This window comes from Nitrosospira multiformis (assembly GCF_900110185.1).
GTDB classification, from domain to species: Bacteria; Pseudomonadota; Gammaproteobacteria; order Burkholderiales; family Nitrosomonadaceae; genus Nitrosospira; species Nitrosospira multiformis_A.
Map to the genome: position 1 here is coordinate 114,276 of NZ_FOCT01000009.1, position 44,606 is coordinate 158,881.

General features: G+C 52.4%; 36 protein-coding genes, 1 pseudogene and 1 riboswitch (1 of these 38 only partly in view). Of the genes and pseudogenes, 25 read left to right on the forward strand and 12 right to left on the reverse strand.

Translation table 11 applies throughout. The features are described 5' to 3' along the window. The 4 genes from hslV to dapF all read right to left on the reverse strand — a co-directional run. Positions 1 to 343, reverse strand: the 5' portion of a protein-coding gene (gene hslV, locus BMY01_RS11435; RefSeq protein WP_074747266.1) for an ATP-dependent protease subunit HslV. The gene continues 194 nt to the left of window position 1, outside the view; the window shows 343 of its 537 coding nt (coding positions 1-343); it begins with the start codon at positions 341 to 343; its stop codon lies beyond the left edge, outside the window. 100 nt (positions 344 to 443) lie between these two features. Continuing rightward, positions 444 to 1,346: a tyrosine recombinase XerC gene (xerC, locus tag BMY01_RS11440; RefSeq protein ID WP_074747362.1), complete on the reverse strand. Its 903-nt coding sequence runs from the start codon at positions 1,344 to 1,346 to the stop codon at positions 444 to 446. 56 nt (positions 1,347 to 1,402) lie between these two features. Beyond that, on the reverse strand, positions 1,403 to 2,062 hold the full coding sequence (locus BMY01_RS11445; RefSeq protein WP_074747268.1) for a DUF484 family protein: 660 nt from the start codon (positions 2,060 to 2,062) through the stop codon (positions 1,403 to 1,405). Between the two features lie 14 nt (positions 2,063 to 2,076). Then, positions 2,077 to 2,910, reverse strand: coding sequence for a diaminopimelate epimerase (dapF, locus tag BMY01_RS11450; protein ID WP_074747270.1), 834 nt, complete (start codon positions 2,908 to 2,910; stop codon positions 2,077 to 2,079). Positions 2,911 to 3,052: 142 nt separating this feature from the next. Between dapF and metK the strand changes: the two genes are divergently transcribed. The 3 genes from metK to metF all read left to right on the forward strand — a co-directional run bounded on the left by metK (position 3,053) and on the right by metF (position 6,744). After that, on the forward strand, positions 3,053 to 4,252 hold the full coding sequence (gene metK / locus BMY01_RS11455) for a methionine adenosyltransferase (protein ID WP_074747272.1): 1,200 nt from the start codon (positions 3,053 to 3,055) through the stop codon (positions 4,250 to 4,252). A 20-nt stretch (positions 4,253 to 4,272) separates the two neighbouring features. Then, positions 4,273 to 4,350, forward strand: a riboswitch (S-adenosyl-L-homocysteine riboswitch). Between the two features lie 16 nt (positions 4,351 to 4,366). Then, the gene (ahcY, locus tag BMY01_RS11460; RefSeq protein ID WP_074747275.1) at positions 4,367 to 5,812 is read left to right on the forward strand and encodes an adenosylhomocysteinase; all 1,446 of its coding nucleotides are present in this window, start codon (positions 4,367 to 4,369) and stop codon (positions 5,810 to 5,812) included. Positions 5,813 to 5,898: 86 nt separating this feature from the next. Beyond that, the gene (gene metF / locus BMY01_RS11465; RefSeq protein ID WP_074747277.1) at positions 5,899 to 6,744 is read left to right on the forward strand and encodes a methylenetetrahydrofolate reductase [NAD(P)H]; all 846 of its coding nucleotides are present in this window, start codon (positions 5,899 to 5,901) and stop codon (positions 6,742 to 6,744) included. Positions 6,745 to 6,954: 210 nt separating this feature from the next. Here metF and BMY01_RS11470 read toward each other — a convergent pair whose 3' ends face one another. The 4 genes from BMY01_RS11470 to BMY01_RS11485 all read right to left on the reverse strand — a co-directional run bounded on the left by BMY01_RS11470 (position 6,955) and on the right by BMY01_RS11485 (position 12,272). Then, entirely contained in the window at positions 6,955 to 8,196 is a 1,242-nt protein-coding gene (locus BMY01_RS11470; RefSeq protein ID WP_074747279.1) for a pyridoxal-phosphate-dependent aminotransferase family protein, read from the reverse strand. A gap of 200 nt (positions 8,197 to 8,396) precedes the next feature. Next, a complete protein-coding gene (locus BMY01_RS11475) occupies positions 8,397 to 9,908 on the reverse strand; it encodes a M48 family metalloprotease (protein ID WP_074747281.1) in 1,512 nt (503 codons plus the stop codon). A 275-nt stretch (positions 9,909 to 10,183) separates the two neighbouring features. Then, positions 10,184 to 10,522: a P-II family nitrogen regulator gene (locus BMY01_RS11480; protein ID WP_074706094.1), complete on the reverse strand. Its 339-nt coding sequence runs from the start codon at positions 10,520 to 10,522 to the stop codon at positions 10,184 to 10,186. Between the two features lie 133 nt (positions 10,523 to 10,655). Then, a complete protein-coding gene (locus BMY01_RS11485; protein WP_074747283.1) occupies positions 10,656 to 12,272 on the reverse strand; it encodes an NAD+ synthase in 1,617 nt (538 codons plus the stop codon). A gap of 102 nt (positions 12,273 to 12,374) precedes the next feature. On the opposite strand from BMY01_RS11485, the gene BMY01_RS11490 reads away from it, so the two are divergent. Together BMY01_RS11490 and BMY01_RS11495 are read left to right on the forward strand one after the other, a co-directional pair. Continuing rightward, positions 12,375 to 13,529, forward strand: coding sequence for a GNAT family N-acetyltransferase (locus BMY01_RS11490; RefSeq protein ID WP_139176885.1), 1,155 nt, complete (start codon positions 12,375 to 12,377; stop codon positions 13,527 to 13,529). A 131-nt stretch (positions 13,530 to 13,660) separates the two neighbouring features. Further along, entirely contained in the window at positions 13,661 to 14,200 is a 540-nt protein-coding gene (locus tag BMY01_RS11495; protein WP_074747285.1) for an NUDIX hydrolase, read from the forward strand. A 211-nt stretch (positions 14,201 to 14,411) separates the two neighbouring features. Here BMY01_RS11495 and BMY01_RS11500 read toward each other — a convergent pair whose 3' ends face one another. Next, positions 14,412 to 15,815: an N-acetylmuramoyl-L-alanine amidase gene (locus tag BMY01_RS11500; protein WP_439331405.1), complete on the reverse strand. Its 1,404-nt coding sequence runs from the start codon at positions 15,813 to 15,815 to the stop codon at positions 14,412 to 14,414. Next, positions 15,779 to 16,267, reverse strand: coding sequence for a tRNA (adenosine(37)-N6)-threonylcarbamoyltransferase complex ATPase subunit type 1 TsaE (gene tsaE, locus BMY01_RS11505; protein ID WP_074747287.1), 489 nt, complete (start codon positions 16,265 to 16,267; stop codon positions 15,779 to 15,781). Before tsaE ends, BMY01_RS11500 begins: the two co-directional genes overlap by 37 nt. 36 nt (positions 16,268 to 16,303) lie before the next feature. Here tsaE and queG point away from each other — a divergent pair, with 36 nt between their 5' ends. The 17 genes and pseudogenes from queG to BMY01_RS11590 all read left to right on the forward strand — a co-directional run. Continuing rightward, positions 16,304 to 17,461: a tRNA epoxyqueuosine(34) reductase QueG gene (queG, locus tag BMY01_RS11510; RefSeq protein WP_217638663.1), complete on the forward strand. Its 1,158-nt coding sequence runs from the start codon at positions 16,304 to 16,306 to the stop codon at positions 17,459 to 17,461. Between the two features lie 354 nt (positions 17,462 to 17,815). Beyond that, positions 17,816 to 18,442, forward strand: a complete 627-nt coding sequence (locus BMY01_RS11515) for an XrtA/PEP-CTERM system exopolysaccharide export protein (RefSeq protein ID WP_074747374.1) — start codon at positions 17,816 to 17,818, stop codon at positions 18,440 to 18,442. A gap of 332 nt (positions 18,443 to 18,774) precedes the next feature. Then, complete coding sequence (locus BMY01_RS11520; protein WP_074747289.1) at positions 18,775 to 20,307, forward strand: XrtA system polysaccharide chain length determinant; 1,533 nt, start codon at positions 18,775 to 18,777, stop codon at positions 20,305 to 20,307. Between the two features lie 304 nt (positions 20,308 to 20,611). Continuing rightward, a complete protein-coding gene (locus BMY01_RS11525) occupies positions 20,612 to 21,505 on the forward strand; it encodes an XrtA-associated tyrosine autokinase (protein ID WP_074747291.1) in 894 nt (297 codons plus the stop codon). Beyond that, positions 21,492 to 23,072, forward strand: a complete 1,581-nt coding sequence (locus BMY01_RS11530; RefSeq protein WP_074747293.1) for a TIGR03016 family PEP-CTERM system-associated outer membrane protein — start codon at positions 21,492 to 21,494, stop codon at positions 23,070 to 23,072. The genes BMY01_RS11525 and BMY01_RS11530 overlap by 14 nt, the downstream gene beginning before the upstream one ends. 13 nt (positions 23,073 to 23,085) lie before the next feature. Next, positions 23,086 to 24,090 carry an XrtA/PEP-CTERM system-associated ATPase gene (locus tag BMY01_RS11535; protein WP_074747295.1) on the forward strand — a complete coding sequence of 335 codons (1,005 nt, stop codon included), beginning with the start codon at positions 23,086 to 23,088 and terminating at the stop codon, positions 24,088 to 24,090. A 136-nt stretch (positions 24,091 to 24,226) separates the two neighbouring features. Then, the gene (locus BMY01_RS11540; protein WP_074747297.1) at positions 24,227 to 25,072 is read left to right on the forward strand and encodes an XrtA system polysaccharide deacetylase; all 846 of its coding nucleotides are present in this window, start codon (positions 24,227 to 24,229) and stop codon (positions 25,070 to 25,072) included. Then, positions 25,069 to 26,154, forward strand: coding sequence for a FemAB family XrtA/PEP-CTERM system-associated protein (locus tag BMY01_RS11545; protein ID WP_074747300.1), 1,086 nt, complete (start codon positions 25,069 to 25,071; stop codon positions 26,152 to 26,154). The genes BMY01_RS11540 and BMY01_RS11545 overlap by 4 nt, the downstream gene beginning before the upstream one ends. Before the next feature lie 4 nt (positions 26,155 to 26,158). Further along, a complete protein-coding gene (locus BMY01_RS11550; RefSeq protein ID WP_074747302.1) occupies positions 26,159 to 27,364 on the forward strand; it encodes a TIGR03087 family PEP-CTERM/XrtA system glycosyltransferase in 1,206 nt (401 codons plus the stop codon). Positions 27,365 to 27,418: 54 nt separating this feature from the next. Then, complete coding sequence (gene xrtA / locus BMY01_RS11555) at positions 27,419 to 29,011, forward strand: exosortase A (RefSeq protein ID WP_074747304.1); 1,593 nt, start codon at positions 27,419 to 27,421, stop codon at positions 29,009 to 29,011. Next, positions 28,995 to 30,200, forward strand: a complete 1,206-nt coding sequence (locus BMY01_RS11560; RefSeq protein ID WP_074747306.1) for a TIGR03088 family PEP-CTERM/XrtA system glycosyltransferase — start codon at positions 28,995 to 28,997, stop codon at positions 30,198 to 30,200. Before xrtA ends, BMY01_RS11560 begins: the two co-directional genes overlap by 17 nt. 20 nt (positions 30,201 to 30,220) lie before the next feature. Next, entirely contained in the window at positions 30,221 to 32,164 is a 1,944-nt protein-coding gene (locus BMY01_RS11565) for an XrtA/PEP-CTERM system amidotransferase (protein WP_074747308.1), read from the forward strand. A 148-nt stretch (positions 32,165 to 32,312) separates the two neighbouring features. Then, positions 32,313 to 33,275, forward strand: coding sequence for a polysaccharide deacetylase family protein (locus tag BMY01_RS11570; protein WP_074747310.1), 963 nt, complete (start codon positions 32,313 to 32,315; stop codon positions 33,273 to 33,275). A gap of 23 nt (positions 33,276 to 33,298) precedes the next feature. Further along, positions 33,299 to 34,213, forward strand: a complete 915-nt coding sequence (locus tag BMY01_RS11575; protein WP_254772712.1) for a GNAT family N-acetyltransferase — start codon at positions 33,299 to 33,301, stop codon at positions 34,211 to 34,213. Positions 34,214 to 34,430: 217 nt separating this feature from the next. Further along, positions 34,431 to 35,174 carry a class I SAM-dependent methyltransferase gene (locus BMY01_RS11580; protein WP_074747315.1) on the forward strand — a complete coding sequence of 248 codons (744 nt, stop codon included), beginning with the start codon at positions 34,431 to 34,433 and terminating at the stop codon, positions 35,172 to 35,174. Continuing rightward, positions 35,171 to 35,746, forward strand: a complete 576-nt coding sequence (locus tag BMY01_RS11585) for a GNAT family N-acetyltransferase (RefSeq protein ID WP_074747318.1) — start codon at positions 35,171 to 35,173, stop codon at positions 35,744 to 35,746. The genes BMY01_RS11580 and BMY01_RS11585 overlap by 4 nt, the downstream gene beginning before the upstream one ends. 133 nt (positions 35,747 to 35,879) lie before the next feature. Further along, a pseudogene (locus BMY01_RS11590) lies at positions 35,880 to 36,283 on the forward strand (transposase); the annotation flags it as partial. Between the two features lie 94 nt (positions 36,284 to 36,377). On the opposite strand, the gene BMY01_RS11595 reads toward BMY01_RS11590, so the two are convergent. Continuing rightward, complete coding sequence (locus tag BMY01_RS11595) at positions 36,378 to 39,725, reverse strand: VanZ family protein (RefSeq protein ID WP_074747324.1); 3,348 nt, start codon at positions 39,723 to 39,725, stop codon at positions 36,378 to 36,380. A gap of 75 nt (positions 39,726 to 39,800) precedes the next feature. After that, positions 39,801 to 41,234, reverse strand: coding sequence for a right-handed parallel beta-helix repeat-containing protein (locus tag BMY01_RS11600; protein WP_254772714.1), 1,434 nt, complete (start codon positions 41,232 to 41,234; stop codon positions 39,801 to 39,803). Between the two features lie 10 nt (positions 41,235 to 41,244). Here BMY01_RS11600 and BMY01_RS11605 point away from each other — a divergent pair, with 10 nt between their 5' ends. From BMY01_RS11605 to BMY01_RS11615, 3 genes are all read left to right on the forward strand, one after another. After that, complete coding sequence (locus tag BMY01_RS11605) at positions 41,245 to 41,721, forward strand: Fur family transcriptional regulator (RefSeq protein WP_175463253.1); 477 nt, start codon at positions 41,245 to 41,247, stop codon at positions 41,719 to 41,721. Positions 41,722 to 41,778: 57 nt separating this feature from the next. Next, a complete protein-coding gene (locus BMY01_RS11610; RefSeq protein ID WP_074747327.1) occupies positions 41,779 to 42,165 on the forward strand; it encodes a hypothetical protein in 387 nt (128 codons plus the stop codon). A 218-nt stretch (positions 42,166 to 42,383) separates the two neighbouring features. Next, the gene (locus tag BMY01_RS11615) at positions 42,384 to 44,456 is read left to right on the forward strand and encodes a TonB-dependent receptor (protein ID WP_074747330.1); all 2,073 of its coding nucleotides are present in this window, start codon (positions 42,384 to 42,386) and stop codon (positions 44,454 to 44,456) included. The last annotated feature ends 150 nt before the right edge of the window (positions 44,457 to 44,606 follow it).

Sequence of the window (44,606 nt, forward strand, 5' to 3'; positions counted from 1 at the left end):
CCCCGGTAATAATGAGGGTGGCAGCCGGATCGGCGACGACGAGCATGGCCTCGAGTCTGCGCAGAATCCGGTCCGTGCGCCAGTCTTTTGCCAGTTCCACCGCCGAGCGCATGAGGTGTCCCTGATGTTTTTCCAGCTTGCCTTCAAAACGTTCGAACAAGGTAAAGGCATCCGCCGTTCCTCCGGCAAATCCGGCCAGGATTCTGTCATGATACAGCCGCCGAACCTTGCGCGCGCTGGCTTTGGCTACCACCGCTCCCAGCGTCACCTGGCCATCGCCGCCCAGCGCGACGTGGTTCCCGCGCCGGGCGGAAAGTATGGTTGTGCCGTGGTATTCTGCCATGTCTAGCCCGGTAATTGGAGAGCGAAGATTATAACGCCGATTCGCGGGAAGAATGCAAACAGTGTTTGCGCCAATCCGTAGTCCGGTTCATCTTTGCGGCTCAAGACTCATTCTTCTTTCGGGCGCGCGGGTGTGTTGCATCATAGACCTTCGATAGATGCTGGAAGTCGAGATGGGTATATACCTGCGTAGTGCTGATACTGGCATGCCCCAGCATCTCCTGCACCGCCCTCAGGTCGCCGCTGGATTGCAGCACATGTGATGCAAATGAATGCCGTAGCACGTGCGGGTGGATGCGTCCGCTGATTCCTTGCTTTACTGCCTGAATTTTCAGGCGCTGATCGATCGACCGGCGGCTGATGCTCCTCCCGTGGCGGGACAGGAATAGTGCCGTTTCCTCTGGCCTGGCGAGCCCATCGCGTTGTTTTATCCATTCCCCCACTACTTGCATGGCTTTGCTTCCTACCGGCACATCCCGCGTTTTATTCCCTTTGCCGGTAACGCGCACGATTCCGTCCGTCAGACTTAAATCCTCGGGCTTCAGGTTCGCGAGTTCCGCCAGCCGCAATCCGGAAGAATAGCAGAGTTCGAACATGGCTTTATCGCGTAAGGCAATCAGATCGGGCGTGTCAAACTCCAGCAGCTTCAAGGCCTCATCAGGCGACAGGGTGCGAGGCAGGATCCTGGGGGACTTAGGTGCCCGCACCCCGGCGCAGGGGTTACACGCGTAACCATGATGTCGCGCCAGGTAATTGTAGAGTCCCCGCCATGCAGACAGCATTCTCGCCAGACTCCTGCCGGAAAATCCGTTTGCATGCAACTGAGCAAGAAAACGCCGGATATGGTGGATTTGCAAATGCTCCAGCGCGATTCCCCGGGAGAGATTCATCAGTACATCGAGATCGCGGGCATAACTTTCGCAGGTAAGCGGCGACAGTCGTCGCGTGACGGAAAGATAAGCGAGATAGGCGGAGGCAAGTTCGGCCTGCCTCTTTTCGGACATCTTGCCGGAATCGTTCAGACCGGTTAAGGATCCCGGATGTTGCTTTTTTCCCATTCTCAGGTGGTGCGAAAACGTCTCAATGACGCACTGGCAAGTTCACCGAGTCGCGCAAGGTAAACTGTTCCCATCTCCGGATAGAACCGCTGCGATTCTTCACTGCCCATTACCAGTAATCCGATGGTTTGATCCCCATGCAATGCTGTCATCGCAAATGAACGCAGATGCCCGGACTGTTCACCGAACCAGCTTCTGATCTCATCCGGAACATGGGGTCCGCAATAAGGGTGCAGCAAATTTTCCGCCATCCCATGAACCTCGCTGCTGACGGGTAGAAATTCCGGTGGCAGGGGCTCGTCAATACCAATATTCCAGATGCGAAGCGCGCTGTGAGGCACCGAGAAGCTTTCACGCAGTGCAAAAGCGAGCCCATCCAGAAGATCAGGCAAACGTCTGAAGGTGAGGAGCGAGATTGCCAATTTGTGCATTTTTTCCGCGATAGCGTCATTCTCCTTGCCGAACAGGATCAATTCCTCCAGTTTATTCTGCAAAATCTGGTTTTTTTCCCGCAACGCCAGGATTTGACGCTCACTTAAGGAAATCGCCCTCCCGTCATGGGGATTGGGCACCTGAATATCTGCCAGCATGCTTGCATATGCTTCAAAGAACTCCGGATTCGCACGCAGATACTCTGCTATCTCTTCGAAACTTGATTTCATATCTTTTCTGTTTTTTAAAACTGCAACTCGATTTCTCCATCAAAAACGGCGACGGCAGGACCGGTCATCCAGACCGGCTGATTTTCCCCTTCCCATCGTATGAACAGATCTCCAGTAGAAAAGCTCACTTTGACTGGTGATTCGAGCAGTCCTCGCTGAATTCCCGCAACCGCCGCTGCACAGGCACCCGTGCCGCAAGCCAGGGTTTCACCCGCTCCCCGCTCGTAGACTCTCAGCCGGATATGATGAGGATCGATGATTTGCATATATCCGGCATTTACTCGCTGAGGAAAACGTGAATGCTTTTCGATAATTGGACCCTCCGTCAAGACCGGCGCGTTATCCAGGTCCGATACTACCTGGACCGCGTGAGGATTGCCCATTGATACACTGCTGATTTCCACCTGCTTGTCATCCAGGGGGAGGGGGTAAGTAGGCGCTCGCTGTTCGGCGATAAAAGGAATTTCAACGGGATCGAATTTCGGCACACCCATGTTGACCGTTACTTTCCCGTCCGCTTCAAGCTTCGGAATAACCACCCCACTTAGCGTTTCAATCCTTACCTCCTTCTTGTCTGTCATACCATGATCATGCACGTAGCGAACGAAGCAGCGCGCCCCATTGCCGCATTGTTCCACTTCTCCTCCGTCGGCATTAAAAATGCGATAGCGGAAATCAGCGTCACCTTCCGCCTTTTCGATCAGCAGAATCTGGTCGCAGCCTACTCCCAGGTGGCGGTCGGCAAGGCGCCGCAATTGTTCCGGTGAGAGCGAAATCTGCTGATTCACGGCGTCAATGACAACGAAATCGTTGCCGAGGCCATGCATTTTGGTGAACTTGAGTTTCATTCATCAAGTGTTGCAAGAATAAGAATCACAGCACGAGGTATGGAAACATCGGCATGCCAAGCCGTATTGTATTATCCGTCTTCTTAATAAGCGTAGAATTTGGTATTCTACAGACCTTTTACGATTAAGCGGGCTGGACAAAATGAGCGAATATCTTTTTACCTCCGAATCCGTGTCTGAAGGTCATCCCGATAAGGTGGCCGATCAAATTTCCGATTCCATTCTCGATGCCATCCTGGCTCAGGATCCCAATGCGCGGGTAGCCTGCGAAACGTTATGCAGTACCGGTCTGATCGTCATGTCGGGCGAAATCACCACTCAGGCCAATGTAGACTACATGCAGGTCGCGCGCGCCGCGGTCAAGCGCATCGGTTACAACAGTTCCGATATCGGCTTTGACTATAATACCTGCGCAGTGCTGACTGCTTTCAATAAGCAGTCCCCCGATATCGCGCAAGGGGTCAATCGCACCAAGGAAGAGGAAATGGATCAGGGGGCGGGTGACCAGGGTCTCATGTTCGGCTACGCCTGCGATGAGACGCCGCAATTGATGCCCATGCCGATCTACTATGCCCATCGGCTGATGGAGCGGCAAGCGGAACTGCGAAAAGACGGGCGCCTCCCGTGGCTGCGTCCAGATGCAAAGTCACAGGTTTCAGTACGTTACCTGAATGGCAAGCCGCAGCGAATCGAGACCGTTGTCATTTCCACACAGCATCACCCGGATATCAGCCACACCGATTTGAGCGAAGCCATTATTGAGGAAGTCATCAAACCCGTGCTTCCGAAAAAAATGCTGAATGGCGAAACCCGGTATTTGATCAACCCGACAGGACGTTTCGTGGTGGGCGGACCGATGGGAGATTGCGGACTGACCGGCCGGAAGATTATCGTGGACAGCTATGGGGGGACCGCGCATCATGGCGGTGGCGCCTTCTCCGGTAAGGATCCGTCCAAAGTGGACCGTTCCGCTGCTTATGCCGGCCGATATGTGGCAAAGAATCTTGTTGCGGCCGGTATCGCTAGCCGATGCGAGGTACAGATGGCTTATGCGATCGGGGTTGCTCGCCCTGTTTCGCTCATGGTCGACACTTTTGGAACCGGAAAAATACCGGACGATAAAATCGTTAAACTGATTGAGCGGCACTTCGATCTGCGTCCGCGCGGCATCATCCACGGCCTTGATCTGCTGCGTCCCATCTACGAGAAGACGGCTGCCTATGGCCATTTTGGCCGGGATGAACCGGAATTCAGCTGGGAATCCACGGATAAGGCTGCACAGTTGCGCGAGGAAGCGGGAATTGAACCCGCGGAAACAGAACGGATCAGTCTTCAGGCTTAAGATCACATCACCAACCCTTCCAGACCGAGGAGCGCTGCAACGGGCATTGTCCCGCGAGGCTCGGCAAGGAAGGATCGCTACAACGGCGCTCGTTCATTTTCAGGAGAAAATCTTATGAACGCTGTGCTCAGTCCTGCTTCCGCGTCCGCGGGCTTCACCGATTATAAAGTTGCCGATATGTCCCTGGCGGAATGGGGGCGCAAGGAAATTGCCATTGCCGAGACGGAGATGCCAGGTCTCATGGCGCTACGGGAAGAGCATGCCGGTGCTAGGCCTCTTGCAGGGGCACGCATTGCCGGTTCCCTGCACATGACCATTCAGACTGCGGTACTGATCGAAACGCTTACCACGCTAGGCGCTCAAGTACGATGGGCTTCGTGCAACATTTTCTCGACTCAGGACCATGCCGCGGCTGCCATTGCAGCGGAAGGTATTCCCGTATTTGCCCATAAGGGCGAATCTCTGGATGAGTATTGGGAATATACCCACCGTATTTTTGAATGGCGAGGGGATACCCCGGAGGGTAATGGCAGTCCCAATATGATTCTGGATGATGGCGGCGACGCCACCTTGCTCATTCTCCTTGGCAGCAGGGCGGAAGAAGATCCGTCTGTCATCGCCAGTCCTGCCAACGAAGAAGAGCAGGCCTTGTTTGCCGCCATTCGCAAGCGCTTGAGCGTCAGCCCGAACTGGTACTCCACCCGGCGCGCCAATATCAGGGGGGTGACGGAGGAAACCACTACCGGCGTCCATCGTCTGTATGAAATGCAAAAGAAAGGCGAGTTGCCGTTTCCGGCATTCAACGTGAATGATTCCGTCACCAAATCCAAATTCGACAATCTGTACGGTTGCCGCGAGTCTTTGGTTGACGGAATCAAGCGGGCGACCGATGTCATGATTGCTGGAAAGATCGCGATAGTGTGCGGTTACGGTGATGTCGGCAAAGGCTGTGCTCAATCCCTGCGCGGTCTCGGAGCCACCGTATGGATAACGGAAATTGATCCCATTTGCGCACTGCAAGCGGCAATGGAAGGTTATCGCGTCGTCACCCTGGATGAAGCCTGCGATCAGGCGGACATCTTCGTGACCGCCACCGGCAATCTGCGAGTTATCACCCATGATCATATGGTGCGAATGAAAGACCAGGCAATCGTATGTAATATTGGCCACTTCGATTCTGAAATCGATATTGCTTCGGTTCAGAAGTACCAATGGGAGAATATCAAGCCGCAGGTCGATCACGTCATTTTTCCTACCGGCCGCCGTATCATTGTGCTGGCAAAGGGACGACTGGTGAATCTTGGCTGTGCAACAGGGCACCCTTCCTTTGTCATGTCGACTTCATTCACCAATCAGGTTCTGGCACAAATGGAGCTTTGGCAGAATGGCGCCAGCTACCAGAAAAACGTCTACGTGTTACCCAAGCATCTGGATGAAAAAGTAGCGCGATTACACCTCAAAAAGCTGGGCGCCAAACTTACGCGACTGACGGAGGAACAGGCGAGCTACCTGAATCTGGACATTGACGGACCGTACAAGCCGACAATGTACCGTTATTGATTTTTTCAGGTTTGGATTAGCGCGGTGAAGGAAGGAGGTGGTTAGACTACCGTCTTTTTACCCTCTCCGCGCTTTTCTGCTTTGCCATGGAATCTCAAAAAAAATTTGTTCCCACATTCAGCTTCGAATTTTTTCCGCCGCAGACTGCGGAAGGAATAGAGAAGCTGCGCGCTACGCGCAGTCAACTTGCGCAACTCAAGCCGAAATTCTTCTCGGTAACCTTCGGCGCGGGAGGATCGACACGCGATCGTACCCTGGAAACCGTGCTCGAAATTCAGGCAGAGGGCCTGGTTGCTGCACCCCATCTTTCCTGTATTGGTGCAACCCGGGAAAATATTCGCGCCATGCTGGAGCAGTACCGCAGTAGCGGTATTCGCCATCTCATTGCGCTGCGGGGGGATTTGCCTTCGGGAATGGCGCAAGGAGGAGAATTCCGCTATGCCAACGAGCTGGTAGCCTTTATTCGCCGCGAGTACGGCAACGCCTTTCATATCGATGTGGCATCCTACCCGGAGTATCACCCGCAAGCCAGAACTGCTCAGGAAGACTTGAGGAATTTCAAGCGCAAGATCGAAGCCGGCGCAGACTCGGCCATTACCCAGTATTTCTACAATGCGGACGCCTATTTTGACTTTGTCGATTCATGTGAGGCGATGGGCATCAATATTCCGGTGGTTCCCGGCATCATGCCGATCAATAGATTTTCCCAGCTTGCCAGATTCTCAGATACCTGTGGAGCGGAAATACCACGCTGGATCAGAAAGCGGCTGGAAGGTTATGGAGATGATTCTGCTTCCATACGCGCCTTCGGCCTGGACGTCGTTACCGATCTGTGCTCTCGACTACTGGATGCAGGCGCACCCGGGTTGCATTTCTACACGTTGAACTCAGCAGGACTAACGACAACCGTTTGGCAAAGATTGGGGCTGTAGTTCATCCATTTTCAGATCAAATGATCACGAGAAGCTGATGAGCGAGCAACGAAGACAGTGCAAGCAGCACGGTGATGGAGTGAGCGAAGACGGCGACCAAGTGGGGACTGCTTCGGAAATGGAGTAAATTGGGTAGGGAGCACTGATGAAAACCTGGCGCGGTCCCCCTCCATCCGGGAGGGGCCGCGCTTCTCTCCACCTATCCTGCAATCACGCTGCCTTGGCGGTCTTTTTACTTTCCACCGGCAACGGATGAGCGGCATAGGCTTGATGTGCTGCTGCTTCCGCTGCGCCCTGTTCGATTTTCATACCCATATCGGACAATACCGCTTCCAAAGCACCCAGGCACAGCATGACGTTTTCCATCCGGCTCGAGTAGCCCATGAGGCCGAAGCGCCAGATCTTGCCTGCAAAATCCCCGAGGCCCGCGCCGATTTCGAGACTGTAGTCAACAAGCAATCTGCGGCGCACCTCTTTCTCGTCGATTCCCTGCGGCACATGGACCGAATTAAGCTGCGGCAGACGAGAGTTCTCCTCCACGAGATACTCCATCCCCAGTGTTTCAAACCCGGCCTTGAGTGCTTCATGGTTACGCTGGTGGCGGGCCCAGGAATGCTCCAACCCTTCCTCATACAACATCAGCAGTGATTCGTGCAAGGCATAGAGCGCATTGGTAGGAGCGGTATGATGGTAAGTGCGCGTGCTTCCCCAGTAGCCGAACAGAAGGTTCAGGTCCATGAACCAGCTTTGCACCTTGGTTTTGCGGCTTTTGACGAGATCAACCACTCGTTCCGAGAAACTGATGGGCGACAGACCGGGGGGACATGATAGACATTTCTGACTGCCGGAGTAGATGGCATCGATCTTCCAATCGTCCACCTTTACCGGAGAGCCGCCGAGGGAGGTGACCGTGTCGACGATAGTGAGGCAATTATGGCGATGAGCGATTTCGCAAAGCGTTCTGGCATCCGACAGAGCCCCGGTGGAAGTCTCCGCGTGAACGAAAGCGACAATCTTTGCGTCCGGATTCTGCTTCAAGGCATCTTCCACCTTTTGCGGATCGACCGGGGCGCCCCACTTGTCTTCCACCACCACGGCGGTGCCTCCGCAACGCTGAACGTTCTCGATCATGCGTCCGCCAAACACCCCATTGCGGCATACAATCACCTTGTCGCCAGGGTTCACCATATTGACGAAGCACATTTCCATGCCGACCGAGCCCGGGCCTGAAACCGGGAAGGTCAGGAGATTGGAAGTCTGAAAGGCATATCGCAGCAAGCTTTTCAATTCTTCCATCATGTCCGTGAATACCGGGTCAAGATGGCCCAGTGTGGGACGAGCCATTGCCGCGAGAACCCGGGGATGCGTGTCGGAAGGTCCCGGACCCATCAGGACGCGTTGCGGTGGATAGAAGGTGCCAATGTTTTTAGTTGGGCCAAAATGTCTTGTCATGGTTGTTCCTGAGTTTGATGATGATCCGTGGATTATGCGTGGGAAGAATCCGATTTTATCAAGGGAGCGGGGGTTTGGCTATCCGCGAATTCCTTTCTGCAGGAGCGCTCCCCGGATTGTCAGAGCCTCCCTAAAGGGAGGCAGCGGCAGGCAAGGGTGGATATCTATTGTCTGGCCGGTAGAATCGAGCCTGCTGAGCTCTATTTTTTTTTGGACTCGTTAGCAGCCAGCTCGCGCAATTCCCTGAGACGTGCTTCCACGCTCGACATCTGGTAGAAGTCGCCATCATCTGTTTTAAGCGCGATCTGCAACTGCTCGATTGCTGCAGGGTAATTACCCTGGCGTGAATACACTTCGGCCAGCGCCTGATGTTGCAGCAGAGTGTTTCCCAGCGCTTCATGGCTTTGCGCCTGCAATCTATAGAGGCGCACGTCATTCGGGTCGAACTGCAATTGCCGGTTGATGAAGTCGAGCGCATCCTGCGCACTGACTTTGCTCAGAAGCGCCTCGGTGTAATCGTAGATTAACGCACGGTGCTGCGGGAATATCGCCAGTGCGGCTCGATAGATATCCAACGCTTCGGCGGTCTGCCCGGTTGCGAGTTTGACCCGGGCAGCCAGGGTCTCTACCATGGGACTGGAGGGGGGCATTCTGCGTTGAATCCGAATGGAAGTCCCGAGTTGATGATTCTGGAGGGTCTCCCCCCCGCCCTCGGGCTGCAGGCTGTCATACAGGCGCACCAGCTCCTTGTCTGCGCGCTGGTACTCTCTGCTCCGCAGCAGGGCTGTTACGAGTCCATACCGTTCCACCGTCTCATTGGTGTATCGTTTTTCACGCAGAATCGATTCGAAATAGTTCACGGCATCGGCGGGTTTTTCTATGGATGCCCGCAATTTGGCCCTCACCAACTGGAAATCCAGGCTGTCCGGTACCTGCCGGTAGGGCAAGCCCTGCGTGCGGCCTTCGATATCAGCGATGCGTTCGAATGTAACCGGATGAGTGCGCAGATATGAAGGAGCGCCGTTTTCAAGAAAGCGGGTAGCCCTCTGCATGCGCTCGAAAAAATCGGCCATACCCCGTGGATCAAGTCCTGCCCCGGCCAATATACCGAGGCCGATTCTATCTGCCTCTTTTTCATGCTCTCGGGTGAAGTTCAATTGTTTCTGAATCTGGCCTGCCTGCGAGGCCACGAGAATAGCCTGCCCCGCCTGGGGATTGGCGCGAGAAGCCAGGATAGCTATCGCCATTGAGGCGAGGGAAGTCAGCATGTTGTACTTTTGCCCGGCGATCATGCGCGCAAGATGCTTCTGCGTGACATGCGCGATTTCGTGTGCCATCACTCCTGCCAACTCGGATTCCGACTGCGCCGCGAGAATCAGGCCGCTGTTGAATCCCATGAAACCTCCGGGTAATGCAAATGCATTGAGAGTCGGGTCCTGGAGGGCAAAAAACTCGAACTCCTGTTCGGGGCGCGCCTCATTGGAACCTGAAATCAGACGACTGCCGAGACGGGTGAGGTAGCCGTCAATTTCCGCGTCGTTCAGGTAACTGGGGTCCGAACGGATCTCGGACATTATTTTCAGCCCGAGCTCCCGTTCTTCTCTTGGAGATATGGTTGCTTGAGATACATCGCCAAGATCCGGCAGACCTTCGGCATGGACATTCGCCGTGAATAGTGCCGGCAAAAAAAACATTATGTGGCGCAATTTCATGGTCGATAAGATACCGCTTCCCGCGTGAAGTTCCACGTGACAAGGGCGAGGTATATCGGGACGCAATGGAAGGAGCGGGATCAGGTGAGCAGGAATCAGGGAGAGTGCAAGGGTGGATTCAATCCTCTGGATGAATGGAACGGGCTTATCCTGGTTTCAGTTATGGTGTGACCACCCGATTTTTCCTCTACTGAATATAACGTTTATCATCCCGGTTCGCCGAACCATCGGGCCACTCTCGATCCTCAAGCGAACCATCATGAGCAGAGATCGGTCTAGACGGCGGCCTCGTCCGTTTCGCCCGTGCGTATTCTTACGACCTGTTCGATATCGGTTACAAAAATCTTGCCATCGCCGATTTTTCCGGTGCGCGCGCTACTGATAATGGTCTCGATTACGCTGTCCACCTGTTTTGCAAGCACTACGATTTCGATCTTTATTTTGGGCAGAAAATCCACCACGTATTCCGCACCCCGGTATAGCTCGGTATGGCCTTTTTGCCTTCCAAATCCTTTCACTTCGGTAACTGTCAGTCCGCTTATCCCGATTTCATTGAGCGCTTCGCATACCTCGTCCAATTTGAAAGGTTTGATGATAGCCTCGATTTTTTTCATGAAGCATTCCTTTTACTCGTCATGTTGATCATAAAGCCATAAGAGGCCTTTTCCTCGCGGCTTCCGGTGTCCGGCCGCATACCGCCATTTTAATCCGCTGACATGCCTTTTGCGCACTTCTCCCAGATCGCTCCTAAAACTGGTCCTGATACCGCGCTGTTATAGGATAACGCCAGTCCTTGCCGAATGCGCGGGAGGTCACGCGAATGCCGGGTGGAGACTGCCGCCGCTTGTATTCATTCTGCCGGATCAGTTGTACGACGCGACGCGTATCCCTTTCGTCGTAGCCCATGCGTAGAATTTCCTCAAGCGCTGTATCATGTTCCACGTATTCTTCCAGAATAGCATCCAAAACTGCATAAGGTGGAAGGCTATCCTGATCAGTCTGATCTGGACGCAATTCCGCTGAAGGTGCGCGGCTGAGAACACGGTCCGGAATAACTTTCCCTAACCTGTTACGGTACTGGCATAACTTGTACACCATCGTTTTGGTGACATCTTTCAAGACGGCAAAGCCGCCTGCCGTATCCCCATATAGAGTGGAGTAGCCCACGGCTGTTTCGGATTTATTGCCTGTGATGAGGACGATGGCGCCGGATTTATTGGATAACGCCATCAGCAAAGTTCCGCGTATCCGGGCTTGCAGATTTTCCTCGGTAAGATCCGGGACGTCAGAATGGGGCAACGCGGCAAATTCTTTGGCAAGCATATCCTTGAATTCTCCAAATGCCGGTTCGATTGGAAACTCCGCATAGCGCACCCCCAATGTTTGGGCCATGGCGCGGGCGTCCAGCAAGCTTATGTCGGCAGTGAACTGTGAGGGCATCATCACTGCTTTTACTTTGTCTGCACCCAGTGCATCCACCGCAATCGTCATGGTGAGTGCCGAATCCACGCCCCCTGATAGCCCCAGCAATACGCCAGGAATGCGGTTTTTTCCTATGTAGTCCTTTACTCCGAGACAGAGCGCTTTATAAACGTTCGCTTCCAGACTTTCAAGCGGTGCGATTTCTGTTGTTACGGGTGCGGCTCCCCTCAATTCGAGCACGCCGAGTGCTTCCACGAGAGCATCGAACTGATGAGTCACGTCGCCTCTGGCGTTCATGGCGAAAGATGCACCATCGAATATCAGTTCATCCTGGCCTCCGATAAGATTGGCATATACAATCGATAATCCCGTTTCATCGATACGCTTCCGAGCCAGGTCGTAGCGCAATGCCTGTTTGTTCATGTGATAAGGGGAAGCATTCAGCACCAGCAGCACCTCTGCCCCGGCTTCTTTTGCACGTGTGGCGGAACCTTCCTGCCAGATGTCCTGGCAAATGTTGATGCCGAATCTGATTCCATCCAGTTCGAACACGCAGGGTCGGAAGCCCGGTTCGAAGTAACGTCGCTCATCGAATACGCTATCGTTAGGTAAAAGATTTTTCAGATACGTAGCGATGATTTTACCGTTGCATATTACCGATGCAGCGTTGTACAGTTTATCCGCGGCGAGATGAGGATGTCCGACTACAACGGTGATATCGCTTATCCTGGCAGCCAACTCTGTAAGTGCATTCTGGCATGCATGCCGGAATCCGTTGCGCAATAACAGGTCCTCGGGGGGGTATCCGGACAAGGCGAGTTCGGGGGTTACGACCAGTCTGGCTCCCGCATTTTTTGCCTGATTGGCATAATCGAGGATCTTTCGGGTATTGCCACCGAGATCGCCGACTGTACAATTGATCTGAGCAATGGCGAGCTTCATTTGACGGTCAATTGGGCTGGTCTGTTTTTATGCACTTACATGATACCAGAACGAACTCCGGGCACGCGTCCCCCGCGGAAAAAGCGCCTACGAATTGACAAATTGGAAATAAAAGTAACGGATTCTCCCGAGCATATATCTGCTCCCGCATGGAATGCGCTGACGGGTGATGACCCGTTCCTGCGGCATGAATTTTTTTCCGCGCTGCATGAAGCTGGATGCGCTTCGAAAAGAACGGGATGGTCGCCCCGGTTCGTTACTCTCTGGGAGGGAGGCATTTTGCAGGGTGCGATGCCGTTGTATCTCAAAAACCATTCCTATGGAGAGTATGTGTTCGACTGGGCGTGGGCGAACGCTTATGAACGTGCGGGCCATGACTATTACCCCAAACTCCTGAGTGCCATACCGTTCAGTCCCGTCACCGGAAAGCGGTTGCTTGCCCAAACTCCCGAACACCGCGCATTGCTCATTTCAACCGCTCTTGCGATAGTGCGAAAGGGAAACGCCGGAGCAGGCATCTCGTCGTTACATTGCCTGTTTCCCCTGGAGCATGAGGCCCGGGAAATGGAGAGAGCGGGGATGATGTTGCGATGTGGCGTCCAGTTTCACTGGAAGAACCGGCCGGGAAGAGGTTATGAGAATTTCGAGGATTTTCTGGGAGGAATGAGTTACAGCAAACGCAAGAAGATCCGGCAGGAACGGCGCAAGGTACAGGACCAGGGTATCCACTTCGAGTGGCTGTCAGGAAATGATATGGACGAGGACCGCTGGAACTTCTTTATCGATTGCTACAACAATACATACCGCGAGCACCACTCCAGACCCTACCTGAACCTGGAATTCTTCGTCCGGCTCGGCAAAAGCATGCCGGAAAACATCCTGTTGATTCTGGCGCTACGGAACAAGAAGCCGCTCGGCGTTGCTTTCAATATCCATAACTCGCACACATTGTACGGACGCTACTGGGGTGCCCGGGAATTCGTGCCGGGACTGCATTTCGAAACCTGCTATTATCAAGCCATCCAATACTGTATCGTAAATGGTCTCTCTTTGTTTGAGGGCGGCGCCCAGGGCGAACATAAGCTTGCCCGCGGATTCCTGCCGGTGCGAACCTGGTCGGCCCATTGGTTGGTTCATTCTGAATTTGCTGCTGCAATAGGAAGCTACCTGGAGCGGGAAACGCGGGACATCGATCGCTACATTCACGCGCTGGAGGATAGCGCCCCATTCAGAAAAGATGCGAGGGAATCGGAGTAAGGTGCGAGATGTGAAAGGAAGCAGGTAAAACAGATAAACTCCTCGATGGATTACATCCTTATGCGGTTTAGCCACAGAATTGTCCTTTAAAAATAACGTCTTCCTGAACGGGTTATCTAAGATCAGCGCTGATGAAATACTGCAGTAACTGTGGCATGCCTGTGCAATTGCGTATCCCTGAAGGCGATACGTTGCCGCGTCATGTTTGTTCCACTTGCAGTATTATTCATTACGAGAACCCGAAGATTGTGGTGGGTTGTATTCCGGAATGGGAGGATAAGATATTGCTCTGTCGGCGCGCCATTGAACCGCGCCACGGCTTATGGACATTGCCCGCAGGTTTCATGGAAAATGCCGAGTCGCTGGCTCAGGGAGCCGAACGTGAGACCTGGGAAGAGGCAAATGCGCGGGTGGAAGTGGGCGAACTCTATTCGATTTATAGCTTGCCGCATATCAACCAGGTGCACGTGCTGTTTCGGGCGCGACTCCTGGATCTTGATTTCAAACCGGGAATCGAGAGTCTCGATGTCAAACTTTTTCAGGAGTCGGAAATTCCCTGGGACACACTCGCATTCCGCGTAATACGCGAACCGCTGAGCCGTTATTTCGAGGAACGGCGTCGCGGCCAACTTGGATTTCATTTGGGAACCATAGAAGATGTTCGCAAATGATCTGCCGCTTTTGAAGTTGTCGTTTTATTTTCCTTTATTCCAATCATTCAGCTTTAATATCCTGGCAGAATAACCTGGACTCGCGGAACGCGGCATCATCTGACCCGCATTCCGGACAATTAAATGCTGGTGAGCCAGAAGCAAGAAACAGGGCAGGCAGCAGCGGGAGAGGCTGTGGGAGACCCCGGAAAGAAAAAGCGGAGGCTAATCGCTAATCGAGGGAAACCATTCTCGAACGCGAGAGGGGAGGATTGTCAGCGAAGTAACGTTTGATACCCGCGAGTATTGCGGAGGCCAGCTTGTCCTGATACCCGTGGTCTCTCAGTTTCCTTTCCTCATCCGGGTTGCTGATGAATGCCGTCTCGACCAGGATTGATGGAATGTCGGGAGACTTGAGGACGGCAAAGCCTGCCTGCTCGACTTCCGCCTTGTGCAGATGGTTGATATTGCCTATCTTGGAGAGGACTGCCTTGCCGAGTTTGAGGCTGTCGTTGATCGTTGCTGTCTGGGACAAATCCAGCAAAGTCTGCTTGAGAAAAGGGTCCGGGATATCGAGGTTGACGCCGCCGACAAGGTCCGCCTCGTTTTCTTTTCTTGCCAGCCATCCCGCAGCTGCCGAAGTGGCGCCCCGTTCTGAAAGAGCAAACACCGAGGAGCCGCGGGCATGCGGTTTGTTGAAGGCGTCCGCGTGCACCGATACGAACAAATCCGCATTCAGTTGACGGGCTTTTACCAGCCGCTGCGACAGTGAAATATAATAATCTCCATCACGGGTGAGGGCCGCGCGCATATTCGGCTCCCTATCTATCTTTTCTTTCAGCTTCCTGGCGATGGCCAGAGTGATGTTCTTCTCCCTGGTACCGCGCCGGCTTATCGCGCCTGGGTCCTCCCCACCGTGCCCGGGATCAATGGCGACAGTGATGAGACGAATCATTTCCGGCCTGTTTTTTCTTGCCGCTTCACTGCTCCGGACAGTTTCGATTTCAGTCCTTGAACTGGCATGGGTGCCATTGTTTGGCTCGTCCCGCAACATGTATCCTGCTTTGTCCTTGTTATTCAGAAAGGCCATGAGCGGATCAGGTGGAATAGCAGGGTAGATGTCCAGAACAAGTCGATGTCCGTAGGTTCCAACGGGTTGAATGACAAATGCCTGAGGTTCGACTTCGGTTTTAAGGTCAAGTACCAGCCGCAGTATGTCTGGCTTGAAATGACCGAAACGCACGGCGTGAATGTGCGGATCCGAGGGATCTATCTTGTCTGCCAGCCTTTTCAGTTCCGGTGTCAGTGAGACATCCTCAAGGTCAACAACCACTCGGTCCGGATCTTTTACCGTAGTGAGGGTGTAGCGAATGGCGGAAGCGGATTCAAGCGTAAGACGAGTGTATTCCTCGGATGGCCAGATACGGGCGGAACTGATACGTATCTTTTCTTGAGCACAGACAGAGCTGGCAGATGACGATAACAGGAGTGCCGTGATTGACAGGCATGCGCCAGCTGCCAGGCAGTTTCGAATGGAGGAGAAACGGGTTGAGCGCAAGGATTGTGAGACTGAAGGAACAGACTGTGGGCGCCACCTCTTCAACCCAGCATATTGTTCCTCGATGAGATTTGCCATCGTTTCACGCACAGTTTGCCGGCCTCCGTATCCGCCTGAATTTCAACATCACGCCCTTCTGCGACCTTGAATATAAATTTCAAATCGGCTTGGGGCAATAGTCCGTTCGCCTTTTCCGGCCATTCCACCAGACAGATCGAGTCTGCATTGAAATAATCCCGGAAGCCTGCTTCTTCCCATTCGTTGGGGTTATTGAAACGATAGAAATCAAAATGATACAAGTATAACCTAGAAATTTTATAAAGTTCAATCAAATTATAGGTGGGACTTTTCACTTTTCCCTGATAACCCAGGCCGCGCAATATGCCGCGCGCAAATGTGGTTTTGCCTGCTCCCAGTTCGCCCTGCAGGAATACAACAAGGCCGGGACGCAACGCCGGAGCTATTGCAGTTCCAAGTGCCAGGGTAGCGGTTTCATCAGCGAGGTGGCAGGTCTGGTGAAGGGCTATCAAGGTGATGAATGGCGGCAGAGCCGGTATGATATGAATATGCGTAAAGACGATCCATCCACCGAACTATCTTCGGAACCTCTGAAAGATCTTCCTGACTCTAATGTCGATCTTCCGCAACTCGCCAGGTCCATCAAGGAATGGGGGAAGAAGCTCGGTTTTCAGAAGATTTCCATTGCCGATGCGGGTGCGGACATGAGGCAGGCGGAGACAGGCCTGTTCGAATGGCTGGACCAGGGTTGTCACGGAGAGATGGATTATATGGCAAGACACGGCACCCGGCGTACTCGTCCTGCCGAGCTCGTCCCCGGGACGCTGCGGGTGATCTCTGTACGCATGAATTATACACCGGTCGCAAGGGACAGTTGGGAGGTCATCCAGGACGGCACCCGCGCGTTCATATCGCGCTATGCTCTGGGCCGGGATTACCACAAGGTGCTGCGCGGACGCTTGCAAAAACTTGCGGAAAAAATCGAAGCGGAAGCAGGACACTTGAATTACCGTGTATTCAGCGACAGCGCGCCGGTAATGGAAGTTGAATGGGCGCAAAAATCGGGCCTGGGCTGGCGCGGAAAGCATACGCTGCTGCTTTCCCGTGACGCGGGATCCCTGTTCTTTCTGGGCGAGTTGTTTACGGATCTGCCGCTGCCCTTGGACCACCCCGCAGGCAATTACTGCGGGAGTTGCACGAGGTGCATCGATATCTGTCCGACGCAAGCGATCATAGCGCCCTATCGGCTGGATGCGCGACGTTGTATTTCTTATCTTACTATTGAACATAAAGGCAGTATTCCCGAACCATTGCGCCCTTTGATCGGTAATCGGGTATATGGCTGCGATGATTGTCAGCTCGTCTGCCCCTGGAACAAATTTGCGGCAATTACCGGTGAAGATGATTTTTCCGTGCGAAACGGCCTGGATAGTGCGTCTCTGATCGAACTGTTCGGGTGGAGCAGGGAGGAGTTTGAGGCACGGCTTGCCGGAAGTCCGATTCGGCGAATCGGACATGAGCAATGGCTGCGCAACCTGGCCGTCGGCTTGGGGAATGCGCCATTCTCCCAATCTGTCATTCAGGCACTGCGAGCGCGACTCGATGACGCTTCGTCTCTGATACGCGAACACGTGCACTGGGCGTTGCATCAGCAGGAGCGCCCTCTATCGTTTTTTATCGAAGATACGCCGATCCCGAAAAAATAATTTAAGTTTTGTACGGAACTTAACATACTGTGCCGTAAGGGTGTACTAAAGTCTAATTCGCTCCCTCTCCTCAAGTTGATAGGATGCGCGGCATGTTCCAGCGTATGGATGAACCGGAGGGATGTTGCAACGGCTGAATCGAGAAGTTTGAGTTGTCGGCCATCAATGTTGCAGACATTCTTCCAGGTTCCGGCGTTGCTGAAATACGGTACGATGCACAGTTATATTGCTGTTTGCGGGCACATGAATACTGTCTTGACAGGTGTATTGACTTATAGCATCTTTATTTTACATTACAGGTCAATAATCCCTCTTCGACTCAGGCATTTTCTAATCAACAAAAAAGGAAATTCGGTGAACGCCCTTCGTATCCGTACCGCAACATGGTTCTCTTGTTTTGCTGTTGTACTTCCCCTTCTTTCCCTTGGGGGTTGCAAAACATACCCCTCCCTGAATCCAGATGAAAAACCCATTGCACACGATTACCTGATCGGCCCGGGAGATAATGTCGATATCATTGTCTGGCGCAATCCCGAAGTTTCCATGGCGGTGCCCGTTCGGCCTGATGGCAAGATTACCACCCCTCTGGTAGAGGATCTGTCGGCAAGTGGAAAGACTTCGACGCAGCTTGCGCGAGATGTCGAAGAGGCATTGTCGAAGTACATCCAGCAGCCGGTCGTGACCGTTGTGGTGACAGAATTTGTAGGTCCATATTCCGAGCAGATCCGGGTGATAGGGGAAGCAGCCGAACCTCAGGCATTGCCTTATCGGGAGGAGATGACGCTGATGGACGTCTTAATTGCGGTAGGCGGTATAACTGATTTTGCCGCGGGTAATCGCGCCAGGATAGTGCGTAACGTGGATGGGAAACAACATCAGTTCAGCGTGCGGTTGGACGACCTGATCCGGGATGGGGATGTGACGGCCAACGTACCCATGAAGCAGGGAGATATACTTGTCATACCGGAAAGTTATTTCTGATCGAACGAAATTCCGCTGCGGCGACTTAATCCTCCTGTAACGGCATTTCGATAAGGTTTTCATTACCCGGTAAGTTGAAATGAAGAAAATCATTCCAGGAATAGGGATAGAAACAGTGGCTTGTTCCATTCCGGTTTCTATTCCTCCAGCGGTTACAATGCGACAAGACATTCATCCTATTCGATAAGCGCCATATATTTATTTCAGCTCGATGAAGCAGCAAGAACTAATGCCAGGGGTAATGAAAGTCCTGGTTAGAAACTATTCCAAGACAACGGGAGTGCGTTTATCCTCCCCATCATTGACCGTATCTCTAAGGACCGTTTGACAATATGGAGGAGCTGACAACCCAACTGCTGGTTTATCTGAAAGGGATATGGAAATATCGTTGGGCTGCTGTGGCGGCAGCCTGGGTCGTCGCAGTGATCGGCTGGGTCATCGTTTATAAACTCCCTGATGATTACCAGGCGTCCGCCAGGATTTATGTCGATACGCAAAATGTGTTGAAGCCATTGTTGCAGGGCATGACGGTTTCGCCAGACACACAGCAACAGATTTCAATCATGAGCCGTACCTTGATCAGCCGTCCCAATGTGGAGAGAGTCATTCGCATGGTGGATCTCGATATCAAGACAAAAGACACCCAGGATCAGGAAAGGCTCGTGAAGGAGCTCATGGATAAAATCAAATTGGGGACTACGGGACGGGATAACCTCTTCACTATTTCCTACAACAATCAGAATCCAAGACTCGCCAAAGACATTGTCCAATCTTTATTGACCCTTTTTGTTGAAGGGGGGCTTGGAAACAAGGCCCAGGATTCTTCATCGGCCATTCGCTTCATTGATGAGCAAATTAAATCTTATGAGGAGAAGTTGATCGCAGGGGAAAATAATCTCAAGGCGTTCAAACAGAAGAACATTGGAATGATGCCGCAACAAGGCAGTGACTACTATTCACAGTTGTCCCGGGCGATGGATGATCTCAATAAAACCAAGCTGGAACTGCGCGAGGCGCAGCAGGCGAGAGATGCGATCAAACGGCAGATCACCGGTGATGAACCTGTTCTCCTCGTGGATCAGGGCGAAAGCGGATCGGCTTCATCGATAATCAATGTGGAACTTGATTCTCGAATTCAGGCTTTGAACAAGAATCTCGATGCACTCAGGCTAAACTACACGGAGTTGCACCCGGATATCATTGCAGCGAAACGACTCATTGCCCAGCTTGAGGAACGCAAGATCGAAGAGGCTAAGCTGACGAGGAATAGCTCGGATCCAGGTAAAAACTATAGTCCGATGTTGCAGCAACTCAATGTGGCGCTGGCGGATGCGGAAGCTGACGTCGCATCCATGAATGCCCGGGTGGAAGAATACAGCGCTCGCTACGAGCGCCTCAAGTCCTTGAGCAATGCCGTGCCGCAGGTTGAAGCTGAGCTGGCCCAGCTCAACCGGGATTACCAGGTAAACAAGGCAAATTACGAAAAACTTCTCGAGCGGCGCGAATCGGCCAAAATCTCGGGAGATCTGGGCTCCACTACAGACCTGGTGTCGTTCCGTGTCATTGATCCTCCGACGGTTTCTGACCGGCCCGTTGGCCCGGATCGTGCAAAATTCTTCTCCATCGTTTTCCTCGGCTCTTTGCTGGCCGGGATCGGCATGGCGTTCGTTATCAGCCAGGTTAGACCTACCTTCCACAGCCAGATCAGTCTGCGGGAAATTTCGGGCAAGCCGATACTGGGTTCAATCCCGATGATCTGGACAGATGCGGAAAAGGTAAAGCGCAGAAAACGCCTCTATGCATTCGGGTTATCCCTGCTGTCCCTGTTAGGCTTGTACGGTGCTCTTATGCTGAAGATAGCGTGATTCATACTCTGAATGATCATCGAGTCGATGCTGGAAATTTGATGACGGAAACCTGTTCCGGCGCATGGTCTACATCTCTCTGATTGTTGCCTTGAAATCTATTTTGATGAAGTTTGTATTGCTTCAGCCCAATTTTTTTCATTAATACTTCAGGCCGGCGCTGAATCAATTCCAGAGTTCAGCAGTGTGGCAGAATCATTTAATTAATATCTCTTTAACCACCATTCCTGTCACAATTCCCCGTTAGGTGCAGTAATTCTATAAAACCGGACGCAGGGGACCTCGGAACAGAACGGGAGAGCACGTGAGCATAATTGAAAAGGCTGTAGGCAAATTGGAAAAAGGGGTACTGTCGAGCGCACAAGTACCTCCATCGGTTTCGGTAAATCCTGATCAGAAGCTCGATAGCGATATACCCGAGGCAAAAGGGGGCGAAAAAAAAGTCCCGCCAAATACGGCTCTCACATCCAATCGGGTGACCCTTGATCTGGTCAAGATGCGTCAGTATGGTATCGTCACCCCCGATCAGGGGAGAACGCAAATAGCGGAGCAGTTTCGCGTGATCAAGCGACCGTTACTGACCAATGCCTTCAATAAAGGCCCGGGCATGATCAAGAACGGCAATCTCATCATGGTTACCAGCGCGCTCGCCGGCGAAGGAAAAAGTTTTTGTACTGTCAACCTTGCAATGAGTATCGCGATGGAGAGGGATCGCACGGTTTTGCTGGTTGATGCGGATGTTGCGCGGCCCTCGATCCCAAAAATCCTGGGTGTGGGAACAGAAAGGGGCTTGCTGGATCTTCTTGTAGAGGAAGATCTGCGCCTGCCGGATGTACTGATCAAGACTGATGTCGAGAAACTCACACTCCTTACCGCAGGAAGGCGGCATTCACACTCCACCGAACTTCTCGCCAGCCGGAATATGGGAGAATTGTTGAAGGAACTTGCAGAACGTTATGCTGATCGTGTCGTTATTTTTGATTCTCCCCCCTTGTTGCTGACAAGCGAGGCACGGGTACTGGCAAGTCAGATGGGGCAGATTGTTCTGGTGGTTGAGGCGGAAACGACGTCGCAGCAGGCCGTCAAGGAAACGCTGCGGCAAATTGAGTCGTGTGACGTGGTAAACCTGATCTACAACAAGACCAAGACATTTTCTGGCGGCGAATACTACGGTTATTACTATCATGAGAGCGCCTGAGAATAGGTGCTTTCAAAGAGTATTATTCCTGGCTGTTTACTCTATTGCAGCGGCAACATTACTCTCGTCTTCCTACTCGGAGGCGGCTGAGTGGACGGTTGTTCGTCAAATGAATTTGAGTGAAACATATAGTGATAATGTACGATTGGGACAAGGAGGCTCCGGAACAGGTGATTTCATTACCCAGATCAACCCGGGTATAATTGTAAACGGAGTAGGAAACCGCTTCAGAGCCAACGTAAACTATATGGCGAACAGCCTCATCTATGCGCAGAACAGTAACTTTACCCGAATCAGACACCGACTCAATGCCGCTGGAACTGCCGAACTGGCCAAGGATCTGTTTTTCGTCGATGGAAGCGCTTCAATCAGCCAACAGAACGTTTCCCTGCTAAGGCCTCAGGCGATTGACAATGTCAATGTCACAGGCAACAGAGCCGATGTAAGCGCCTATAGTATCAGTCCCTATTTGCGCCATCGTTTTCAGGATTTCGCGACGACGGAAGTGCGCTACACACGTAGCTGGATTAATTCAAGTGCGAACAGGCTTTTCAATAGCAATACGGACAGTATCTTTGCTGGCCTCAACAGCGGTAGCGCGTTCAGCACGCTTGGCTGGGGTGTCAATTACAGCAATCAGATGATCCATCTTAGTAATGGCCGGAACATTGAACTGGAACGATCTATTGGTAATCTTCGTTACAGAGTAACACGGCAATTCGCCTTGACAGCGACCGGAGGCTACGAAAGGAACAGTTTCATTTCGATCAGAGGGAGTCCTTCGGCGCCTCTCTGGACAGTCGGGTTTATATGGCAACCCACCGAAAGAACGAGTATTGCAGCGAGCGGCGGTCAGCGATTCTTTGGCAACACTTATTCAGGCCTGGCCAGTCATCGTACCCGCTTGACCGCCTGGGATATTAGTTATAGTCAAGATATCACGACCTTCAACCAGCAGGCTGGCCTTGGCATGGGATTTGGCTTTCCTAGTGCCTCCGGGGGTGCCTTGAGCAGCCTCCTAGCGGCCCAGAATCCCAGTCTCAGCCCTGACGCGGTGCAGCAAGCTAGCAACGCATTTCTCGGCCTCGGGCTGAACGGTTCTTTTTTTAGCCCTACCAATTTTCTGACCAACCGTCTCTTCCTACAGAAGAGGCTACAGGCTTCTGTCGCGATGAATGGCACAAAAAATACCGCGATGCTCAGAGTATTCGATATGACGCGCCAAGCCTGGTCCCCAGACTCGGCCGACGCCGGCCTGATTGGGGCCCAAGAGTTGGCACTGCTTAACCACACAAGGCAACGAGGTGCCAACGCATTGTGGAGCCACCGGTTTACCCCGTTGATGAGCGCCAATGCCAATTTTGGATACACGAGGTTTAGCTTTATCGGTACCGGCAGAGTAGATGACTACTGGCTGATCACACTCGGCTTGTCCAGACGGTTTCCGGAAATCCACCCTAATATGAACGGAACACTTCAAGTGCGGCACCAGGAGCGCAGTTCCGATCAACCAGGACCGGGTTATCAGGAGAACGCCGCAATAGCCTACGTGAACATGAGTTCTTAGCAGAAGAGAAGAAGTGTATACATCATTCTATGGGCTCAAAGCCAAGCCATTTCAACTGAGCCCAGATCCAAATTTCTTTTTCGGTAGCAAAGGACATAACCGTGCAATGGCCTACCTTGAATATGGGTTGGCGCAAGCGGAGGGATTCATTGTCGTTACGGGAGAAGTGGGCGCGGGGAAAACCACGTTGGTCCGTAATCTGTTTCGACAACTGGAGCCGGAAAAGATCGTTGCTGCTCAAATTGTCAATACCAATCTGGATTCTGATGACACATTGAGGATGGTCGCGGCGGCGTTTGGGTTACCCCTGGCGCAGGGGAATCCGGGGAAGACCCCTGTGCTCGTCGCACTCGAAAAATTCTTCCGACAATGCGAGCAACAGGGTAAGCGCGCGCTTTTAGTGGTGGACGAGGCTCAAAATCTCTCCCCCCAAACTGTGGAAGAACTGAGGATGCTTTCCAATTTTCAGGGAGATAACAAGTCTCTGCTGCAAACATTTCTTCTCGGGCAGCCGGAGTTCAGGAAAACCCTCCTTGGTAATGATATGCAGCAGTTGCGGCAAAGAATCACTGCAACCTATCACCTCGGCCCCATGGATCGGGCGGAAACGAAATCCTATATTGAGCACAGATTGAAGACTGTGGGCTGGGGCGGGAATCCCGGGTTTGATGAGGATACTTTTGACGTCATACATCACTATACCGGAGGTATTCCTAGGAAGATCAATGCGTTGTGCGATCGCCTCCTGCTGATGGGCTATCTCGAAAAGCTGCAGCATTTCGGAGTATCTGAAGTGAACGAGGTGATCCGGGATATCCAGCAGGAGTTTGATGCGGTTGAAGTCGAGGCCGGACTATTCTCAGGAGATAAAACTTCCGCCTTGAAGGAAGAGCAGCTCGTTACCGGCCTGGAGGAGATGAGCAACCGGGTTGTCAAGCTGGAGGAAACCGTTGTTTCCCTGATGGGTCTGCTCAAGCAGGTACTCTCGCTGGCTGACGTGAACAAGCGGCTTCGCTAGAGGTAAGTCTGCCATATGCGCGATCCAACATGGTCGATCAAGAAATACCAATGAGCATGAGGGCGAGATTACGAGGAGGTTGCGCGTTCGCTGCAGGCGCAGGTATTGCTACTTTGAGTTATACGAGACTTCTCAAATGAGTCCTGACCCCATTCGAAATGCGATGACGATCGACGTGGAGGATTATTTCCAGGTTTCCGCCTTTGCGGCTCATATTCCGAGAGACTCATGGAACTCCATCTCCTGCCGTGTAGAAAATAATATTGATCGCATTCTTTCATTGCTGGACGAGAGAGGGGTAAAAGCAACCTTCTTTACTTTGGGATGGATTGCGGAGCGTTATCCCGCAATGGTGAGGCGGCTGGTTGCAGAGGGCCATGAGCTGGCGAGTCACGGGTGGGGTCATCATCGGGTTTGGGAACTGGACCCTGACGAATTCAGAGAGGACATCGTCCGCAGCAAAGCGCTCCTGGAAGATATTTCCGGGCAATCCGTACTCGGTTATCGGGCGCCGAGTTTCTCCATAGGACATCAGAATGAATGGGCCCTGGATCTGCTCGGGGATGCGGGCTACCGTTACAGTTCCAGTATCTACCCGATCCGGCATGATCACTATGGAGTTCCCGATGCTCCGCGGTTCGCCTATTACCCCCGCAACAATACGCTGCTGGAAGTCCCGATTACAACGGTACGACTGTTCCAGAGAAATTTCCCCGCAGGTGGCGGGGGCTATTTCCGGTTATGGCCTTACCCTGTCTCCCGCTGGTTTCTGCAGAGGCTGAATCATTTCGAGGAGCGCCCTGCAATCTTCTATTTCCATCCATGGGAAATAGACCACCAGCAACCGCGCCAGAAGGGGATCAGCATGAAAACGCGCTTTCGCCACTATCATAACCTCCATCGGATGGAAAACCGGCTCCGGGCGTTGGTTCGGGACTTCAGGTGGGATCGGATGGATAGAATTTTTCTGGAAGGTGCATGAGCTTCCCAGTGTATTCGGTTGCAAATGTAAATTTTGAGTCTTCGCATCCAACTGGCGCTTTGTCGGTAAACCTGCTTTCCGGGGAGGAAGTTAAGCGATGGGATGATTTCGTATCGTGCTGCCGGGAAGCGACCTTCTTTCACCGGGCAGGTTGGCAAACTGTCATTGAACGTGCCTTTGCTCATAAAACCTGGTTCCTTTACGCGGAATCCGGGGGGGAAATTCAGGGCGTGCTTCCCCTGGCGGAGATCAATAGCCGTTTGTTTGGTCATTCACTGAGTTCCCTGCCCTTCTGCGTGTATGGGGGAATTGCTGCCAATTCGCAAGCTGTCCGGGATGCGCTGGATAGATCCGCCCAGAAGCTTGCCCAAGAGTTGCAGGTAGACTATCTCGAATACAGGAATCTGAAACCCAATCACGCCGACTGGCACGGAAAGGACCTTTATGTCACCTTTCGCAAGGAGATAGCGCCCGAAGTTGAGCAGAACATGAGCGCCATTCCACGCAAGCAGCGGGCAATGGTGCGAAAAGGTATCAAGGCAGGACTGGAAAGTGTCGTTGATCAGGATATAGAACGCTTTTTTTCAGCTTATTCTGCCAGCGTGCATCGCCTTGGCACCCCGGTTTTTTCGAGGAAGTATTTCCGCCTGCTCAAAGAAGTGTTTGCGGAAGATTGCGAACTGATGATAATCGTAAAGGATAACCGCACCATCTCCGCGGTGATGAGCTTTTATTTTCGAGATGAAGTCTTGCCCTACTATGGAGGCGGTACCGGGGAAGCGCGCGAGGTAGCGGGAAATGATTTCATGTATTGGGAACTGATGTGGCGGGCGTGCGAAAAGGGGTGCAAGGTTTTTGATTTCGGACGCAGCAAACGCGGGTCGGGATCTTTCGATTTCAAGAAGAACTGGGGATTTGAACCGCAGCCTTTGCACTATGAGTATCAACTCCATCAGGCAAAGGAAGTGCCGGATCATAATCCCCTCAATCCCAGGTATCAGATCTTCATCAAAGCCTGGCAGAAACTGCCGCTGGGGCTGGCAAACCTCATCGGTCCGCACATCGTAAGAAACCTGGGCTAGATTCATGCGCGAATTGCTTTATCTGGTCCATCGAATTCCTTATCCCCCGAATAAGGGAGACAAGATTCGGTCCTATCATCTGCTGGAGCATCTGGCACACCACCACCGCGTCCATCTTGGCACCTTTATCGATGATGAGGGGGACTGGAAATATATCGAGAAAGTAAGAAGCCTCTGCGGGGAAACCTGTTTCATCAACCTCCATCCAGGGATGGCCAGGGTGCGAAGCCTTTCGGGATTGCTTTGCGGGAAACCCCTTACCCTTCCCTACTACTGGAGCCCTCGTCTTCAAGCATGGGTAAATCATGTACTTGGCACAAGACCTGTTGAGAATATCCTGATCTTTTCCTCTGGAATGGCGCAATATGTAAGTCGTGTGCCCCATATCCGCCGGATTATCGACTTTGTCGATATCGATTCGGACAAGTGGATGCAATATTCGACGTCAGCAGGCTGGCCGATGAACTGGATATACCGAAGAGAATCGAGATTGCTGCTGGGCTATGAAAAGGAGATCGCCCGCGCATTCGACAGCGCCACTTTCGTCTCCGAGACAGAAGCCGACCTGTTTCACCGATTGCTGCCCGAAGCTGCTGCAAAAGTGACTCACTTCAATAACGGCGTCGATGCCAATTATTTTTCACCGCAAAATAGCTATCCCAATCCGTATCCGGAGGGGAAGCGCGTTCTTGTGTTCACTGGCGCAATGGATTATCGGGCCAATGTTGACGCAGTTGCCTGGTTTGCACGGTCTGTTTTTCCGGCGATCCGTGCGAGGCTGCCGGAAGTCGAATTCTATATTGTGGGAGCGCGCCCATCCGATACCGTAGCAGCTCTCGCGGCATTTCCGGGCATAAGGGTAACGGGATTCGTGTCCGACGTCCGGCCCTACCTGGCGCACGCCTCGCTGGTGGTTGCGCCGTTGCGCATTGCGCGGGGAATACAGAACAAAGTCCTGGAGGCAATGGCCATGGAGAAAATCGTCATAGCTTCTCCGGCAGCTGCGGAAGGCATTCGCGCGCGAAGGGAGGAGGAACTGGTGGTTGCTCTTGATGAACAGGACTTCACCCATCGGGTTATCTCCTTTCTCCAGGACGGCGCGCGTCCTGGAATTTGTCGAGCTGCCAGGGTGCGCGTGCTGGAAGATTACAGCTGGAAAAATGGTTTGGGACGTATCGACAGACTCCTGTCACAACCCCAGGCAGTTTAGGCAGAATTCCTTGTACTACCATTGGCAGAGACAATTTCGAGTGGAGCGATGCATATGAACGCAGGAGTTCGCCAGGGCATCGCCCCGGATCCCTCATTGGCACTGGAGCATGAGGGGTTGAAAGCAGGTGCTCTGCTTACGCTCGGTGTCATTGCGGGAATTCTCCTTGCTTATCATGAGACTACTTGGTCCATGATTTCCACCTGGGCCAGATCGGATACGTTTGCTCATGGGTTTCTGATTTTTCCGTTCAGCGGCTATCTGATCTGGGGACAGCGCAAGTATCTCGCCACTCTTTTTGCGCGCCCCAATCCCAAAGTTCTGTTCATGCTTGCGATTCTCGGTTTCAGCTGGCTTCTGGGAACACTGGCAAGTGTGCAGGTATTTGCGCAATTCATGGTGATAGCGATGATTTCCGCCGCCGTCTGGGCAATCCTGGGAAATCAGATAGCATGGGCACTGGCCTTTCCATTAGCCTACCTCCTGCTCGCCGTACCTTTTGGCGATGCATTCATACCGCCGCTGATAAACTTTACTGCGGACTTTACCGTAACGGCGCTTCAGCTGACCGGAGTTCCTGTCTATCGCGAAGGCAATTTTTTTACCATTCCCAGCGGCAATTGGTCCGTGGTTGAAGCCTGCAGCGGGCTGCGCTACCTGATTGCATCCTTTACGCTGGGAACCCTTTACGCATACCTGACCTATCGGAGCCTCACCCGTCGGCTGATATTTATTGCCCTGTCTCTGATCGTGCCGATCCTTGCCAACGGTATCCGGGCCTATTTGATTGTAATGACCGGCCACCTGAGCGATATGCAGCTCGCGGTGGGCATCGACCACCTGGTTTACGGATGGGTATTCTTTGGCTTTGTGATGTTGGTGCTATTCTGGATCGGATCTTTCTGGCGCGAAGATGAGAACAGGTTGGATAGCGTCCGCTTGACAGCGCAGATCTCGACGGGAAATAACCGCGGTTCAGGGGGTGATTCCACCTTGATAAGGACAATTTTCACTGCTGTCGCGGTTTTAAGCATAGCCGTCATCTGGCCGATATACGCGGAGTGGCTGGAAAGGAAGATTTCCTACGGTACGGAAGAAGTGGAAATCCATATCTTCGATGCATCCAGCAAATGGCAGGGTAGCCCGGAATTCCTTTCCGACTGGAAACCCATATACACGGGTTCAACTGTTCAGTTCCTGAGAAATTACCGGAATAATGGACACTCGGTAGACCTTTACATCAGTTATTACCGCGACCAGAAGCAGGGTGCTGAATTGATCAATTCCGAAAATGTGCTTGTGCCAGGAAAGGGATCAAAATGGCATGAGGCTGGCGAAGATATACGCAGAATCTTCCTTGGTTCGCAGGAAGAAATCGTCAAACAGAACCAGTTGCGCTCCTCTTCGGCATCGCTGCTTGTGTGGCGATGGTATTGGATAGGGGGTGAGGAGACCGCAAATCCGTATTGGGCAAAGTTTATGCTGGCCAGGAATAAGCTTCTGGGGAGAGGCGACGATGCGGCTGAGCTCATTGTGGCAACACGATACGAGGACAGCGTCGATGAAGCAGCTTCAGTGCTCCAGGATTTTATTATGGATAGCGCGCCGGCAATAACGGGAGCGCTTCGAAATGCAGCAAATCGTTAGCGACAGGCTGCGCTCGAATCCGGCGGAACACGTCAAGCAGCCCCCTCTCATTGCTCACGTGATTTATCATCTGGGGGTGGGGGGGCTGGAAAATGGCGTGGTCAATCTCATCAATCATATTCCGGGGGATCGCTACCGGCATGCCATAATTTGCCTGAAGGGGTATTCGGACTTCAGGAGCAGGATTGTCAGCGAAGAGGTGGAGGTTATCGCGTTGAACAAGCGCGATGGACATGATTTCAAGCTATATATCGATCTTTTCAGAGCGCTCAGGCGCTTGAAGCCCGACATCGTGCATACGCGTAATCTGGCTGCCATGGAAGGTCAGGTGATTGCAGCCCTTGCGGGAGCGCGGGCAAGAGTGCATGGCGAACATGGGCGGGATATGTTCGACCTGCATGGCAAAAACCGCAAATATAATTTATTGAGAAAAGCCATTCGTCCGTTTGTAGACCACTTCATTACCGTCAGCAGGGATCTCGAGAGCTGGCTTGTCGATACGGTACGAGCAGCGCCGCATCGCATCAATCAAATCTACAATGGCGTAGACAGCCGACGCTTTTATCCGCGTAAAAGCATATTGTTGAAGAACAATATGCCTCAGGGAGCGGTTCCGGGATTTTTCAGGGAAGATACATTTGTCATTGGCAGTGTCGGACGCATGGCAGAGGTGAAGAATTACCCCGGCCTGATAGAAGCATTTTTACTTTTGCTGAAGAAAATGCCCGCCGCTCAGGAAAGACTTCGGTTATTGATTGTCGGGGCGGGGAGTACCCGGCAGTGCTGTATTGAAAAGGTGCGTGAAGCGGGAGTCGAAGGACTTGTCTGGTTTCCCGGTGAACGGGACGACATCCCAGAACTCATGCGCAGCATGGATCTGTTTGTGCTTCCTTCGCTCGGAGAGGGCATTTCCAACACCATTCTCGAGGCTATGTCCACCGGTTTGCCCGTCGTCGCCACCCGGGTGGGAGGAAATGCGGAACTGGTTGAGGAAGGCATGACAGGGATGCTGGTCCCGCCCGGATCGGCAACTGCGCTGGCAGGAGCCATGCAGGAGTATTACAGAAATCCGGAGCTGTTGATAGAACACGGCCGCGCCGCCCGAAAGCAGGTCGAGACAAGGTTCAGTATGGAAGCCATGATGTCCGGATATCTTGAAGTCTATGACAAAGTGTTACGTCGGGTATAACAGGCGGAAGGAAAAATAACATGTGCGGAATTGTGGGCCTGTTCGATACTCGCGGCAAAAGATCAATCGACCGGCAATTGCTTCTGGGAATAAATCAGGTTCAGGTACACCGCGGTCCGGATGAAGGAGAAGTTTACATCGAGCCAGGACTGGGTTTTGGTCATCGTCGTCTTTCGATTATGGATGTTTCCAGTGGCCAGCAACCGCTTTTCAATGAAGATGGTAGTGTGGTGGTGGTTTTCAACGGCGAAATCTATAACTTCGAGACGCTTGCCAAAGAACTTTCCAGCCTGGGTCACACCTTCCGGACACATTGTGATACCGAAGTCATTGTTCATGCTTGGGAAGAGTGGGGTGAACGCTGCGTGAATCGCTTCCGCGGCATGTTCGCCTTCGTCTTGTGGGATCGGAATCAGGAGGTCCTGTTTCTCGCGCGAGACCGGCTTGGCATCAAGCCACTCTACTACAGCCTGCTGAATGACGGCACTTTCGTTTTTGCCTCAGAGCTCAAGGGAATTCTTGCCCATCCCGGTTTTATCCGGGATATGGACGTTCATGCCATTGAAGATTATTTTGCCTATGGGTATGTGCCGGAGCCAAAAACCATCTTCAAGCAGGCCTATAAGCTTCCCCCGGCGCATACTCTGAAGCTCAGCCGGGGAAGAACCGTCCCTCAACCTCAATCCTACTGGGATGTTCCGTTTACGGTACATTCTCCCCTGAGCCTGGAGGAAGCCCGGGAAGAGTTGATTGCTCGACTGCGTGAGTCGGTGAGGGTACATTTGATGACCGAAGTGCCCTTGGGCGCTTTTCTGTCCGGAGGCGTGGATTCGAGCGCGGTGGTGGCAATGATGGCGGGCCTCATGAACGAACCCGTCAATACCTGCTCCATTTCTTTTGGCGATCCTGCTTTCAACGAATCTCAATATGCGCAAAAGGTGGCGGACCGCTATCATACGCATCATCAGGTAGGCCAGGTTGACCAGGACGATTTCGACCTGATAGACCGGTTGGCTTCACTGTATGACGAGCCCTTCGCGGATAGTTCTGCCATGCCTACCTACCGGGTTTGTCGACTGGCCAGGAAACGGGTCACTGTTGTCTTATCAGGGGATGGAGGTGACGAAAATCTTGCAGGCTATCGTCGTTACCGCTGGCACCTCTATGAGGAGAGAATGAGATCCACTCTGCCGTTGGGGCTTCGCAAACCCCTGTTCGGCCTGCTCGGGAATCTGTATCCCAAAGCGGATTGGGCGCCGAAGGTTTTGCGTGCAAAATCCACCCTTGAGGCTCTCGCGAGAGATTCTGTGGAAGGCTATTTTCACAGTGTTTCGATCATGAAAGATGGCATGAGGCGCCGGTTGTTCAGCGAGTCCTTCAGGCGTGAGCTTCAGGGTTATGGAGCAGTGGAGATCCTGCGCGGGCATGCGGATAAATGTCCGGTGACAGATCCTCTTTCTCGTGTTCAATACCTGGATATGAAAACATACCTGGTGGGTGATATTCTTACCAAGGTAGACCGTGCAAGCATGGCACACTCCCTGGAAGTACGCGTGCCCCTGCTGGATCACGAACTGGTCGAATGGATATCAGGGCTCCCCGCATCCATCAAACTGCGCGGGCATGAAGGCAAATATGTATTCAAGAAAGCTCTGGAACCCTACCTGTCAGACGACATTCTTTATCGCGACAAGATGGGATTCTCGGTTCCGCTCGCAAGCTGGTTTCGCGGTCCGCTGCGCCAGCGGATAAATGATGCGTTGCTCGGACCGGTTCTGGCGGATACGGGGTTCTTCAGTCGCGCATTTCTGAGAGAGATGCTGGACCAACACCAGTCGGGGCGGCGCGACTATAGCGCTTCCCTATGGTCGTTGTTGATGTTTGAATCGTTTCTGCGCCACGTGCTTAATGCTGAGCAAGTGCACCCTTCCAGGGAAGGGCTGAGGCTGGTTCATTTTGCGTGAGCAGGTTGTGGCGGAATCGAGATTCGTCAGCAGATCGGGACAGAAGGAGAAATCCTGTGACAGCGAGCGTTCCGGATCTTTTCGCCCGCCGGCTCATCCTAATCTGCTTGTTCGGTATTCGTCAGTTGTTAAATTCCGGGAGTAGCAGATGCTGGACGTGTTTTTTACCGTTGACGTAGAGGTCTGGTGTGGTGGATGGGATGACATTGATTCCAAGTTTCCAGATGCATTTCAGCGCTACATCTATGGTACTACATCGAGGGGCAGCTATGGTTTGCCGTATCAACTCCATCAGTTGCGGGAGCATGGTCTAACAGGAGTGTTTTTTGTCGAACCGCTTTTCTCGACCCGGTTTGGCCTGGACCCATTGACAGAAATCGTGGGTCTCGTTCAGGAACATGGGAATGAGGTACAGCTTCATCTGCATACCGAATGGGTGGATGAGTCGCGGCAGTCCTTGCTTGATAGCGTGACGGGCAAAAAGCAATTCTTGCGTTACTTTTCCCTGGAAGAGCAAACGACCCTGATTAAGGCTGGAGCAAGGCTGATCGAGGAGGCAGGGGGGCCATGCGTGAAAGCATTTCGTGCCGGGAGCTTCGGTTTCAACCGGGACACTCTGCGTGCACTTGCCAGAAACCATATTGCTTTCGATAGCAGCTACAACGCGAGCATGTTTGGACCGGATAGTGGAATTTCTCCCGGAGTCCCCCTTGTGGAACCTGTCGAGTTCGAAGGTATCTATGAGTATCCCATGACGGTCTTCCATAGCAGCGCCCGCTCGTTGCGCCATGTACAGTTGACTGCCTGTTCCTACCGGGAAATGGAAGGCTTGCTCTGGCAGGCATTGAGATCCGATCGCAGAGCATTTGTCATTCTTTCTCATAATTTTGAGTTGCTGAATGGTAGCATGACCCGGCCCGATGATATCGTGGTGAGCCGCTTCCGCAAATTATGCGCTTTTCTTGATCGCCATCGTGATTGCTTCCGGGTGAGGGGATTTGATGGATTGATCCCCAGTCTCGCATGCACTCAGCCGGCACCTCTGGTTTCCCCGGTCTGGAAAACCGGGCTGAGAATTCTGGAACAGGGTATACGGCGGGGTTTCGATTGAGTCATACCTGGCAATATCAGAAGGTGCCCATAAAGCTTCAGCTGGCCGATACTACACTGTTTACCTCCAGTCTTTGGTTGCAGGTACGCGAGGTGGGGCTCGATAATGAGGACCTGCCGGTCTCGGAATTGATACCGCCAGCCGACGCTCTTCAAGCGGATAGTCAAGGGTTTTTGATACGGCCGCTTCGTATTACGGGCGAACAGCCCGTGCTTGAAAAGCGGAACAGCTACCTTTGCTATGTTTCTTCGCGTTATCCGCGCTACTACATCGATATGCGGATGTCGTTTGTGGAATATAAGGCTAAATTTTCATCCAAGACGCGCTCGACGCTTAATCGCAAGGTCAGGAAATATGCTGATTATTGTGGGGGTGAGATTGAATGGAAAGTATACAGGGAAGCTGGCGAGATGCCGGAATTTTTTCGGCTGGCCCGCGCTGTTTCCAAAACGACTTATCAGGAAAAACTGCTTGACGCAGGTCTGCCCGATTCCGAGAAGTTTTTCCTGGAAATGGAGCAGCTTGCCCGGCAGGGTCGGGTGCGGGGATTCATTCTTTTTAATCAGAACCAACCTGTTTCTTATCTCTACTGTCCCATCACCAATGGCGTCGTGATCTACGCATTTCTCGGATACGACCCCGGCTACATGAATTTGTCCGTAGGCACGATTTTGCAGTGGCTTGCCCTGGAGCATCTGTTTGGGGAAAGTTCGTTTCGTTTTTTTGATTTTACCGAGGGACAGTCAGAGCATAAAAAGCTTTTCGCCACGGATAATGTTCAGTGCGCGAATGTTTTTTTTCTACGCAACGGTCTGCGCAACATGCTCTTGCTGCATGGTCAGAGGACGATGAATCATTTTAGCCAGGTAATTGGCGATAAACTGGCTCAATTCGGGCTCAAGTCGAAGGTGAAGAAAATGATGCGGTTCGGGATCTGATATCCGTGCATTTGGTATGGGGGTAATGACTGCATCAAAAGGCTGGCCAGTTTTTTCCGTAACTATTCCATGTTCCACATCTACAAGCATGAATGCAGGGATGAAATCTCAAAGTGACTTAATGATTTATTGGTTCGACTTGCCTGAATTACCTCAGTCAAAAATAGTCGCGCTATGATTCTTATTGTATAGATGTTATGTCAATAGCGGATATTTTATGCGCGTCGTAAAACGTATTTATTCAGCTTGGAGCCGGCATTCGCTCGGGACTCTTCCACAATTAATAGCAAAAAATTTTTTTTACTATCTAAAAGAACTGTTATCCGGACGTTTATTTAGAGAATCAGAAGAACAGAAATCGGAATTTGATGTTGCTTATGGCACCGAAACTGAAAAGATTCGCGAGATAGGTTCTTTGGACATTGCCTCGGAAAACGCGCGGTACGCTGTGCGTTATCAACCCTCGCCGCAAAATTTCGTAACAGAGATCATTCACGCGTTGCCAATTGATTACAACCAGTTCATCTTTATGGACTTTGGTGCTGGCAAAGGCCGGGTCTTGCTTATCGCCGCACAATTGCCGTTCGCCGCAGTTATAGGCATCGAGTTTTCTCGCGAGCTTTGTGCGGTTGCCATTGATAATATAAGCAAGATCGCTCCGAACAAGCGGATTGCAGGGCAAGTGGAGTGTTACTATAACGACGTAACACTCCACCCGCTACCGGGGTCGCCCTTGGTTTGCTATTTCTATAATCCTTTTGATCAGCTGATCATGCAGGCGGTGGTGGAGAGACTAGCATCAAGCCTCAAGGATAGGCCAAGGGAAATTTACATAATCTATATTCATCCCGAACATCGAGCTATATTCGATGCAGAGGCATATTGGGATGTTATCGATGAAAGTAACCATCACGTCATTTATCGCTCCCGTCTGGACAAGTTGCTGGAATGCAGACAATGAAAAAATTAATCAAGTGGATACTGCGCATTCTTTTCAGGGATTATCAATTCAATCGTATCTACTTCGTGGATTTGCCGACCTCGGATGCGAAATTTTCCGGCCAAATGTCGGGTATAGAGACTATCAGGTTAGTTGAATCACAAGAGCAGTTCGCCTCTTCTCTGGACCAGCAAATTCGTGACCACGCGTGGTATTTCGGCAAGTTCGCGTATGTTTATGGCATCTATATAGGAAATGAACTGGTCTGTGTATGTTCCTTTTGGATCGCTGGACATCCCAATATACCCAACAGATTCTCGGCACTGATAGAAAATGAAGCAGTTATGGTCGACTTATTGACCGCATCTAATTGTCGGGGAAAAGGCTACGCCTTAGCCATCACACGCTTTGCAGAAAACGATCTATTTCTCAAAGGTTATAATAGGCTGTGGACTTGGGTCTGGCACAGTAACACTCCATCCATTCGCGTATTTAACAAAGCTGGCTGGAACTACTCACATCTTTTGCTGGAATTTCAACTGTATGGCATGAGGGACTATCTGCGCTTCAAGTTACCAGCTTGGGGGGGTTAACCACCTTCTGTTGAAACAGAACTTCTGTTCACTCGCCGCCAAGCGCAACTCGCATAGTCAGTCGCAACAGCCAATCTGAAACCCGTGATTTGTCATCCGAGAGTTTCGCAATAGGCGATAACAGGTTTCTGAAATCGAAGTGGATACCAGTCTGCCCGCACAACGGGTTGTGCGAGTCTTGCAGCAACTCGAAACCTGCGGGGATTGCCCAAAGCGATACGGCTCGACAATGGCCCCGAACTGACCTCACAGCATCTTGCCAAGTGGTGCAAAGATAAGGGCATCGAACTGCGCTTTATCCAGCCGGGCAAACCGAATCAGAATGCTTTCATCGAGCGCTTCAATCGGTCCTGCCGGACCGAGGTACTCGACGGCTGGTTGTTCACCTCGCTTGATGAAGTGCGAGAGATCACACACCAGTGGCTGCAAAGCTATAACCAGGAACGACCCCATGACGCGCTGGGAAGCCTGCCCCCAGCTGTGTTCCGCGAGAAACTGCTCGCATGGGAAAACTCTACTTCTCAACTGTCTACTTGACGGGGAGCTTACGAACTGATCTCTGCTTGATCCGAAGTAAATACTCGTTACATACCGGTCTGGACACCCGCCGAAGATAAAAGCGGCGGCGATATCATGGACTGTTCCGAATTATGGCAGAGTGCTGCCTTGTCTGAACAAAAGGCGCCTCGGCGATCAATCCCGCGATCAGTAACAAATAAAACAGGAAACTGAGGCGGGGCTCGTCCCCCCAACTGTTCAAGACGCCGACGGCCAGGAAGGCCGTGAGCGACGCGCATAGTACCAGGCTCAATGGATCATTTCTCCATGCGTGCGGCAACCATCGGACGATCGCATAGACAATGAGTGCAAGGAAACAGAGCAGCCCAAACCAGCCCTGTTCAAAGAAAACACTTAAGTACATATTTTCCACATGCCATGGCAGGTATTCATCTGTCGAAAAAAACCAATGATGCATGCCATCGGAAAAATCACCATTATGCACCAAATTTTTTCCGGAGATATCCAGCAGTGTTACATTGTCCACATCCACTAAAGTGCCGGGTCGGCTGTTATAGAGTGATAATTTTACTGGTCGGGTGAGCCGGCTTCCCGGTGGTCCAAAATTCGTGGCATGAATTTGCATCTCAAAATGAGACCAATTCCTATCACCCGCATTACCTTGCAGCGGCACGCTCGCACAAGTATAAGAATAAAGCATTGCTTTTTCGCAGACCGTTGCGATCAGCGTCGGGTTTCCGGCCTTCGCGCGCAAATCCATTGACAGCGTATACCGTTGCTCTGCTACAACCGCTACGGTCTGCTCGAAATACAGGGGATCGCCACTGCCGAGTCGTAATAGGCTGTTCCCGTTTTCGTTGACAAACCCATAAGTGGTTGGGCGAGAGGGTGAGTTTGAATTCCAGAAATAGGCCGCTGGAAACGAGCCCAAGCCCATGCCAAAGAGCGATGCATTTTGCTTTCGAACAATGCTTATTACATCCGCCCAATGCGTGGTGCGTGCTCCAAGGTCTTGCTCTGCTGTTGCCCAACGTGTCTGACTATATTGTCCGCTGAAGATGGGCCATGTGATGACTGCCGCAACTCCGACAATCAGAATCACTGCTATCATGTTAGAAAAGCGATGCGAACGCCCATGTGCTGCAAGCTTCAGGAAGCCGAACAGCAGAACCAGGCTCGCCAATGCAAAAGCTACCTGGCCGCCACGGGAGAACGTCACCATCACACTATATCCCCCCAAGCTATACAGACCTACCGCCAATACCGTAACCCAGCCGCGGCGTTGCTCCCATGCAAGAAGTGCCACGAACGGCAATGCAGCTGTCAAAAAGGCTTCGATATAAGCTCCGCCAACATGCATGCCCGGGAAAGGCCCAGTGATACGATAGTCATTCTCGAAATTGAAAAGTCCCGGAAATGTGGCGCGTTCCCATAATACATAAGCTACCGTTCCTGCCAGCCCCAATGTCATTCCCAGGGCCAGACGGTTTATGGCGCGCACCGGCTCTTCCCACTGAAGTGCCAGCAGAGGCATAAAAGCCAGAACAAATAACAAACCTTTGACTGCCCGTAACGCATTATAAGAACTGATGTAGCTCGAGAAGGCGTTATGGTCGAGTGTCGCCAGCGGGAATAAGCCAATGACGAAGCTGATCGCTGCGGATAGTACAAAAAGGAAGAACAGCAAGCGCCCGAGTCTCCTCAACGAACGTTGCGGAGGCAACCTGGAGCCGAGCCTTAGATACCCCACCCCCAGGGTGACCAGGAGCACTGTATCAAACTCGGTCCAGAACAATCGGCCGCTCCAATGCGTTAGATCAAGTAGCGGTAACAAGGCGGGCACGCAGACGAGCCATAGGGCGGGCTGCCGCCAGATCAATGTTGCATATACGATAAGAGATAAAAAAACCCAGCCTGTGCTGAGCGGGGTCGTTATCGCAGCCCAGGTCGCGAAAACGATAGCAAGGACACCGACGGCCACTGTCCAATGAGGACGTTCCTTCGAGAGAAGCTGCTCAGCTCGAGGGATTTCCGCAAACTTCTCCAGAATCGGGGTCAAATAATGACGCGAGGCAATTTCCTCAGGCTTGAATCGCGCAGATGATGCCGGTGTGTCTGGTTGAGTGGTAGATAGTGCATGGAGCACGCGATATGCTCCCATCGCTGCCGCCACCGCTATCAGAATATTGGTCGGGTCTGGATGCTTTACAGTAATGAAGAGCTTGCCGGCTTCAATAATACATGCAACTATTCCAGCAACCAGTCCAGCAACGACTGTTCTCCGTTGGTGGTCTTGTTGCCACTCGCTCCGGAAACTGCTCCAGTGCCAGATCCATAAGCCTGCCCCGATAGGTAGATAGAGCGCAGCTTGAAATAACAGGCTTGCAAGCGCGGCTGTTTCAGTGGTGAAATAGTGATAGTAAAACGGTGTAAAGTGTATGTCTCCAAGCCTCTCCAAACCCTCGGATACTCCCAGTCGATCGCCCGAAAACCAGCCGTTCAACCACGCAAGCGCCCCAAGGGAGGGGAGGATACACAGGCCCAGTATCGGATTGATATATCGGCGCAGTGCGAGCCAATCCATACTTCTAGCAACCGGTATCAGTCCGGCCCCAAGCGCCAGGCCTGCTGCACGTGAGATAACTGAAGCTCCCTGACTGATGCCGGACGCAATCGTCAATTGCAGACTTTCGATCAAAACTCCCAGTATTGCGCCCGTAATTGCTGCGGAAAGAAGTAGGGAAGGCAGGTGATGTTGCCTAGGATGTCGAAAGATCAGGGCGGCCAGCGGTGCAACCAGCAGTGCCTCCGGGATGAGTCGTAAAAAGCACTTTTCACCGCAATTCGGCGCAAACACCCACCCAGCGGCCCCGGAAGCCAATTTGTCCCGCCACTCGTCGAAGGACAGTAGAAAATCATAAGGAAATAAGCTGAGTACTGCATACAACAGGGCGTATGTGATCAGCATACCCTCTCGTGCCTGTGTTCCTCCATTGGCAATCGTTCTTGGCAGATGCGTTAGGTGTTTCCCAATAACAGGCCAGAGCGCAATCCCTAATATCGAGCCGGCAAGCTCCGCAAAAATATCGTTCAGCGAGACGGTGCGAGGAGCAAAGAATTGCTGGATAAATTCCACGCCTAGCGCAACCGTCAATGAAAGCAGCAGCGACAACAGCATGCCGATCGACATTAACCGGGGTTGTCGATTTTCTCCGACCAGCCAACCGCAGAGCAGCAGTCCGAAAGGGATATATAAAAGCAGGTTGGCTACCAGGTCTGCACGGCTGGCTACTCCCAGTTTCAACAGCGGGATATGCTGAAAATTTGCCCATGCGGCGGAAAGCGAGAGACCATTCCAATGGAATGGAAGCAAGCTTCCATATACGATCATCGCCAGATAGATCAGGACAGGCCCAACAAGCGATGACGTGTTGAGCTGATATTGCGCTGTCGAGTTCATGGCGTTAGTCAATGATGTGGCTCAGAGAGAGAGGCGCATTTTTGTTCGACGCGTTCGATGCTGTAGGGCTAGAGTCTACTTCTGCGTAAGATCTTTGGCACGGTAAAATTCAGGCTTTATTTCCAGCTTCGGCATCCAGCGTTCCGGTTTACTTTGTATATTAGCGTAAGCACCGAAACGAACATCTTCCACCGCGCCATCGAAGTCTTTTTCCGAGTCAAGGTATAAACGTAACCGACCGGAATCAATGGGAGGAAATCGCCACTTGCCGGGCAGCAGGGCGAGATTCATTTGTCCGAGTGGCGCGAATGGCTTGATAAGAGATTCGCCCGCAGCCTGATATCTGCCAACGAAATTTCGCTTGCTCGGGTAGCCCGCTAAAGGTGCCCGAGCAAAAATGGCATTACCTTCTATCCAGTGCTGATCAGTTAAATCTTCTTTCCCAGCCGACAAACTGATACCGGTATCTCGCGCAATCACTGTATTGTAAAACACGCTGATTGCACGAGGAGTACCATTGTGAGGCTGGATGCGCACCGCATCGCCAGAGTGATTTACAAACACGTTATTGTACAGAGCAATGTTACCTTCACCCTGGAACAATGATTCGTGCGGATTCTGATAAAAGAAATTGCCATAGATGAGATAAAGATCATTTGACCCGGGGCCGGTAAGAGGCCAGTGGCCAACCAGTACATTCGGTCGGGCCCCCATTCTCGCTCCCCCACTTACCTTGCTGAAAACATTATGGCGAATAATCGTTGTGCTAGGTTCGTGCGGCATTCCCGGCAGCGCGGGACGAGGCGCCTGATGCTTGATCTGCAAGTTGTAGCCAATCGTGTCAACGATCAGATTGTGCTCGATCAAACCAGCCATAAACGGCGCGCGACCGTCGGAGTTGCCAAGGTAGAGCCCAGTGCCTGCGCCTTCGATGATATTTTTGCGTATTATCCAGTTCCAGGCCGGACATTTGGTGGAGATGGCGACGGTCTGCTGAGTATTGCCATGACCGCGCACGCGTAACCCCTCAAGGGTAATGTGATGTGCCCAGTCGGCATGTCCTTCGCATTTTACCCCGTCCACCGGTAAGTTATTTCCCTCGATGTCCAGATCACGAATGACAATATGATCGGAGTTGAGGATGCTGATGGTGTTGTGATCCGGTCGCGCCAGGAAGACCGGTCGGTTTTTTTCACTGGCTCCGCTAATCGTAATGCGTGCATCCGAGGTTCCATGAAGATGGTGGACTGGCAATCCCTCCTTATAATCTCCTGGCGCCAGTTGCAGGTGGTCGCCCGGCTTGAGTTCCTTCAGTAGCCCTCGATAATTGGAGGGCGTTCCCATATGCGTCGTGACCGCAGAAGCGGGCGCACATCCAGAAACGATGTGGGCGAGCATGCTCGCAAGCAGTAAAAAAAGGATGCGTCCTGGTTTCATCGTTACCTGTTGCAACTGTCCTGCCACCAATGCACCGTGAAGGCAATGCGATACATGCCGATCTCGGCGCACGAGATTGCAAATGCTTGCCTTTTTAGCTATAGTAAATGCAACTCTGTTGCAAATCCACAAATCCATTTTGATTGATCTCCAGAAAAAAGCCGAAGAGATGATCCGGCACCGCGGGGAGCGTATCACTCCCGGACGGATTCATATCCTTGCCATGCTACTATCGGAGCGGGGGGCTGTCACGCATCACGAAATTGAAGAGCGATTGAAGGGCAAACATCGGTTTGATCGGGTCACGCTCTATCGGGTGCTGGAGTGGCTGAATGAGAAAGGCTTTGTGCATCGGCTGGTGAGTGCGGATAGAGTCTGGCGTTTTCGTGCCAACATTTACGAACACTCGCAGCAACATGCTCACTTTGAATGCTTGCGTTGCACAAAGGTGGTTTGTCTCAATGACTTCGAGACTGCGCATGACTTTGCCCTGCCGGCGGGTTACCGCTCGCGGGAAGTTGAGCTGACCGTTAAAGGCCTGTGTGCCGAATGTGTCTGATTGATAAATCGTTGCTGATGCAGTAAAGACGCCGGAATGAATAGCGGTTGGTCGATAATGTTGCGTAAGCAATTATTTCTGGTTCTGCTGGCGCTCGCGCTGGGATGGGTGCCCGTCCTTCAGGCGGCGCATGCGTTGACTCACGTGGGGGAAATCACCCCAGGCGACATCGTTTCCGAGCTGGAAACGATGGAGGACGCCGCAGTCGAAGGTGTAACCCCTCCTGTGACTGAGGAGGCGGATGGCGAGGCCGACAATGACCGGCTTTGTCTCGACTGCCTTGCGCTGACAGGTTTCAGCGTTATTTTCTCTATCCTTGCAATTGTATTTTCGAGTCGGACAAGACGTCAGGCGCGTCTTTATCGAAAATCACAGCCTCTTTTCTTCAATTCTTATACCCCCTACTCCACGCGCGGTCCCCCCGCGCAAGCTTGGCGCGCATAGGCTACACAAGGCCACTGAGGGCCACTGGACGGTATTCTGTAAGGAGATTCTGATCGAGATCGTCAGGTGTTTACGATCGATCGGGCAGATATCCAGTAATCCAGTAAATCGATATTTATGCAGGGTGATAAGCATCCGACCATATCTGCCGCCCCTTTGCGGCGGTAAAGTCGCGTCACTCTGATTATCAGTTTCCCTGCCGGATTTAAGCAATCAACATGAGTTGTACAAATTGTGATTTTGTGTGCGGACCTGTTCTCGGTGCACATGGAGGGCCGAGGTCATACGCTGCATTGGCGATGGCCACGTTGCTGCTCGCGCTCAATGCATCCTCCGTTCAGGCTCAAAAAGCGGAGAAAATTGAGATACTCAATCCCGTAGTTGTCACCGCAACACCTTTTGAGGACCGCACTGAGCTGGATATAGCCCAACCCGTCTCTATAGTGAAGGGGGATGATTTACGGAGGAAACGCGAAGCCAGCCTGGGGGATACCCTTTCGCATGAACTGGGCGTGACATCAAGTTTTTTCGGACCCGGCGCCGGTCGTCCCATTATTCGCGGCCTCGATGGGCCACGCGTCAGGGTGCTGGAGAACGGCATCGGTACGCTCGATATCTCTTCAATCAGTCCGGACCACGCCGTTACTGCCGAATCTCTCAATGCGTCGCAGATCGAAATCCTCCGTGGCCCATCAACCCTGCTCTACGGCAGCGGTGCGTCGGGTGGCGTGGTCAACGTCGTGAACGGTCGTATTCCAAAACAACTGTTCAAGTCGATAAAAGGCAATATCGAAGCGCGTGGGAATACCGCTACCGAGGAGCGCGCCGGTGCCTTCAATGCAAGCGGAAGTATCGGGCAGGCGTCCTGGAGCGTCGGGGGGTTCAAGCGCAAAACCGATGATTACCATATTCCGGGACGCGCGAATGAGAGTGATCCCGGCAGCCGGAAAGGAATTGTCGAGAACAGCGCCATCAATTCCGGCGGCTTGTCAGGGGGTGGTTCATATGTCGGGGAAAGAGGCTTTGTAGGCGGCTCGATCTCCCGAATGGATAACGAATATGGTATCCCCGGACCGGAAGGCTCGAAGATCGATCTCAAACAGACGCGCTATGATTTGGCGGGTGAACTGGACAAACCCATGGCCGGTTTCGAGAAGCTCAAGGTGCGCATGGGTTACAACGACTACAAGCACAACGAGATCGAAAGCACGGGTGAAATTGCGACCCGTTTCAAGAACCGGGGGCTGGAGAGTCGGGCCGAACTCTCGCATTCTGCTGTGGCAAACTGGAAAGGCGTATTCGGCGTGCAGTTTCGTGATCGACATTTTTCCGCCTTGGGCGAGGAGACCGTGGTACCCGTTACCAATTCGCATTCGGTAGGGATGTTTCTGGTGGAAGAACGTAATTGGGATCGATGGCGCCTGGAACTCGGCGGTCGCGGCGAGTACGCAGCCCAGAATCCCAAAGATGGTCATCCGTCACGTTCCTTTGGTCTCTACAATGTCTCCGCCGGGGTTTTGTGGAAATTCCTGGATGGCTATGGATTGTCATTGACCGGCATCCGCGGTCAGCGCGCGCCCTCGACAGAGGAGCTGTATATTCATGGCGCACACCATGGAACCGCCACCTTCCAGAGCGGAAATAATGAATTGAGAAGCGAGACCACAAACAATGTCGACCTGGCATTGCGCAAGACCAGTGGTATGGTGACGTGGAAGATCAATATATTCCATAACTGGATCGGCAATTATATTTTCGTCCGAAGTGCAGACACGAATGGAGACGGTGTAGCTGATCGCGTGGACCATGAAGGGATGCTGGACCCCGCGGGCGAGTTTCTGGTGCAGAACTTTGCACAAGGCGGGGCCCGATTTTACGGTGCCGAAGCAGAAACCGTTCTCACGTTGAAGCCGAACGAAATCGATCTGCGCCTGTTCGCGGATTACGTGCGGGGAAAACTCAATAACGGAGGCAACGTGCCGCGCATCACGCCGTTACGCTTCGGCCTGGAATTCAATCACAGAACCGGCCCCTGGACATCGAATATAAGTGCAACCCGCGTGATGCGCCAGAATGATCTGGCGGAACTGGAGACAAGCACGCCCGGGTATACGATGGTGAACATGGAGGTAAGTTACCGCATCAAGAAGACGCGCTCCAACGGTATTCGAATCTTCCTCCAGGGCAGAAACCTGCTCGATGAAGAAATGCGTGTTCATACCTCTTTCCTGAAGAATTTCGCACCGCTACCGGGCAGGGCGCTCGTCGGTGGGCTGAGAGGGGAGTTTTAGCAGGCAGAGCAGTTCCGACAGGCGGTCAGAGCTGATTCAGGGCACTGTACTATAGTATGAATATGACGACTTCGGTTGACAGTTTTGATAAATTGAAACTGTTTTCAGGAGTTGTTCATGAATCTACAGGCACAAAGAGATATATCCCGC

Bases quoted from the DNA above. Each gene is read 5' to 3' on its own strand.
- xrtA (WP_074747304.1), top strand. From the start codon at position 27,419: ATGAACGCAGGAGTTCGCCAGGGCATCGCCCCGGATCCCTCATTGGCA.
- metF (WP_074747277.1), top strand. From the start codon at position 5,899: ATGGAATCTCAAAAAAAATTTGTTCCCACATTCAGCTTCGAATTTTTT.
- BMY01_RS11545 (WP_074747300.1), top strand. From the start codon at position 25,069: ATGAGCTTCCCAGTGTATTCGGTTGCAAATGTAAATTTTGAGTCTTCG.
- BMY01_RS11475 (WP_074747281.1), bottom strand. From the start codon at position 9,908: ATGAAATTGCGCCACATAATGTTTTTTTTGCCGGCACTATTCACGGCG.
- BMY01_RS11585 (WP_074747318.1), top strand. From the start codon at position 35,171: ATGAAAAAATTAATCAAGTGGATACTGCGCATTCTTTTCAGGGATTAT.
- BMY01_RS11565 (WP_074747308.1), top strand. From the start codon at position 30,221: ATGTGCGGAATTGTGGGCCTGTTCGATACTCGCGGCAAAAGATCAATC.
- BMY01_RS11470 (WP_074747279.1), bottom strand. From the start codon at position 8,196: ATGACAAGACATTTTGGCCCAACTAAAAACATTGGCACCTTCTATCCA.
- xerC (WP_074747362.1), bottom strand. From the start codon at position 1,346: ATGTCCGAAAAGAGGCAGGCCGAACTTGCCTCCGCCTATCTCGCTTAT.
- BMY01_RS11530 (WP_074747293.1), top strand. From the start codon at position 21,492: ATGAGAGCGCCTGAGAATAGGTGCTTTCAAAGAGTATTATTCCTGGCT.
- dapF (WP_074747270.1), bottom strand. From the start codon at position 2,910: ATGAAACTCAAGTTCACCAAAATGCATGGCCTCGGCAACGATTTCGTT.
- BMY01_RS11615 (WP_074747330.1), top strand. From the start codon at position 42,384: ATGAGTTGTACAAATTGTGATTTTGTGTGCGGACCTGTTCTCGGTGCA.
- queG (WP_217638663.1), top strand. From the start codon at position 16,304: ATGCGTAAAGACGATCCATCCACCGAACTATCTTCGGAACCTCTGAAA.
- BMY01_RS11550 (WP_074747302.1), top strand. From the start codon at position 26,159: ATGCGCGAATTGCTTTATCTGGTCCATCGAATTCCTTATCCCCCGAAT.
- BMY01_RS11560 (WP_074747306.1), top strand. From the start codon at position 28,995: ATGCAGCAAATCGTTAGCGACAGGCTGCGCTCGAATCCGGCGGAACAC.
- BMY01_RS11595 (WP_074747324.1), bottom strand. From the start codon at position 39,725: ATGAACTCGACAGCGCAATATCAGCTCAACACGTCATCGCTTGTTGGG.
- BMY01_RS11605 (WP_175463253.1), top strand. From the start codon at position 41,245: ATGCTTGCCTTTTTAGCTATAGTAAATGCAACTCTGTTGCAAATCCAC.
- BMY01_RS11610 (WP_074747327.1), top strand. From the start codon at position 41,779: ATGTTGCGTAAGCAATTATTTCTGGTTCTGCTGGCGCTCGCGCTGGGA.
- BMY01_RS11445 (WP_074747268.1), bottom strand. From the start codon at position 2,062: ATGAAATCAAGTTTCGAAGAGATAGCAGAGTATCTGCGTGCGAATCCG.
- BMY01_RS11520 (WP_074747289.1), top strand. From the start codon at position 18,775: ATGGAGGAGCTGACAACCCAACTGCTGGTTTATCTGAAAGGGATATGG.
- BMY01_RS11580 (WP_074747315.1), top strand. From the start codon at position 34,431: ATGCGCGTCGTAAAACGTATTTATTCAGCTTGGAGCCGGCATTCGCTC.
- BMY01_RS11540 (WP_074747297.1), top strand. From the start codon at position 24,227: ATGAGTCCTGACCCCATTCGAAATGCGATGACGATCGACGTGGAGGAT.
- BMY01_RS11570 (WP_074747310.1), top strand. From the start codon at position 32,313: ATGCTGGACGTGTTTTTTACCGTTGACGTAGAGGTCTGGTGTGGTGGA.
- BMY01_RS11495 (WP_074747285.1), top strand. From the start codon at position 13,661: ATGAAATACTGCAGTAACTGTGGCATGCCTGTGCAATTGCGTATCCCT.
- metK (WP_074747272.1), top strand. From the start codon at position 3,053: ATGAGCGAATATCTTTTTACCTCCGAATCCGTGTCTGAAGGTCATCCC.
- BMY01_RS11485 (WP_074747283.1), bottom strand. From the start codon at position 12,272: ATGAAGCTCGCCATTGCTCAGATCAATTGTACAGTCGGCGATCTCGGT.
- BMY01_RS11500 (WP_439331405.1), bottom strand. From the start codon at position 15,815: ATGGCAAATCTCATCGAGGAACAATATGCTGGGTTGAAGAGGTGGCGC.
- BMY01_RS11480 (WP_074706094.1), bottom strand. From the start codon at position 10,522: ATGAAAAAAATCGAGGCTATCATCAAACCTTTCAAATTGGACGAGGTA.
- ahcY (WP_074747275.1), top strand. From the start codon at position 4,367: ATGAACGCTGTGCTCAGTCCTGCTTCCGCGTCCGCGGGCTTCACCGAT.